Origin of the sequence: Delftia sp. JD2 (assembly GCF_001682645.1) — a bacterium.
GTDB lineage: Bacteria > Pseudomonadota > Gammaproteobacteria > Burkholderiales > Burkholderiaceae_C > Comamonas > Comamonas acidovorans.
The window spans coordinates 55,355-111,537 of the sequence record NZ_LFJT01000017.1 but is presented as its reverse complement, the minus strand read 5'-3'; the positions used below and the strand labels follow the sequence as shown (position 1 = coordinate 111,537).

Sequence of the window (56,183 nt, the reverse complement as noted above, 5' to 3'; positions counted from 1 at the left end):
CCCCCGCAGCGGCGGCAAAACCCTGGGCCCCGTGCCGCCTGCGCAGGGAGACCACAGCAGGTTTCGTGCCCAAAGTGTATCCAGACGATTCGCCGCCCGCATGGCGGCATGGAGCTTGCGTCTTCGGGTCATCGCACCAAGGAGATGAAATGGGTTCCATGCACCTCAGGGCGGACATACGCCAGTCCCAGACGCTTTCTCCCCGCCTGCAGCTTGCAGTGCGGATGCTGCAGATGTCCTCGCTGGACTTTGCCGCCGTGGTGCGCAGCAAGCTGGAGGACAACCCGTTCTTGGAAGACCCGCAGGATGCGCAGGACGGCGAGTATGAACAGGGGCTGCTCGACGGCAAGGAGCTGGGTGAAGAGGACCGGGAAGGCGGCATGGGCAGGCTGGCCCCGGAGGCAGGCCTGACCTCCGATACGGGCATGGATGAAGGCTTCGGCATGGGCATCGGTCTGGACATGGACCGCGATCTCCCCGGCACGCAGCACCCGCCCGACCCGGCCGACCACCTGCCCGGCCCCGCCACCGAACCCGCCGACGACCGCGACCTGTGGCTGGCCGACATGCATACGGGCGCGCGCCAGGGGGTGGATGGAGAAGGCACGGCCATGGATCTGGCGGCCTGCGAGACCACGCTGGCCATGCACCTGCACGGCCAGCTCAACGTGATGGCGATGACGCCGCGCGACCTGTGCATGGCCCGCGCCATCGTGGAGTCGCTGGACGACGACGGCTATCTGCGCACCGACCTGCAGGAACTGGCGGGCCTGCTGGCCCTCAGCCCCGCACCTGACGCGCAGGAAATGCTCATTGCCCTGCGCCTGGTGCAATCGCTGGACCCGGCCGGCGTGGCCGCCCGCAGCGTGGGCGAATGCCTGTTGCTGCAATGCCCGCAGATCGGCGATGCCCACCTGCGCCAGCTGGCCCAGGCCATGGTGCAGGACCACATGGATGCGCTGGCCGCCCGCGACGTGCCCCGGCTGGCCCGGGCGCTGCAGGTGCCGCCCGCGCAGATCACGCAGGCGCTGGACTGCATACGTCGGCTGAACCCCAGGCCGGGCTGGAACTTCGGCTCCTCCCACGTGGACTACATCGTTCCCGACGTGATCGTGCGCCGGGGCCAGAACGGCTGGAACGTGCACCTCAACCCCGCGGTCGTGCCGCGCGTGCGCCTGAACCGCGTCTACGAGCAGCTGTTTCAGCGCCACCGCCGCAGCGGCCAGAACCAACTGGCCGACCACCTGCAGGATGCGCGCTGGACGGTACGCAACGTGGAGCAGCGCTTTTCCACCATCCTCGACGTGGCGCAGGCCATCGTGCGCAAGCAGCAGCTGTTCCTGGAGTTCGGCGCCATGGCCATGAAGCCGCTGGTGCTGCGCGAGATTGCCGAGGAAGTGGGCGTGCACGAGTCCACCGTCTCGCGCGTGACCAACAACAAATACATGGCCACGCCCACGGGCGTGTTCGAACTCAAGCATTTCTTCTCGCGCCCCATGCTCAGCGCCAGCGGCAATGCCTGCTCGGCCACGGCCATCCGCGAGCTGATCGGCGACATCATCGCGGCCGAGTCCGATGCCCGGCCGCTGTCGGATGTCGAAATCGCACGCCAGCTCGGTGCCCAGGGCCTGGTCGTGGCACGCCGCACCGTCACCAAATACCGCCAGCTGCTGCGCATAGAACCGGCCGACCGGCGCAGGCGCCACGCCTGAAACCTGGCTTTGTGGCAAGCGGCGTGCCTGTCCAAAAGCCTGTCCGGCCCGTCCTGCCAAGCCCCACCGCCGTGCAGCGGCTTGTCGCTCCCGCAGGGCATGCCTTGTCCGACAGTTGCAGGCCGCCGCCCGGCCTAAGGTGAAAGCTCATGGACAGAAGGAGCCCGCCATGGACAACTCACCCCGCCGAATGCATGCCCCCCTAGAACGCCAGCGCAGCGAGAACAACCACATCCGCGACGGACGCTGGCCCCTGCGCATAGGCGCACTCACCGCCGCCGTCGCACTGATCCTGGTGCTGATGTTCAACTTCATGGCCCCCAAGGGCCGGCTGGATGCGCCCAGCGCCACTGGAGCGACTGGAACGCCTTCGCCCTCATCGTTGCCTTCACCTTCGCCCTCACCGTCTCCCGCGACACAGCCCGTGTCGCCGCCCGCGCCTTCCGCCGCGCCGCAGCAGGCTGATCCAGCCACGACGCCTGCCCCCACCTCCACGCCTGCGCGTTGAGCCGGCATCCACACCTCATCACCACACACCCCCAAAAGGACACGCACCATGAACCACCCTCTGCCTCACGCACCCAATATTCCCCAGGTGCCGACCACGCCCAACGACCCCGTGGCCCCCGATGATCCCAACCGCCAGCCCGGCCGCCCGCGCGGGCCCGAGCCCATCGACCCGCCCACCACGGCGCCGCCCATCGAGCTGCCACCGTCCCCGGAGCAGGAACAGACGCGCAAGGGAGAGTGACATGCCACAAGGTGACAAATCGGCCTATACCGATAAGCAAAAGCGCCAGGCTCGGCATATCGAAGACAGCTACGAGTCGCGCGGCGTGGGCCACGAAGAAGCTGAAAAGCGCGCCTGGGCCACCGTGAACAGGCAAAGCGGCGGCGGCAAGCTGTCGGGCTCGGGCCGGGGCAGGCAGGCGGGCCAGTCCAAGTCAAAATAACCGCGACTGCGGCCAGGCCTGAGACCCGAGACCCGCAATTGCCGTGGGAGAAAGTGTGAACTCAGAAGACAGTTTTCGATTCCTGCCGCAGCGCGGCGAAATGCCGGCACGCGTGCGTTCCCACGACTGGGCGGCCACGCCCCTGGGAGCGCCGGACGGCTGGCCGCAGACCCTGCGCAACGCCGTGAGCCTGGCGCTGGGCTCGCGCTTTCCCATCACCATCTGGTGGGGCGAAGACTTCCGCCTGATCTACAACGATGGCTATATCCCCTTCCTGGGAACCAGCAAGCACCCCCAGGCGCTGGGCCAGGCCGGCGCGCACTGCTGGAGCGAGATCTGGAGCGATATCGGCCCCATGCTGGAAGGCGTGATGCGTACCGGCGAGGCCACCTGGTCCACCGACGCCCGCTACTTCTTCGACCGCGACCTGCCGCAGGAAGAGGTCTTCGTGACCTTCACCTACGGCCCCATCCTGGCCGATGACGGCGTCACCGTGCAGGGCGTGTTCTGCCCCTGCACCGAGACCACGGAAAAAATCGTCAGCCGCAGGCGCCTGGAGACGCTGCACCGCCTGGGCATACGCACGCTGGACATGCACAACGCCAGGGACGCCGCCCAGAAAGTCTGCGCCGTGCTGGACGAGAACCCCTACGACGTGCCCTTCGCCATCATCTACGAATGCCTGGACACCCCTGCCGCGGGCAGCGCAGGCGCCAGCGGCCCGGCCTTCAGGATGCTCTGCGCCACGGGCATGGATCTGGACATGGAGCTGGCGGCCGACCCCTCGCGCTGGCCGCTGGACCGGGCCGTGCAATCCGATCCATCGGACCGAGCGGACCGAGCGGACCGAACGGACCAGGTGCATCAGGCGGATCAGGCGGCCCAGCCGGCCCAGCCCGCCAATGTGGAACTGGCGTCCCTGGGCCTGTCCCTGCCCGGCGGCCCCTGGCCCGAGGCCTCGCGCCTGGCGCGCATCGTGCCTGTGCGCTGGTCGGGCGACGGCCAGGTCTCGGGCGTGATGGTGCTGGGCGTCAGCCCGCGCCGCCCGCTGGATGTGGACTATTGCGCCTTCCTCGACATGGTGGCAAGCCACACGGGCAGCGTGGTCGCGCACGCCCAGGCCTACGAGCAGGAAGCACGGCGCGCCAAGGCCCTGGCCGAGGTGGACCACGCCAAGACCGTGTTCTTCTCCAACGTCAGCCACGAGCTGCGCACCCCGCTGACCCTGATCCTGGGCCCGCTGGAAGATGCCCTGCGCGAGCACGGCGGCCAGGTGCCGGCCGGGCAGACGCAGATGATCCACCGCAACGCGCTGCGCCTGCAAAAACTGGTCAATGCCCTGCTGGACTTCTCGCGCATCGAGGCCGGGCGCATGCAAGCCAGCTACGAGCCCACGGACCTCGCCCGCACCACGGCCGAGCTGGCCAGCATGTTCCGCTCGGCCGTGGAGCAAGCCGGCCTGCGGCTGCGCGTGGATTGCCCGCCGCTGGACGGACCGGTCCATGTGGACCGCGACATGTACGAAAAAATCGTGCTCAACCTGCTGTCCAACGCCTTCAAGTTCACGCTGCAAGGCGAAATCGCAGTGGCGCTGCGCGATGTGCCCGATGTGCTCGATGCGCACGGCGCGGGGGGGGCCTGTGGTGCCGTGGAGCTGTCCGTCACCGACACCGGATCGGGCATTGCGCCCCAGCACCTGCCCCATCTCTTCCAGCGTTTTCACCGCATCCCCGGCAAGCCGGCCCGCACGCACGAGGGCACGGGCATCGGCCTGGCCATGGTGCAGGAGCTGGCACGGCTGCATGGCGGCACCGTCACGGTCAGCAGCACGGAGGGCGAAGGCAGCCGCTTCACCGTGCGCCTGCCCAGGGGGAATGCGCATCTTCGGGCCGAGCACCGGCCCGCGCGCCCGCCTGCATCGCACCCGCAGGTGGATGAGGCCCTGCGCTGGCTGCCCGGCGAGCCCGCCCCGGCTGCCAGCGACGAAGCCAGGCCCATGCAGCGGGACATGCAGCGGGACATGCACGGTGGTGCCCTGCCCCCGCGAGCCCGCATCGTCTGCGCCGATGACAACGCCGACATGCGCAGCTACATCGGCCAGTTGCTGGAGCCGCTGTATGACGTGGAGATCGTGGGCGATGGCCGCGCCGCGCTGGCCAGCATCCACCGCCAGCGGCCCGACCTGGTGCTGGCCGACGTGATGATGCCCGTGCCCGACGGCTTCGAGCTGCTGCATGCGCTGCGCAGTGACGAGACCACGCGCGCCATTCCCGTCATCATGCTGTCCGCGCGGGCCGGCCAGGAGGCCCAGGTCGAAGGCCTGCGCGCGGGCGCGGACGACTACCTGGTCAAGCCCTTTTCGGCGCGCGAGCTGCTGGCGCGCATCGCATCGCTGCTGCAGCTGGTGCGTGTGCGCGAACAGGTCCACGTCGCCGTGCAGGCCAACGAGAAAAAGCTGCGCGCCATCATCGACCAGATGCCTGCGGGCGTGGGCGTCTCCGACATGAGCGGCACCATGGTATTGAGCAATGCGCTCATGGACCGTTTCGTGCCGCGCGCCATTCCTTCCACCCTGGCGGACCGCCTGCCGCGCTGGAAGGGATGGGATGACAAGGGCCAGCCCATTGCCCCCGAGAACTGGCCCGGCAAGCGCGCGCTGCGCGGCGAAGTGGTCATGCCCGGGCTGGAGATGCTGCACACCGACGACGATGGCCGCGAATGGTGGATGCGCGTCAGCTGCGCGCCGCTGCGCGATGACGACGGCCAGCTCATAGGCACCTGCTCCGTCATCCAGGACATCACCGAACTCAAACAGGCCGAGTACCACCTCAAGGAAGCCGACCGACGCAAGGACGAATTCCTGGCCACGCTGGCGCATGAGCTGCGCAATCCACTGGCGCCCATCAGCCACGGCCTGCAAATCCTCAAGCGCACCGCCAGCGGCGACGACAGCGTGCGCCACAGCCACGAGATGCTGGAGCGCCAGGTCAACCACATGATCCGCATGGTGGACGACTTGCTGGAGGTCTCGCGCATCACCACGGGCAAGGTCCAGTTGCGCAAGGAACTGGTGGACCTGAACGATGTGCTGCAAGGCGTGGTGGCGGCCAGCGGCGCGGTCATGGAGGCAGGCAGCCACCAGTTGCGCCTGGAGCTGCCCGCCGCGCCCGTGTCGCTGCTGGCCGACCCGATGCGGCTGGCGCAGATGGTCTCCAACCTGCTCAACAATGCCGCCAAGTACTCGCACTCCGGCGGCCACATCGTTCTGGCCGCCTGGACCGACGGTGCGCAGGCCGTGGTCTCGGTACGCGACAACGGCATCGGCATCCCGCCCGCCCTGCTGGGCAAGGTGTTCGATCTGTTCATGCAGGTGGACCGCAACGGCCGCCGTGGACAGGGCGGCCTGGGCATCGGGCTGACCCTGGTGCGCAGCCTGGTCGAGATGCACGGCGGCAGCGTGCAGGCGCTCAGCGAAGGCAAGGGCCAGGGCAGCGAATTCAGGCTGCACCTGCCCCTGCCCACCCAGGCGCAGCCCCTGGCGGGACAGGTACCGAATGCCCAGCCCGAGGATGCAACGGCCTTCGGCCGCATCCTGGTGGTCGATGACAACATCGACGCCGCCGACACCCTGGCCATGCTGCTCAGGCTGCTGGGCGCCGAAGTCGAGATTGCCCGCGACGGCCCCGGCGCCCTGGCCATGCACGCGGCGTTCAGGCCCGAAGTGGTGCTGCTGGACATCGGCCTGCCCGGCATGGACGGCCTGGAGGTCGCCCGCCGAATCCGTGCCGAGCACGGCCGCGACCAGGTCGTGCTGATCGCGCTCACGGGCTGGGGGCAGGAGGAGGACCTGAGACGATCACGGGAAGCCGGCATGGACCACCACCTGGTCAAACCCGTGAGCTTCGACACGCTCGAGCGTCTGCTGGCGGGCCTGCGCCCCCTGCCGTGAGGACTGCTTTTTTCGCGCGAGAATTCGGGCTGCCCGATCCCAGCTGCCCCAGACGCCACCGAGACCGATGACCGCCCTGCCCGCTTCCTCCGCCCCTAGCCTGCCCCCCATCAATGCCGAGCGCCTGTGGCGCCGCGTGGAGACCCTGTCCACCTTCACCCTGCCCGACGTGCCGTGGACGCGCCGCGCCTTCTCCCCTGAATTCGACCAGGCCCGTGCCTGGCTGCGCGGCCAGTTCGAGGCAGCGGGCATGCAGGTCCATCTGGATGAAGGCGGCAACCTGGTGGGCCGCCTGCCGGCTGCCCTAGGCCCGGTGCAACGCGCCCCCATCTCCACCGGATCGCACTGCGACACCGTGATGATGGGCGGGCGCTTCGACGGCATCATCGGCGTGCTGGCCGGCATCGAGGTCGCGCACTGCCTGCACGAAAACGGCATCGCCCTGCAGCACCCGTTCGAGGTGATCGACTTCCTGTCCGAAGAACCCAGCGACTACGGCATCTCCTGCATAGGCAGCCGCGCGCTGTCGGGCAAGCTGGACGCCGCCATGCTGGCCGCCCGCAACCCGCAAGGCGAAACCCTGGCCGAAGGCATGCGCCGCATCGGCGCGCGGCCCGAGGCGCTGGACCGCCCGCTGCGCAGCGCCGGCGGCACGGCCGCCTTCGTGGAGCTGCACATAGAGCAGGGCCCGGTGCTGGAGCAGCGCGGCCTGCCGATCGGCGTGGTGACGAACATCGTGGGCATCCGCCGCGTGAGCTTCACCGTGCGCGGCCAGGCCGACCACGCAGGCACCACGCCCATGGACATCCGCCAGGACGCGCTGGTGGGCGCGGCGCGCATCATCGATGCGGCCAACCGCAAGGCCGCTGCGCTCAGCGGCCAACCCCACTATGTGGTGGCCACCGTGGGCCGGCTCTCGCTCACGCCCAATGCCTCCAACGCCGTGCCCGGCCTGGTCGAGATGATGATGGAAGTGCGCAGCGACCACGCCGGCGTGCTGGAGCGCTTCCCCGAGGAACTGCTGGCCGAAGTCCTGCCCGGCCTGGCCGCCTTGCGCGTGCGTGCCGAGATGGCCGACGTGAGCCGCTCCCAGCCCACGGACTGCGCCGCGCCCGTCATGCAGGGCGTGGAGCAGGCCTGCGCAAACCTGGGCTACGCCCACATGCGCATGCCCAGTGGCGCCGGCCATGACGCCGTCTACATGGCGCCCACCGGCCCCATGGGCATGATCTTCATCCCCTGCCTCCACGGCCGCAGCCACGCGCCCGAGGAGTGGATAGAACCCGCCCAGCTGCTGGACGGCACGCGCGTGCTGTACGAGACGGTGCGCGTGCTGGACAGGCAGTTGGCGCAGGCCTGAGCGCCTGGCCTGCGGCCAGGCACCAAGGCGGCATAAAATAGCCCGCTTCCCTCTGGAGCAGGCACAAGCTGCTCCTTGGTGGAAGCCCCTGTGGCACAGATTGCGGAAATCCGCCCAAATAGCGGGTTTCCCAATGCAAGATGGCGGAACCACCCTCCCCGATCATCGACAACCCACCGCATGGGCGACCCGGCACTGCCGGTCCGCTGCGAGAGGGTTGCACCGCCCCATCAGACCCTGGAGTTTCTTCTTTCATGTTCCGCCAACTGATCACCTGCACCGCCGTGGCCGCCGCCATGGGCATGAGCTTTTCCGCAGCCGCCCAAGGTGCGGCTGCCGACTATCCGAACAAGCCCGTGCGCATGATCGTGCCCTTCCCGCCCGGCGGCGGCACCGACATCCTCGCGCGCGTGGTGTCCAACAAGCTCACCGAAGTCAGCAAGTGGACCGTGGTGCCCGACAACCGCGCGGGCGCAGGCGGCACCATCGGCATCACCGAGGCCGCCAAGGCAGCGCCCACGGGCTACGACATGGTCATGGGCCAGAAGGACAACGTGGTCCTGGGCCCCTATCTCTACAAGAACCTGCCCTGGAACCCCGTCAAGGACCTGGTGCCCGTGGCCCACGTGGCCTACACGCCCATCGTGATCGCCACCAGCGTGAACTCGCCCTACAAGACCCTGGCCGACATCGTGGCCGCTGCCAAGCAGCACCCGGGCAAGGTGACCTACGGCTCGCCGGGCAATGGCACCAGCATCCACATCTCGGGCGTGCTGCTGGAGAAGGCCGCAGGCATCCAGCTGGTGCACGTGCCCTACAAGGGCTCCAACCCGGCCCTGATGGACGCGCTGGCCGGCAACGTGGACCTGCTGGTGTCCTCCGTGCCATCGGCCATCGGCCAGATCAAGGCCGGCAAGCTGCGCGCCATCGCCGTGACCTCGGCCAAGCGCTCGTCCTCGCTGCCCGACACGCCCACGCTGGCTGAATCGGGCCTCAAGGGCTTTGACGTGAGCACCTGGTACGGCCTGTTCATGCCCAAGGGCACGCCCACAGCCATCGTGACCAAGGTCAACGCCGAAGTGAACAAGCTGCTGGCCATGCCCGAAGTGCGCGACGCCATCCAGACCCAGGGCGCCGAACCCCAGTCCATGAGCGTGGCCGACTTCGACAAGATGTTCCAGGCCGACTTCAAGCAGTCCAAGCAGATCGTCGAGTCCTCGGGCGCCAAGATCGAGTGACATGCCTGCGGTGCCAGGGCGGCATGCCCGGCACCGCCTGCAATGGCCAACGCCGCATTTCATTGATGCAGATCAGCCTGATCTGCATCAAGGAGCTATGTGACAGTCCCGTGAATACTTCTCTGGAAATCACCGAATTCCTGGAGAACGTCATGGCATTGCTGGTCTGGGTCCCCGAGCTGGACACCGGGATTGCAGAAATCGACCGGCAGCACCGCCGCATCGTCGATTACATCAACAAGCTCTACGAGCTGCGCTCGTCGCCCGACCGCGAGGCCCTGGGCGATGTCATCGGCGAGATGATCGACTACACCGTCTCGCACTTCGTGTTCGAGGAAAGCCTGATCGAGAGCGCCGGCTACATGTTCGCCGGCCCGCACAAGAAGGTGCACGAGCTGTTCACGCGCCGCGTGATCGAGATGCAGACCCGCTTCGATGCGGGCGAGGACGTGGCCGCCGAGCTGCACGGCATGCTCTCGCGCTGGCTGTTCAACCACATCCGCAACGAAGACACCGGCTACGTGGACTCGGCCAAGGCCTATCTGCGCATGGCGCGCGAGTCCAGTCCTGCCGCCGAGAAGGAAAGGCTCAAGAACGAAGTACTGCAGGAGCTGGAACTGCAGCGCAGGAAAAAGGGCTGGCTGGCACGGCTGCTCAATCGCTGATCGTCCTCCCCCCTGCAGCGCATCAACAAAAACGGCTCCCGAGGGAGCCGTTGACGTTTCACCCGGCGAAGGGCCGAGCGGCCCGGTGATTACTCGCGCACCACCAGCACCGGCACGCGCACGGCGCCCAGCACGCGCTGGGTCACGCTGCCCAGCATCAGCTTTTCCAGGCCACGGCGGCCTTGCGAGCCCATGATGATCAGGTCGGCGCCCGTGCTCTCGAGCACGCGCACGATGCCTTCGTGCACCGCATGGCCTTCGCCCACCACGGTGGTGGCGGTGATGCCGGCCTCGTCGGTGATCTTCTTGACGGCGTCCAGCGTGGTGTTGGCCTCGGCCGTGGCCGCGCTCAGGTACTGCGACTGGCCGTAGGCGAAGTCGGCGCCCACGCCCGTGAACGGATAGGGGTCCACCACGTAGACCGCCGTCAGCGTGCTGCCAAAGGCCTTGGCCAGCTCCACGCCCTTGTGAACCGCCAGCATCGAGCTGTTGGAGCCGTCCACGGGAACCAGGATGTGCTTGAACATGCGTTTTCTCCTTTGTGCTTGGCCGCCGTCAACAATCGGGGGCGGCCGGGTCGATGAACCAAAGTGTGCGCCCATCATGCGCCAGCGTCTTGAGCTGCATCAATCCTTGCGGCGACGCGTCAGCTCCGAGCCCTGGAAACCCTGGCGGCGATAGGTCAGCACCAGGGTATCGCGCACGCCGCCCGGCTGCTCGGGCTGGATGGGCGTGGTCTCGTGGATCATGCGGGCATCGTCCAGCAGCATCACCGACCAGGGCTCGGTCAGCGTGAAGCGCTGGCCGCTGGGGCCCGTGGCCTCGAAGATGCGTGTCTCGCCGCCCTTCACGCCCTCGCGCCCGACCAGGATCACGGCCACCAGGTCCACGCCGTCGCGGTGCGCGCCTTCGGGCGTGGGCCGGCCAATGCCGTCCGTGGTGTCGATGCGGAACTGGTGGGACTCGATGAACCAGCGCTCGTGCTGCACATCATCGCCCTGGGCGCAGAACACCTGGTCGGACAGGCCGGCAAGCGCCAGCAGCAGCCGGCTCCAGGTGGCGCTTTGCGCCGTGGCGTCGCGCATGGGATCGAACATGCGCAGCATGCCGCCATGCAGGGCGTTGTATTCCACCGGCTGCCAGTGCGCGCGGTGCTCCACCTGCTGCAGCCCGTCCTGCCCGGCGATGAAGCAGGAATGGCGGCGGCGCCGGTAGCGCCCGCCGTCCTTCAGAAAGGCATCGGGCGGCAGCTGGGCCCAGTCGGCATCGAGCGCATGCAGCTCGGTCAATGACACGCCTGCCCAGGCCGCGAATTCATCGGGGCGCAGCACCGCATAGCCTGCGTCGCGCAGCGACTGCGCTGCATTCTGGGGGGCGATATAGGGAGGGGGAAACGTGATGTGCGCCATAACCCGACAAGCTTACTCCTCGCCCGCACCCGTCCGGGCGAGGCGGGCTGCAAATTTGCGCAATGCTGTGGCGACAGGCGCGCATCAATGCGGGCGCTGCCCCTCGCTATTGCCCTGGGCTCACACCAGCGGCAACCCCACATAGTTCTCCGCCAGCGAGGTCGAGCCTGCACGGGAGTTGACGATGTAGTCCAGTTCCGCCTCCTGCACCTTGGTGTCGAAGCCGCCCGCGTCGGGGAAGCGGTGCATGAGCGAGGTCATCCACCACGAAAAGCGCTCGGCCTTCCAGACGCGGCGCAGGCATTGCTCGGAGTAGCCGTCGATGCCTTCGGGCGCCTTGTCGCGGTAGTACTGCGCGAAGGCGCTGGACAGGTAGCCCACGTCCGAGGCGGCCAGGTTCAGGCCCTTGGCGCCCGTGGGCGGCACGATGTGGGCCGCGTCGCCGGCAAGGAACAGGCGGCCGAAGCGCATGGGCTCGGTCACGAAGCTGCGCAGCGGGGCAATGCTCTTTTCCAGCGAGGGGCCGGTCACCAGGCGCTCGCGTGCCTCGGGATCCAGGCGCAGGCGCAGTTCGTTCCAGAAGGCTTCGTCGCTCCAGTCCTCGACCTTTTCGGTCAGCGGCACCTGCAGGTAGTAGCGGCTGCGCGTGGCGCTGCGCTGGCTGCACAGTGCGAAGCCGCGCTCGGTCTGGGCGTAGATCAGTTCGTGCGAGACGGGCGGCGTGTCCGACAGCAGGCCCAGCCAGCCGAAGGGGTAGACCTTCTCGAAGGTGCGCACCTTGTCCTGGGGCACGCTGGCGCGGCAGATGCCGTGAAAGCCGTCGCAGCCGGCGATGAAGTCGCATTGCAGCTCATGGACCTGGCCGTCCTTCTCATAGCGCACGACGGGGCTGTCGCCATCGAAGCCCACGGGCTGCACGTTGCTGGCCTCGTAGACCGTGGTCAGGCCCTCGGCGGCGCGCACTTCCATCAGGTCGCGCGTGACCTCGGTCTGGCCGTAGACCATGACGCGCTTGCCGCCGGTCAGGCCATGCAGGTCGATGCGGTGGCGCTGGCCGCCGAACAGCAGCTCGATGCCGTCGTGCGGCAGGCCTTCTGCGCGCATGCGGGCGTCGGCACCGGCCTGCTCCAGCAGGTCCACGGTGACCTGTTCGAGCACGCCGGCACGGATGCGGCCCAGCACGTAGTCGGCGCTGCGCTGCTCGATGATGACGTTGTCTATGCCCGCGCGGTACAGCAGCTGGCCGAGAAGCAGGCCGGCAGGGCCTGCACCGATGATGGCGACTTGGGTGCGCATTGATTTGTCTCCGTTGCGTTGTTCGATGTCATGGCCGGTTCATGCCATGGCCTGCGCCCAAGATTAGTTTTGAGGCAGCGCAAAGACGAGGGGCTGCAGCACGCGTTGCGCGGTGATCGCGCAATCTGCGCGACAATCGCGCACTACCTGTATGCCCGCCCTCCCCGCCCATGAACCAGCCCTTTCCCATCGACCCGGATGACTTCATCGCCGGACTGGCCAAGGGCCTGGCCGTGCTGGAGAGCTTCGACACCGAGCGCCAGCGCCTGAACGCCACCATGGCGGCCGAGCGCTCTGGCATCACGCGCACGGCCGCGCGCCGCCATCTGCTGACCTTGACGCACCTGGGCTACCTGGAGACGGACGGCAGCCATTTCTGGCTGGCGCCCAAGGTGCTGCGGCTGTCGGGCAGCTACCTGGCCTCGGCGCGGCTGCCGCGCATCGTCCAGCCCGTGCTCTACCGGCTGGCGGCGCAGACCCAGCTGTCGTTTTCCTGCGTGGTGCGCGATGGCCACGAGGTGGTCATCGTCGCGCGCAGCGCCCTGCACGAGCGCGGCCAGCGCCTCATGGCCCACGGCCTGCACCTGGGCAGCCGCCTGCCCGCCCATGCCACCTCCACGGGCCGCGTGCTGCTGGCCGCCCTGCCTGCGGCCGAGCTCAGGCAATGGCTGGCATCGCACGATCTGCGGCGCCTGACCGCCCACACGGTCACCGACAGCGCAGCGCTCGAAGGCGTGCTGGACGAAGTGCGCCGCCAGGATTTCTGCCTGGCCCTGGAAGAGCATGAGCTGGCCGTGCAGGCCCTGGCCGTGCCGCTGCGCAACATGGAGGGCCGCACGGTGGCCGCGCTCAACATCGTGACCTCGCCCCAGCGCATGGCGCCCGCCGACATGGCGGCCGAGCTGCTGCCGCTGCTGCAGGAGGCGGCGCGGGAGCTGCGGCCGCTGCTCTGAGGCCTGCAGACCTGCGACCTGCCGCCGTCGCTGCAGCCGCTCAGAGCGGCGCGCACACCTGCTGGCTCAGTTCGCGCAGGGCCAGCGAGGTCTTTCGGATCAGCGGCGTGGCCTTTTTCTTGGCCGACTGCGCCAGGCACAGCGTGCTCACCACATGGGGCGACTCGATGGGAATGCCCACCAGCTCGGCATCGGTCAGGTGGCTGCGCATGGCGCTGTCGGTCAGCGCGGCGTAGCCGTAGCCGCCGCGCACCAGGTCCAGGATGGCCGGCACGCTGGACACTTCCCAGACCACGTTGAGCTTGACCTGGGACAGCGTGGCCTGCGCTTCCATCAGCTTGCGGAAGATCTGGCCGTGCTGCGGCATGATCAACGGAAACTGCGACAGCTCGTCAAAGCGCACGCCGCTGCGCCCGCCCAGGGTGCGCGCCGGGCCGATCAGGCACAGGCGCTCTTCCAGCACGGGCGTGACCTCGATGTGCGGATGCGGCTCGGGCGTATAGACCAGGCCCAGGTCCATGCGGCCCGAAGTCAGCCATTCGGCAATGTTCATGGAAAAGCCCTCGACCACGGCCAGGCGGGCCTTAGGCATGTCCTTGCTGAACAGGTCGATCAGCGGCAGCGTCAGGCGCCGCGCCAGGCTGGGCGGCAGGCCCACCACGATGCGGCCCACGGGCTCGTCGCGCTGGCTGCCCAGATCCTCCTTGGCCAGCGCCACACGCTGCATGATGGCGTGGCCGTGCTCCAGCAGGCGGCGGCCCGCGTCGGTCAGCGTCACGCCGCGGCCGGTGCGGATCAGCAGGGTTTCGCGCAGCTCGGTCTCCAGCGCCCGCACCTGGCGGCTCAGTGCGGGCTGGGCCGTCTCCAGCAGCACGGCCGCCTTGCTGAAGCTGCCGGTCTCGGCCACATGCACAAAGGTCTCTATCTGCTGCAAATTCATGTTCTATCGTCTCCTCACTTATGCCATTTTGCTATAGCTGCTAGCGGCAGCCATGGCTAGGTGCTTTGCGGCGAACTGACACAATGCGGCGACTGGATGATCCAGCCGCTCCCGCAAGAGAGCGTAAAAAAACAAGAGCGGCCCGTGCATTCCCGGCATAGGGCCAAGCCACCCAGCAAGCCCAACAGCGACTCGGAGACAAACCATGAAAGACAGCGCCTTCAGCATCAATCGCCGCCAGGCGGGCCTCGCCCTTGGCGCCCTGGCCCTGGGCGCGCTGGCGCCTGCGCGTGCCCAATCGGGTGCCGCCGCCAACTGGCCCACCAAGCAGGTGCGCATCATCAATCCGTTCCCCGTGGGCGGCGGGCCGGACGGCACTTCGCGCCTGGTGGCCGACAAGCTGGCGCGCCTGTGGAACCAGCCCGTCATCGTGGAAAACCGCCCCGGCGGCAACGGCTTCATCGCCATCGAGGCCTTCAAGCGCGGCGCCACCGACGGCACGGACATCATCCAGCTGGACAACGTCCACCTGGCCGCCTATCCCCACCTGTTCAAAAAGCTGCCCTACAACATCGACAAGGACTTCGAAGTCGTCCTGCCGCTGTTTCGCACCTTCTTCTTCGTCTGCGTGCCGGTCAACAGCCCCTACAAGACCGTGGCCGACCTGATTGCCGACGCCAAGGCGCGCCCCGGCAAGCTGAACTACGGTTCGTGGTCCGTGGGCAACCCGGTGCACCTGGGCTCGGCCCTGCTGGAGTCGCTGACGGGCACCAAGATGGAACACGTCATCTACAAGGAAACCAGCCAGCTGTACACCAGCGTGGCCACGGGCGAGCTGGCCTTTGCGCTGGGCTCCTCGGGCACGGCCGGCCCGCTGATGCGTTCGGGCAAGCTGCGCTTCCTGGCCGTGCTGGCACCCCACCGCCTCAAGGGCTATGAAGACGTGCCCACCGTGGCCGAGTCCGGCGGCCCGGCCGACGCCGTGGTCACCGGCTGGAATGCCTTTGCCGTCTCCAAGTCCACGCCGCCGGCCGTGGTCGAGAAGATCCGCCAGGACACCATGAAAGTCCTGCGCGAGCCTGACATCCAGCCCAAGTTCCAGACCTTCGGCTACGAGAACTACTTCCCCACGCCCGAAGAGTTCAAGGCCTTCATCGTCGAAGAGAACAAGCGCTTTGGCGACGTGATCCGCCGCGCCAAGATAGAGCTGTAAGCCACAGGCCACAGCAGGCCGCAGACGCAAAAAAGCCGCCGTGCCGCAAGGCCGGCGGCCTCTTTCATGCCGTCTTCAGCGCGACAGCCCGCGCGCCGCAATCGGCCACAGCGCGTGCACCACGCCGTCCTGCAGCACCACCAGTTCGTCGTGCAGGTTGAATGTCGGGTCCACGTGGGAGGGCAGCAGCTGCAGCACGCTGCCCAGCGCCGGCGCCTGGGCGCCCGGCTCCACGCGCACCACGCTGTGCTCGTCGTTGATGGCCACGCAGCGCAAGCCCGGCGTGCCGTACACGGCAGGCGGCCCACATTCGGCCGAGGTGGACTTCAGGCCCACGTCCAGGATGACGCGGTCCGGCGCGGGCGTGCTCATCACCGTGGACAGCAGGAACAGGCTGCTGCGAAAGGCCAGCGCCCCGCCCCACTCGTTGGCGCCGTAGTCACCATCCATGAAGGCATAGGAGCCCGGCTGCAGCTCGGTGTAGACGCCGCTGACCGCGTCGAACTCCACGCTGCCCGTGCCGCCGCCCGTGATGGTGTGGCAGGCCATGCCGTTGTCGCGCAGCAGTTGCGCGCATGCCGCCGCCTGGCGCGCCGCCTCCCGGCAGACCTGCGCACGCTCTTCGCGGCTGCGCCGGTGCTGCACCGCGCCGTGGTAGGCCTGCAGGCCCGCGAAATTCACGCCCGGCAGGTCATGCGCCTGCCGCGCCAGGGCCAGCACGGCCTCGGCACCCGTGACGCCGCAGCGGCCCTGGCCCACGTCCACCTCCACCAGCACGTCGATCTCCACGCCCGCCTGCGACATGGCCTCGGACAACTGCACCAGGTTGGCCGCGTTGTCCACGCACACGGCCATGCGCGCACTGCGCGCCAGCCGGGCCAGCAGCGCGTGCTTGGCGGGTCCCACCACCTCGTTGCTGATCAGGATGTCGCGCACGCCGGCCGCCACAAAGGGCAGGGCCTCGCTCACCTTCTGGCAGCAGATGCCGCGCGCGCCCAGCGCCAGCTGGCGCAGCGCGATCTGCGGGCACTTGTGCGCCTTGGCATGCGGGCGCAGCGCCACGCCGTGGCGGTCGGCCCAGTCCTGCATGGTGCGCAGGTTGGCGTCGAAGACGGTCAGGTGCAGCGCCAGGCTGGGTGTATCGACCCGGTCGAGCGGATCGCCGGGCCGTGCGGCAGGCTCCATTGCCAGGCCGCTGGAGTCATCGTGCAGGGGCATGGGGCTGTGCCTCATTCCTGCGGGGGCGCGTACTGGGCGATGACCTCGGCCTCGGTCATGGTCGGCGTCTGGTTGGCGAAGTCGTAGTAGCCGGGCTTCTTGTCGATGTAGATCTGCGTGGCCAGCTCGAAGTCCTGCGACTCGAAGGCGCCGGCCGGCACGAAGTACTCGCCCGTGGCGTGCAGCCGGTAGTACAGGTGCGTGCCGCATTGCCTGCAGAAGGCGCGCTCGGCCCATTCGGAGGAGGCATAGGTGCCTATGTGCTCGCCGCCCTCGAACTTCACATCGGGCCCGCAATGCACCGCGAGCATGGGGCCGCCGCCCCAGCGCCGGCAGTATCCACAGTGACAGGCGCCGATTTCCCGGGCCTGGGGAGAGACAAAGCTGACTGCGCCGCAAAGACAATGACCGTTCATGGTGCGTGGACCTTTCCGTGGGTTGCAAGTAGCTGTGATTATTCACAGGTGCCGCGCATCATAGGCGATGGCGCAGCACCTGCAAACCGCGGCGCCCTACACTGCGCGCCATGCAGCTTTTTCACTTCAGCGAAGACGGAGATATCCGGCAATTCCAGCCCCGCCCGGTCCTGAAGGCGGCACCCCGTCGCCAGGGGCAGGAGTGGCTCAACGGCCCCCTGGTGTGGGCCATCGCTCAGACGCATCAGCGGCTGTACCTGTTTCCGCGCGAATGCCCGCGCATCGTCATATGGCCGCACGAGCACAGCACCAGCGAAGACAGGGCCCAATGGCTGAACGCCCTGCCCGATGGAGCGCTGGCCGTGGCCTATGTGGAGACCGCCTGGGCCGCGCGCCTGCAAGCGGCCCGGATACACCGGTACGAGCTGCCAGCCGATACGTTTGAAAGCCTGGAGGACGCCGGCATGTACGTCAGCCGGCAGGCCGTGCAGCCCCTGCGCCGGGACCTGCTGGTCGATCTGCCGCAAGCGCTAGCGGAATGCGGCACCGAGCTGCGCATCGTCGATTCGCTGCAGCCGCTGCGCGGCGTCTGGGACAGCTCGCTGCATGCCAGCGGCATACGGCTGCGCAATGCGGCCAGCTGGGCCTGAGCGCCGGACGCCACGGCGACGGCAACCATAGGCAAGCACGTAGGCAAAAACAGTCAATTGCATTCGGACGTACGCTATAGTAACGAACGGTATCAAAAGCACGGTCTGCCGTATGACAAATGGACGACTGGATACCCTCCAGGAGGACCCCCAACCGAGGCTGAAATGCACGATGCCATCACCAACCCCACGCAAGCTGCGGTGACCCCGGTGGCGCCAGCCCCCCTGGAAATACCCGATTACGAACTGCTGGAAACCTTGGGATCGGGTGGCTACGGCACCGTCTACCGTGCGCGACACCGGCGCACGGGTGCATCGGTGGCCATCAAGGTCGTCAGGCTGCAGGAAGGCGGCCGCCAGGTGGAGCGCTTCCACCGCGAGACCATGCTGTGCGCGTCCCTGCACCATCCGCACATCGTCCAGTTGCTGGACAAGGGCGAGCAAGGCGACTGCGTCTACGGCGTCTTCGAATATGTGCCCGGCGAGACCCTCAAAAGCCTGATCCGCCGCCAGGGTGTGCTGACTGCCGCCGAGGCCGGTCGCCTCATGGCCGAGGTGCTCGATGCGCTGGACTGCGCGCATGCCGCCGGCATCGTGCACCGCGACCTCAAGCCCGACAACGTGATGGTCACCTCGACGGGCGCCGTGCGGCACGCCATGGTGCTGGACTTCGGCATCGGCACCGTCATTCCGCAGTTTGCCGGCCCGCAGGTCTCGCAGCTCACCATGGGCGACGAATGCCTGGGCACGCCCGCCTACAGCGCGCCCGAGCAGCTGCGCGGCGAGCCGCCCAGCGCCCGCACCGACCTGTATGCCTGGGGACTGATGTTCCTCGAATGCCTGACGGGCACGCCCGCCGTGCAGGGCGCCTCGGTGGCCGAGATCGTGCACCGCCAGCTCAGCCCGCAGGAAGTGCAGCTGCCGCCGGCCATCTCCACCCACCCCATCGCCACCTTGCTGCGCAAGGCACTCAAGAAGCGGCCCGCGGAGCGCAGCGACTCGGCGGCGGCCCTGCTCAGGGACCTCATGCGCGTGCGGCTGGACGATCTGGTGGGCCAGTTGCCCGCCGCCGCCCAGGTGCAGCAGGCGGACCTGACACGCACCGTGGCCACCACACGCGTGTTCTCCGAAGTGCGCCAGCTCACCGTGCTGTGCTGCAGCGTCTCCCTGTGGCCGGGCAGCGACATCCACGGCATGGACAGCGCGGCACGCACCGCAGGCCAGCCCTCGCAGGGGCTGAACATCGAAGACATCGAACTGCTGCAGCGCGAGGAACTCACGCTGTTCTCCGACGTTGCCACCCGGCGCGGAGGCATGCTGGCGGGCACGCTGGGCGACCGCATGCTGGTGCTCTTCGGCTACCCGCACACCAGCGACACCGATGCCCGCCAGGCCGGCATGACGGCGCAGGAGCTGCTGACGCTCAGCCGCAGCCGCGCGGCCGCCATCGAGCAGGTCCACGGACTGCACCTGGGAATCCGCATGGGCCTGCACACCGGCATGGCCGTGGTGGTCGGCGGCGAAGCGCCCTCGGGCCATGCCGTCAACGTGGCCATGCGGCTGGAGGCCATCGCCGATGCGGGCACCCTGCTGGCCAGCGAAAGCAGCCATCGCCTGCTGGCCCGCCATGCGCGCTTCGAGAAAGCCGGCAGCCTGCGCCTGCCCGGCCAGCCCACGGGCATGCAGACCTATCGCCTGGAGCTGGAACAGCCAGCCGAGCCACTGCCAGGGCCTTTGTCCGATGCGGCCTTGCAGTGCATAGGCCGCGAACCCGAACTGCAGCGCCTGAACGACGCATGGGCGCGGGCCCGCGAAGCCGGGGGCAATGCGCTGTGGATTCGCGGCGAGCCGGGCATCGGCAAATCTTGCCTGGCCGACATGCTGCTCGTCCACGCCAGGACACAGGGCGCGAACACCGTGGTGCTGCAATGCCAGCCCGAGCACCGCAACACTGCGCTGACCCCTTTCCTGGGCCTGATACGGCAGCGGCTGGAGGCGGCCGATCCCCCGCAGGACCACCGCGAGCAGATGCGCGAAGCCCTGCGCGCCGCAGGCTGCGATGCCGAGGCCGCCCTGCCCATTCTGTGCGCCTGGCTCTCGCTGCCCCTGGGCGACTGCGAGCCCAGCCGCATCTCGGCCGTCATGCAAAGGGCGCTGCTGCTGCAGTCCACCGCGCAATGGCTGCTGTACATGTCCGAAGCCCAGCCCTTGCTGCTGGTCGTCGAGGACGTGCACTGGGCCGACCCCACCAGCATCGAACTGCTGGAGCAACTGGTAGCGCGCCTGCCCGGGCGGCGCGTGCTGCTGGTGCTCACGGCGCGGCCGCAATGGCAGCCGCCCGAAGGCCTGCAGGCCGAGTGCGTGGACGTGCGGCGCCTGGAAGACGCGCAGGCCACCGAGCTGGCCCGCCAGACGCTGGCGCCGCGCAGGCTCAGCCCCGCCGTGATCCGCCACGTGGTGGAGCGCACCGACGGCGTGCCGCTGTTCATCCAGGAAATGGCGCGCATGCTGCTGGATGCCCACCTGGTGGAGCAGGACGGCGTCTGGGACTTTCGCCATGCCGGGCTGCCGGCCGCCATTCCGCTGACCCTGCGCGACTCGCTGGTCAGCCGCTTTGACCGCATCGGCCCGCTCAAGCCCCTGCTGCAACTGGCCGCCACCATGGGCCGGCACTTCGACTTCGGCCTGCTGTGCGCCTGCGTGGAACGCCCGCAAGGCGAGGTCGAGCAGGAACTGGCGCAGCTGGGCCAGGCCGGCCTGGTCATTGCCGATGAACGTGCGGGCGCCGGCGCCTTCATGTTCCGCCACGCGCTGATCCGGGACACGGCCTACGAATGCATGCTGGCATCGCAGCGCCGGCTGCTGCACCGCGACGTGGCCCTGGCCCTGATGCAGCACCAGCCCCAGCGCGTTGCCGCAGAACCCGCAGGCGTGGCCCAGCACTGGGCAGACGCGGGCGACCATGCCCAGGCCGTGGCGCTTGCGGTGCGGCAGTTGCGCATCACGCAGCTGCGCTCGCTCAACGATGAAACCATTGCCTACGCGCGCCACATCGACGACTGGCTGCACCAGCTCCAGGGCGTGGCCCAGCGCGAGGCGCGGCTGGACGTCAACAGCTACGTGACCCAGGCGCTGATGAACAAGCACGGCTGGGCCCATGCCCAGGTGGTGGAAAGCATCGCGCTGTCGCAGGAGCTGCTGGCCGGCCCCGGCGCCAACGCGGTGGCCGACTACAAGCAGGTGCAGCACCTGTGGATGCTGATCACCTACCACCACGTGGCCAGCAACCGCGAGGAAGTGCGCCAGCTCAGCCACCGCCTGCTGGAGCAGGCCGTGCGCCAGCAGGACACGGGCGTGCTGGTGGCCGCGCAGACCTACCTGGGCCTGGCCCACTACTCCGACGGCCGATTCGAGCAGGCCGAAGAAGCGCTGACCGACGCCATCACCCGCTACGACCCCGTGGCCCATGCCCACCATGCGGCCGAGTTCGGCTTCGACACGCGCGTCTGGGCTACCTGCGGGCGCGCCCTGGTGCGCTGGTTCGCCGGCTTCGACCAGGCCGCGCTGGCCGATGCGAACGACGCAGTGCGCCTGGCGCACGAGGTCTCGCACATCCCATCCCTGAGCATGGCCCTGCTCTACCAGGCCCTGGTCCACCAGGCACGTGGCGACAAGGAAAGCGCCTTGGCCACCACGGGCGAACTGCTGGACATCACGGCCCGCTACGGCCTGCCTGCGTTCTCGGGCTATGCGGACATCATCCGCTGCTGGGCGCTGGGTGACGGCGCAGGCAGCGCCAGCGCCGAGGGCATTGAGCGCGCCAGCGGCACGGCGCAGCTGCTCTGGGACATGGGCTGCCGCTACTGCCAGACCTACTACCGCTCCTTCGTCGCCGAAATGCTGGCGGCCAGCGGGCGCTGGGCCGAGGCCCTGGACAAGATCGACGAATGCCTGCGCCTGGCCGACGTACTGGACGAACGGCTGCACAGCAGCGAGCTGCACCTGAAGAAGGCCCGCTTCCTGCTGGCCATGGGCGCCGACCACGCAGCCGTGCAGGACAGCCTGGCCCAGGCGGCAGGGACTGCGCGCACCGCCGGCAAGTACCGCACCGAAACCGAGGCGCTGGCCCTGTCGCAGGCCCTGGCACCCGCCAGGCCGGACGTGGCCGCGCGCCTGAGTGAGCTGGCCGCGCTGCGGCCTGAACTGTCCGTGCACCTGTCCGGGCCCCGGCCCGGCCAGGCGCATTTTTCTTGAACCGAGGATGAAGTCACATGACCACCCAGCTGCAGAATACTGAACCGTTGCTCGCATTCCGCCTTGCCTACCTGCGGGCCATCGCCCGCTCCTGGCAGGATGACGCCTACCGCCGTGATCTGCTGGGGCAGCGCGACATCCAGCCCATGCTGCACCGCGACTTCAGCCTGCCGACCCAGTGGCCCCAGGTCGATGTGTCGCTGCGCCTGAGCGACGACCCCACCCAGCGCGCCGAATGGAAGCCCGTGCTCACGGCCGGCTGGATCGGTCCTGACGATGAATTCGTCATCGTCCTGCCCCAGGCGCCCCAGACCCACGCCTCCGAAGCGCTGGCCGCCTACTACCAGCTGTTCCCCAACTTCATGGGCGTCAGCACCTCGTTCGAGGAACCGAGCAACGGCACGCTCAGGGCCGCCCTGCCCACGGGCCTCGGCATCCCCGGCGGCGGCCCGGACTCGCTGCTGGCCTTTGGCGGCGTGGTGCTGCGCGCCATCGCCCTGGCCTGGCAGTCGCCCGAGTTCCACGCAGAGCTGACGCGTGACGATGGCAAGGACAAGGCCCCCGTGCTGAGCCAATGGCTGGGCTACAACAACCCGTTCAACTTCCAGGTGCGTTTCGAGACCGAGCAGGCCTTCACCTGGGATGCGGCACGCGGCGAATGGAACCTGCAGCGCGCAGACGGCACGGCCATCAAGAACGGCATCGTGCTGAACTACCCGGTGGCACCCGCCGAGCAGGACCTGTGGGCCATCGCCCTCACCTCCTACAACAACACCGGTGACGCCTACCCCTTCACCTGCTGATACGGCACCGGCGCAGCTGCAAGGGGCCACGGCCACCTTGCTGCTGACGCTGGCGGCACGTGCCCGGGCGGCAGGTCCGGCAGCTTCCTCGGAACTGCCGGAACTGCCGCCTTTTGCCGACCCCGAGGCTCGCCGCATTGCCGCCGCCCTGCCCCAGGCCAGCGAGGCCCATGCGGCCGACCCCGCCTTTGTACGCAGCGTGGTGCTGCGCTCGCAGCTGTTCGACCGGCTCACCACCGAATTTCTGACCGCCCATCCGTCCGGCCTGTGCATTGCGCTGGGTGCGGGCCTGTGCACGCGGCGCAACCGCCTGGCCCCCGAGGCCGGCACCGCACGCTGGCTGAACGTGGACCTGCCCGACGCCATCGCCCTGCGCGCGCAATACATTGCAGGCCCTGAAGCCAACCTCGCCTGCTCCATCCTCGACACCTCCTGGCTGGACACCGCCGCCCTGCCCGGCAACCAGCCCGTTCTGGTGCTGCTGGAAGGCGTCTGCCCCTATCTTCCCCAGGCTGCGCTGGAGGCCATGCTGCAGCAGCTGGCCCAGCGCTTTGCCGCGCCCGGCAGCCCGCCGTGCACCGTCGTGCTCGACCATGTGCACCCGGCCCTTGCGAGGCTGCCCATGCAGGTGGGCGGAATGCGCCTGCCCGTCGTCTCGGGCTTTGCGGACGGCGCGCAGATAGAGCGCATCCACCCCGCCATCCGCATCAGCCTGCAAGAGCACCTGTATGGCCGGTTCTCGCAGCAGCACCAGCTGTTCGAGACCGCCTTCCACGCCACCACCGGCCAGCACCCCTATGCCGTCGTCCGCCTTGAACTCGGAGCACCGTCTCTTGCCTGAGCCCACGGCCCCGGACCTGTTCGCCCACGCCTTTCGCTGGCACGAGAAATTCCTGCCGCCCGTGCAGCAGGGCGACCGCCTTTTGCTGGCCAGCGAACGCGACACCCTGGCCCTGGGCTCCGCCGCCGTGCTGGCGCTGAACGCCCCGCTGCAGGCCGGCACCAGCCTCATGCAGCACTGCGCCGCAGCGCCCGATGCGCCGCTTGCACAGATGCTGCACGCCCTGGGCCCCCTGCTGCGCCAGGGCCTGGTCCAGCCGGTGCTGCACAGCGACTTGAACGGCCACGGTTATCTGCAACCGGATTTCTCGGCCCCGCCCGTGCGCCTGCAGGCATCGGAGCAGATCAACATCGTCATGCTGACTGCAGCGCTGGACAGCACAGCCGCCTGCCGCTGGGCTGCGGCCGTTGCCGGGGCCGTTGCCACGCAGGCACCCGCCCCCGCCCCGCTCACCATCGTTTTCTGCGACGACTATCTGGACCCGCGCCTGGGCGCCATTGACGCCAACCAGCGTGCCGCAGGCCGGCCCTGGCTGCTGGTGCGGCCAACAGGCGAGCAGGCCATGGCGGGACCGCTTTTCAAACCCCAGGCAGCGGCCTGCTGGCATTGCCTCGCACACCGCTGGCAACGCAACCATCCCGCACGCGGCGGCAAGCACGGCCAGGCTCAGGACAGCGACCGCTGCCCGCCCGTTCGCGCCGGCGCCGACCTCATCGCCACGCGGCTGCAGGCCCTGCTGCCGACGGTGCAGCGCCTGCTGGCGCACACCGATGCGGCGCAAACCGTGTGGACGCTGGAGCCTGACCAGCCCCACCCGGTGGCCGCCCGCCCGCAGTGCCCGCATTGCGGCACGCCAGGGCTGATGGCCCTGCGCCAGCGTGAACGCATTGCGCCAGTTCCCGGCACGCATGCCGCGCGCGCCGACGGCGGCTGGCGCAGCGTGCCGGCCGAGACCACGGTGCAGCGCCTGTCGCAGCACGTCAGCCCGCTGACCGGCGTGATTGCCCGGGTCACGCCGCTGACGGCCGAGACAGACGAAGCACTCACCGTCTACCGCAGCGAAATCTTCAGGACACCGGCCCCCGGCAGCACCAGCCTGGCCGGCTCCGGAACACAGCTGTGCCTGGGCAAGGGCCTGTCGGCCATGCAGGCCCGCGCCAGCGCCATGTGCGAAGCGGTGGAACGCTACGCCGCTTTCCACCAGGGCGACGAAGCCGTGGTCATCGCCCCCGCCGCCGAGCTGGACGCGCCCTGCATCGCGCCCACGGAACTGGCCCGCTTCAGCGAGCGGCAAACCGCCGGCTTTGCCACCGACAGGCCGCCGCATGCCGTGGCCCCCAGCGCCGGCCAGTGCGAACCCCTGTGGTGGGCTCCCGCCTGGTCCCTGACCGCCGATGCGCGCCGCTACCTGCCGCTGGCTTTCTGCCTGGCCCATGCGCCCGCGCAAAGCCAGCACCACGTGGGCTGGACCTCCAACGGCTGCGCCGCAGGCAACACGCGGGAAGAAGCCATCCTGCAAGGCTTCATGGAACTGGTGGAACGCGACGCCGCCGCCATCTGGTGGTACGGCCAGATCCGCAGGCCCGCCATTGCGCAAGGCATTGCCCAGGCCACACGCCAGCGCTTGGACCGCAGCTGCGGCCCGCAATGGTCGTACTGGCTGCTGGACATCACGCATGACTTCGGCATACCCGTGGTCGTCTCCGTGGGCCGCCACGCTGACACCGGCCAATGGGCCGTGGGCTTTGGCTGCAGCCTGGACCGCGCCCTGGCCTGCGAACGCGCCCTCACCGAAATCAGCCAGCTGATCGCGGCCGGCAAAAGCTTTGCCGTGCCCGAGCCACTGCAGGCCTTCCTGCACCCTGCGGACAGCGCCGATGCGCCGCCGCAACAGCCTGCGCCACTGTCTGGGCACACGCCGGACACCACGCCGCCGGACATTGCCCAGGCCATTGCGCGCTGCGTGGACATCGCACGCGGCCTGGGCCTAGAAACCATCGTCTACGACCACTCGCGCCCCGACATCCCCCTGCACACCGTCAAAGTCGTGATTCCCGGTCTGTGCCATATCTGGCCGGAACTGGGCAATCCACGGCTGCGCAACGTACCCGTGGCCCTGGGCTGGCGCAGCCGGCCGCTGCAGGAATCCGAACTGAATCCGCAGGCTCTGTACGTTTGACAAACTGGAAAGCGCAGCGGGCATGTACTCTCTCAGCTTGGCAACAGGCTGCCGGCTCCGGGCCAATGCGCCCCCAGCCCACCCCCTGTTCACACAAGCCCCAAGGAGAATTCGAGGCGATGGCCCTCTTTCGTAACCAACTCGACGGCCGCATCGTCGTGCTGCGGCCCCTGCATACCTTCGGCCGCCACCCCTCGGTCTGCCAGACCGTCATGAAGGCGCCCGACGTCTCCCAGGTCCACGCACTGTTCCGCTGGAACCGGCAGACCTGGGAAATCGTGGACCAGAGCCGCAACGGCACCATGCTCAACGGCGTGCGCCTGGTCGCCGGCCGCTGGACCGTTTTGGCGGTGGGCGCCAAGCTCAGCATGGGCGAAGGCGCAGAAGCGGCCTGGACCGTGGAAGACCTGGGACCTCCCATCACCTGCCTGAGCCCCGGCCCGGGCCTGCCCCAGGACGGCCCCCTGGCCCTGAACCCGCGCGGCACCCTGCTGCCCGACGCGCAGGAGCCCGAAGCCAACGTCTTCTTCGAGGACGGCCGCTGGCTGCAGGAGTCCGGCGACGGCACCGAGCCCCTGGTCGATGGCGCCATGATCCACACCTCCGCTGGCAGCTGGGAATTCGTGCAATGCGACGACCTGGAATCCACGCGGGAAAGCAGCTTCGACCCGCGTGCGCCCAAGCCGCCGGAAGTGTCCTTTCGCTTCACCGTCAGCCAGAACGAAGAGCACGCCAGCCTGACCGTCATGAGCGACGGCAAGCCCATTGCGCTGGGCGAACGCATACACCACTACACCCTGGTCACCCTGGCCCGCGTGCGCCAGCAGGACGCAGAAAAAGGCCTGGCCCCCGCAAGCCAGGGCTGGATAGAACTGGATGCACTCTCACGCATGCTGGGCGTGGAGCCCTCGTACGTGAACATCCAGATCTTCCGCGCCAAGCACCAGATCCTCAGCGCCCTGCCCGAATGCGCTGCCTCGCCCGCCCTGGTGGAGCGGCGGCGCGGCAGCCTGCGCTTCGGGGACTTTGCGTTCGAGATCGAAGGCGGGGCGCGCAGCGCCTGAACGGCGAACTGCAACGGAGAACGGCAGGCACACGGCGCATCGCTCGCCGCATGTAATCAGCTGTAATTTTCTTGTTGTGCACACGTGAATAAAGTGGGAACCGGTTCTTGCCGCCTGCGGTGCGAACCCTCTCACCCTCCTCCCGGACCGGGTTGCCCGAGTCCACTGGCGCACCTGGAAGACGCAAATGAGCATGGACATGCGACGTGTACTGTTGATCCCCGCCAGCGCGCGGCCTGTTGACCCTGGCCTGGCCAGCCTTTCCATGGACGCACAGGTCTGGGAAAACGGCTATCCCCTGGTCGTAGGCAAGGCCCGCCACGGCCTGCTGCAGGACTTCTGGCGGCACTACTACGGCGAATCCGCCGCCATGTTCGTGGCCTCCGACCAGTTGCTGGAACTGCACAACGACATCATGGCCGCCATCCCCGCCTGCGTGGGCGAGATGCCCGTGCTGCGCTTTCTCAACGATCTCGGAAGAATGTGCCTGCAGGCGCATGGGGACGGCAGCGGGCTGCAGGTCATCGGCGACTGACGAAACGGATGACTCCTGGGGTTGCCGCGCGTCCCTGTCGCGGCATTGGGGCGCATGCACAATTGCATGCGCCTTTTTTGCGCCCGACCGACCATGAGCAACGCCCCGGATAGCCCCCCTCTTGCCCTGACCGGCAGCTGCCTGTGCGGCGCCATCGCCTATGAACTGCGGTCCAGCCCCAAGGCCGTGTCGCACTGCCACTGCCGCATCTGCCAGAAGGCCCACGGCGCCGCATTCGCCACCTACGGCAGCGTGCCGGCAAAGGACCTGGTCTTCACCCAGGGCCAGGAGCAATTGCGCTCCTTTGCCTCATCGCCCGGCATCACGCGCTGCTTTTGCCAGCAATGCGGCTCATCGCTGACGTGGCACAGCGCGCATTACGCAGAGGGCGCCTGGATATCAGTTGCTTTGGCCACGCTGGATTCGGAGTTGGTGGTGGGTGGGCAGCGGCATGTGAATCGGGGGGTGGGGATGGGGTGGGTGGATTTTGGGATGGGGTGATCGGGGGCTGGTTCTGCCAGGAGCGGCTGCTTGCGACGCCCGCTTGGGTTGTCTGCTTCAGGCTGGATACGGTCGTTCGCCGTTCCAAAGCGAATGTCAGCGGCTGCCGGAACCGGCCATTGCGGCCATTGCGGCCAAAGCGGATCGAGGATGACTGCCCACACAAAGTGCTTGTGAACCCGCTGATGCTGGCATCCCCTTGATCTTTCCGCTATTGAATGTGCGAGAAAACGGCCAGCGGGGTGTCGAAGCCATGAATGGCAGGAGGTCAGGCGAGCAAACCGGCTACCGCGACGGTATGGCAGGCGCTGCCGGCAACCACGAACAGATGCCAGATGCCGTGCGCGTGGCGCATGCTCGCCAGACGACGGTAGAACACCGTTCCTGCCGAATAGAGCAGTCCGCCGGCGAGCAGCCAGGCCAGGGTCTGCGCACCATGGCGAAAGGCCACCGGCACCGCGCCCCCCAAGCTGAGCCAGCCAAGGCTGATGTACAGGGACAGGCGCGGCGGCGAATCGAAACCCAGTGCACGTATCGCACCCTGGAATGCGAGCCCCCATACGCCGCCAAGCAGCAGCCAAGCCCACAAGCCAGGGGGCGCCATCAAGGCAAAGGGCGTGTGGCTGCCGGCAATCAGCAGGTAAATGCAGGCGTGGTCGAGGCGCTGCCAGAAACGCTTGCGCACCCCGGTACAGCCATGAAAGAGGGCCGATGCGCCGAACAGCGCCGCCAGAGACAGGCCAAACACCACAGCGCCCACAATCTTGCGCGCATCGCCGCCGGCCACCGTTTCGCAGATGAGAACCACACTGGCCGCCAGGCCCACGGGCAGGGCTGCCAGATGACTCCAGGTATTGAACCGTTCGCCGGGCTGGCCCCAAACGCAAGGGCCGCGCGGCGAGCCGGCCTGCAAATCTTGCATGGAGCCTCCTGGCGCATGGCTGAGCAACGCCGGGCGCGGTGGCCCGGCCCGGCCACCCTACGGCCCAGACGTGACAGGGCAATGATGGCAACGGACACGCTGGAGAGCCCGTCCACCGGACACCACACGACGTGCAGCGGCAAATTGAAACATCAGGCCTTGAAACCATCCTCAAACCATCCATATGGATGGCATAAGGATGTTCCATGGCCACAACCACCTCCACCCCTCGCATGAGCGAATCCGAGAAGCTCACCATCAATCTGGGCTATGTCGACCTGGGCCAAATCGACCTGCTGGTCGCCGAAGGCTTCTACGCAAACCGCAGTGATTTCATCCGTACAGCGATACGCAATCACCTGCGCAGCCACGCGGACGCGTTGCAACAGGTCGTCGCCCGCAAGATGCTGGTCCTGGGTATGCAGCATTTCTCCCAGGCCGATCTCCTGCGGGTGCAGGCTGCCGGGGAAAAGCTGCAGATCCGGGTGCTGGGCTTGGCCAGCATCGCGCAGGACGTGCCTGCGCAGCTGGCCGCAGAAACCATCGAATCCATCACGGTGCTGGGAGCGCTCCAGGCCAGCCCCGCCGTTCGTGCCGCTCTGGCCGGCCGCATTACCTGAGAACCATTCCATGAAACAGCTTTTTCACGACATGCTGGGCGAGGCTACACGCCTGACGCGCACTGGCAATTTGCTGGAAGCAACCGAGCTGATTCAGCGCACGTTGCGAGGCGAAAGCGCGCCCGCGCCCGCACCCCACGGCAAGACAGCCGCAACCAGTCACAGGGAAGAAGGCTGGATCGTCGATGCCGAAGCCCGTTTCATCGACGATGCTCCCGAACTCGCCGTGCCTGCGGGCTCATCGCAGGCAGACACCTGCGGCGACGAGCAATGGCTGCGCGGCAGCTACTCGCACGGAGGCCGGCAGCTGGCCTATCGGCTGTATGTGCCGCCAGGCAGTGCACTTGAAGCGGGGCCTCGGCCGCTCGTCCTCATGCTGCACGGTTGCACCCAAGGGCCGGAAGACTTCGCCGCCGGCACGCGCATGAATGACCAGGCACGCAGGGCTGGTGTATTGGTGCTCTATCCCGAACAAACACAGCATGCGAACTCGCAAAAATGCTGGAACTGGTTCAAGGCCCAGCATCAGCAGCGGGGCCGGGGCGAGCCAGCACTGCTGGCGGGCCTCACACGCCAGATGGTGGCTGACCATGGCGCGGACGCATCGCGTGTCTATGTCGCCGGACTATCGGCTGGAGGTGCAATGGCGGACATATTGGGACGCACCTACCCTGAGCTGTTCGCCGCCGTGGGCGTGCATTCGGGCTTGCCCGCCGGTGCTGCGTCCAATCTGCCATCAGCCCTCGAGGCGATGCGAAGAGGCGCAGCATCAGGCTCGGCCAGCGGTCCCAGCGTGTGTCCAGTGATCGTGTTTCACGGCGATGCCGACACGACGGTGCACCACGACAACGGCGCGGCCGTGGTGAATGCTGCACGCAGCGCGCAAAGTCCCCAAGGCGCACCTCGCGTCATCCAGGGCCATGCGCCGAACCGCCAGCGATTCACCCGCTCTGCCTATGTCGCGGCCGACGGAAGTACCGCCATTGAACACTGGCAACTGCATGGCGCAGGCCACGCATGGTCCGGCGGCAGCTCAGAGGGCAGCTACACCACGCCAGGAGGAATCGACGCCAGCGCCGAGATGCTGCGCTTCTTCCTTTCGCACAAGCGTGCTCACGGCTGCTGACGTGCGGCACCGGCAGCGAGCTCGCGAGGAGGCCCTGGGCGGCAGCAACCGCTGCGGAGCAGCCGGCAGCTGCAGATTTCCGAACACTGGTCTCAGGCTGAGAGCTGGACGCAGGAGCTTCAACATCGAACATCGGCGGCGATCAACAGTTGAACTTGATGGTCGCTGGCTGCAATCTCCAAGAATCGGCGTCCACCTCGGCCCGGCCCCTTGGCGACGATTCACCGTGCCATCAGGCAAAATCCGGAACATCGGGAACGCTTGGCGTCAGGTCTGCCGAGAGGCCCAACTTGAAGAATGGAACAGTATCAATGGCACTGACGAAGAAGGGCGAGTTCTGGTACGGGACGACTTCCGGCGACACCCAAGCCGAGCTGCGCAGCTACAGCGTTGCGAATGGCCATGAGGCCGTCCGGTTTGCCTCGTCCAAATGCGATTGCGGGTGCCGGACTTTTGCGCTGCAGACGGATGAGGAAGCCGGCGTGGCCATCCGCACCTGCACCGACTGCGGGCAGGAACACCTGATGGGCGACAGCGCGGAATATGTTGAAGAGGCCACCCCCGAGGCACACGAGTGCGTGTGCGAGAACGAGACGTTCGAACTGGTGTCCGGCGTCTCCGTGTACGAGGGCACACACGACGTGCGCTGGTACTACATCGCTTGCCACTGCGTGGAATGCAACCTGGTTGGGGTCTTCGCAGACTGGAAGTGTGAAGCGGGTGATGCGGCGGCCTTCCTCGCCAAAGTATGAGCGCGTGGGATCAAGACGCGCTGCTCAAATATCTGGTCAATCGTGTTTGCCGGGTGCATGCAGGCGATAGCGCAAAAAGCGAGTCCCCTCGATATCCAATGCGCCATCTGGCCGAAATCCCAGCTTGAGAATCCCTTTTATTCTGGTTCTTGAAGGTGGCAGCAAAATCGTGATGGAGTTCAGCCCCAAGCCAGTGAATGCACGTTTCACTATCTCTTGATAGATGGCCTTGCCACTTCCCCAGAACTTGGGGTGAAGCACCAAAGCGAGGTCGGCATCACCTTCCTCGTACTGCAAGCCGCCCCAGCCGGCAAATTGCTGATCAATTTCAAACGCCCATGGCCCATAGCCGTATTGCTGCCACTGGGCATCTTTTTTCTGGGCCCATTCATTTGCTTTCGCCAGGTCGAAATCCGCACTTCCAAGCGGCATTTGTCGCAGCACATCTGGATTGTTGTTCAGCGAAACAATATGAGCCGGATCAACTTCAGTGAGCCGCTTAAATTTCAAATTCATGCCTGTATCTGGTTGTCTATCCATCAAATTCAAAGCGTACAAAAACGGTGGTTGCCGACCGTGTATCTGAGCGTCAGCCAAGGGGGCAGCAGTCCACAGTAAGGGGTTGCTGCTGCTGCAAGGCAGGCCCCATGCGAGCTGCGGCCTGCTTCCAGCTAGCCCTGGTATCGCAGGTGAACAAGAGGATAAGGGCGTCCCTGCGAATCCACCTCCGAACGTCCAGTTTCAACGAACCCCATCCGTTGATAGAAGCCAACGGCTTGGGAGTTCTGCATGTTGACGTCTGTGCTCAATTGCCCGTGCAGCCCCAATCCATGCTGCAACAACCTGCGGCCGATGCCGGTGCCACGGACATCCGGATCGATGAACAGCGCCTCCATGTGCGTGCCATCGATCAGCATGAAGCCATGGGGCTGGTCATGTTCATCGACAGCAACAGTCACCGGCGCATGAGGCAGAAACTCGACCACTTCGGCATCAATGGCCTTTCGATCATCGGGACTGAGAAAGTGATGGGTGGCGTCTACGGAACGCCGCCAAAGGTCAACCAGAGCGGCACCATCTTCAGGACGTGATGTGCGGAGTGTGTACATGGCAACTTTGCAAATGATTCAGCTTGCGTGAAGTATGACGGTACACACCCGCTAAGTCGTCGCGGCCCCCGTTGTACACACTGAACGGCGGCGCTGTTTCGGCAGCGCCTATGCGTGGGTCGCAATAGGAAACTTTGCGGAGCCCCTGAGTCCCGCCGGCAACTCATCTGAAACCCGTCGCTGGGGCGGCTTTGCCTTGGTGACAGCTTGGCTTCACTTTCTGATCAGTGGTGCGCAAGCACCGCCCAACGCGCGGCGACGCACAGCCACCAGACCCGCCGCCAGCAGCGAAAGCAGCGCCAGCGCCCAGGGGCCGAGTGCGGGGATGGCCTGCGGGGCCAGCAGCACGGGCAGGCCGGGGTCGGTGATCTGGTTGGGCACGGAATCGCTGTCACCCACGCCGCCATCGGCCAGGGTGAAGGTCACGCTCAGGCCGTCGGGCGCAAACTGCGCACCGGGCAGCGCATACCAGTGCGGCTGCGCGCAGGCAGCGCTGGTGCAGCCCAGCCCGTCAGGGCTGGGGCCGTATTTGTAATAAACGGCCCCCTGCGGAACTGGTGTGGTGAAGTGCACGGTCACCTGTGCATCTGCATTGCCAGCGACACGCCCCAGCACCAGCCCCAGCGGCGCGTGCACCGCACGCACATGGGACGGCAAGGGCGCGGGCAAGGTGGAGGCAAAGGCGGCGCTGCTGATCTCCCAGCCATTCGCGCCGTCCACCTCCACCGCCCCCAGATTGCCGTTGCCGCCCGCACCCTGCCACGGTGCGCTGCACTGCTGCGCTGCGCCGCCATATTCACCGCTGCACTGCCATTTGTATTGGCCGCCAGCGGATAGCACGGTCCCTGGCGTGCCCGTGACGCACAGATTCGCGCTGGGCTTGAAGGCCACAGCGCCGTTGGCCGCTGAGCCGCAGGTGGCATCGACCGGATCGTGGGTGAAAGTGGCGCTCACGCTGCGCGGGCTGGTCACATTGGTGAGCTGGCATGCACCCGTGCCCGTGCAATCACCCGCCCAACTGGTGAAGTGATAGCCCGCATCGGGCGTGGCGGTGCAGCTTGCGCCCTGCCCATGGTTAACGGGGTTGGGTGCGCAGGTGACCGTGCCGTTTGTGGTGACGGGGGCGATGCTGATGGGGTAGGTGTTCAGCGCGAAGGTGGCACTCACGCTGCGCGGGCTGGTCACGTTGGTGAGCTGGCATGTCCCCGTGCCCGCGCAATCGCCCGACCAACTGGTGAAGCGGTAACCCGCATCGGGCGTGGCGGTGCAGTTTGCATCCTGGCCGTGGGTGACGGGGTTGGGCGTGCAGGTGACTGTGCCGTTGGCCGGGGCGGGGACGATGCCGATGGAGTAGGTGTTGAGCACAAATGTGGCACTCACGCTGCGCGGGCTCGTCACGTTGGTGAGCTGGCATGCCCCTGTGCCCGCGCAATCACCTGACCAACTGGTGAAGTGATAGCCCGCATCGGGCGTGGCGGTGCAGCTTGCGCCCTGCCCATGGTTAACCGGGTTGGGTGTGCAGGTGACCGTGCCGTTGGTGGTGGCGGGGGTGATGCTGATGGGATAGGTGTTCAGCGCGAAGGTCGCACCCACGCTGCGCGGGCTGGTCACGCTGGTGAGCTGGCATGCACCCGTGCCCGCGCAATCGCCTGACCAACTGGTGAAGTGGTAGCCCGCATCGGGCATGGCGGTGCAGCTTGCGTCCTGGCCGTGGGTGACGGGGTTGGGTGCGCAGGTGACCGTGCCGTTGACGGCGGCGGGGGTGGCGATGGAGTGGGTGTTGGGCGTGAAGGTGGCCGAGACGGTGCGCGACGCGGTCACGCTGGTGAACTGGCATGCACCTGTGCCCGTGCAATCGCCCAACCAACTGGTGAAGTGGTAACCCGCATCGGGCGTGGCGGTGCAGCTTGCATCCTGGCCGTGGGTGACGGAGTTGGGCGTGCAGGCGACTGTGCCGTTGGCCGGGGCGGGGACGATGCCGATGGAATAGGTGTTGAGCACAAATGTGGCACCCACGCTGCGCGGGCTGGTCACGTTGTAGAGAATGCACGCGCTGGCAGTGCCCGCGCAATCGCCCGACCAATGGGTGAAGTGGTAGCCCATAGCGGGCGAGGCGACGCAGATAGTGTCTTGCCCATGGGGCACGGGGTTGGGCGTGCAGTTCACGCTGCCGCCGGTGACTGCGGGGGTTGCAATGGCGTAGGTAATGGGCGCGAAGGTGGCTCCCACGCTGTGCGCGCTGGTTACGTTGGTGAACTGGCATGCACCCGTGCCCGCGCAATCGCCCGTCCAGCCGGTGAACTGAAAGCCCGTTTGCGGCGTGGCAGTGCAGCCAGCGCCCTGGCCGTGGGGCACGGGGTTGGGCGTGCACGACATGCTCCCGCCTGTGGTGGCAGTGGTGGTGATGGCGTAGGTGATGAGCGTCGTGTTGGCAGAGACGGTGGTAGTCCCGAGAACCACGGGCTGGCAAGCTCCCGTGCCGCTGCATGCGCCGCCCCAGCCGCTGAAGGGGCGGGCGACTGAGTCATGCACCGTGGCCGTGCAGGTGGCGCTGGAGCCATGGGTCACGGGGTTCGGGGTGCACTGTGCGCTGGCGATGCCCGCATCCGTGTTGACTGTCACCATGTATTGGCGCGGTGCCAGGCAAGCGGCCGTGGTGCCGCCGCTGATGCCCGCGCAATTCCAGCGGAAGGCATCGGCCGCGGCAGACTGGTTGGTGGCCGAACCGGCGCTGCACAAGAGGGTTGGCAAGGTGAGCGAAGGCGCCGTGCTGCCACACGCGCCGTTGGTGGGCGGCGGGGCGAAGGTGGCGCTGATGGTGCAATTGCCGGTAATGGTCGCAGTGGTGTAGGTGTTGCCCGCAAGCGATCCGCCGCAGCCGCTGGCCTGCACCGTATAGCCCGGTGGCGTGGTGAGCGTGAAGCTGGCCTGCTGCCCCGCCGCTACATCGCGCCCCGCCTCGATGCTGCCGCCGCCCGTGGCCTGGGAGGTAACGAGGTAGGCGCGAGGCACGGAGCATTGCGGCGAAGGGTTGCCGCCGTAGCTGCTCTGGCACACCCAGGAGAAGGAGTAGGTATCACCCATCACGCCGCTGGTCGTGCCCACGCTGCACAGCAAGGCATCTGGCGGATAGCGGCGAGGCGTGGCGCTGCTGGCACTGCCGCACACGCCATCGAGCTGCACGGAACCGGCCTCGACCGTCATGCCGATGGAGGTCTGCGGCTCGGCCACCCAGGCCGGGTTGTGGCTCGCCCCTGAATACCAGGTCAGCCCGTCGTTGGTGGCCGTGGTGATCTGGCGGCGGATCATGGTCTGACCGATGCTGCGCACCACCACCCAGGCAAAGTCGCCCGCCGCCACAATGCGGTCGCCCGTGAACACGCGCATGCCTGGCGTGGCCGCGTCGGCGGTGAAGGGGGCGCAGGCCGTCATGTCCACGAACGGCGTGGCGGCGCTGGCGTCGGTTGCGCACACTTGCAGCTCGAACTGGTCGATCTGGGTGAGATTCATCTTCACCTGCGTGATGCGCAGCGACTGGCTGCCAATCGGGATCCGGTTGGCCACCCACAGGTTGGTGTGGTAGCTGGAGTTGTGCTGGATGAGCCACGGGTCATTGGCGGCTGCCAGGTTGTCGAATACCGTGACTGCACCAGCAGACACTGAAGCCGCCGCCGTCAGCAGCAGCATGGCAATTCGAAGGGCAAGGGTTTTCATGGCGATGTGGTGGGTGGGTGGAGCTGTGTTCCACCCAGCCGCGATCGGCCATGAAAAATGCTTTCAGCACTTGTGTATCAAGCGCTGAAAGCCATGTTTATGGAAGCGTGTGGCACGGGTGGATGCGCACTGCCGGCCATCTTGCGGGCGCGCAGCCCTGGCGGCTTGACTGTGCGTTCGTGCCGCGCTTGACTGGACGTTTCGCAAGCCTCACCCCCCCCAAAAAAAAGGGGCGTTCCCCTCCCCTCCCGCGCTATCATCCGCCCCGGCCCCCTGTCCCGGGGCTGATGCTTCAAAACATCCGTCGTATAGCGGCACAGCCTCTCCGAAAGCGAGGCTTGGTACAGCGAATCCATCAGTCAACGCAGATGCAATGGCCTGTGGTTTCGATCCGCAATGGAGCACGGAACAATGAACGTCGTTTCTCTCGCCTGCGCGCCGTCTTTTGGCGCAGTCCCTCCCTCATGCCAGCCCTTTGTGTCCGGCCAACTGCGGAGGGACATGGCATGAACCCCGCCCAGCCCTCCCCCGCCACAGACAGCCACAGCACCCGGCAGCTGTCCAACGCCCTCACCCAGGTGGACCATCTCGTGCAGCAAGGCTGTGCAGAAATCTCCGCCATCGCCCAGCTGGCCCTGGCCTGGCTGGAGACCCCCAAGGGCCATCGCCACATGGACGTGGTGGCCCGCGCCCTGCAAAGCATCCGCGACAGCGCCGAGACGCTGGCCGACTACGCCGGCACCGAGGCCCAGGCCATGGGCTGCGGGTTCGAAGACGCGGCCGAGATGCGCCGCGCTGAAGCGGCCGAGGCGGCGGCAAAGGCCATGGCCCACCTGTTTGAACGCCGCGCCAATATGCCGATGCCTGCGCAGGACGGCAGCAGCTGATGCGTCAGCGCGCCAGTCAACCGACGCTCAGCCCACGCTCAGCCGCAAGGCAAGCGCGACCAGCGTAATGGCAAGGACCGGAAGGGTCAGGACGATGCCGACGCGCAGGTAGTAGCCCCAGCCAATCGTCATGCCCTTGCGGGCCAGCACATGGAGCCAGAGCAAGGTGGCCAGGCTGCCGATGGGCGTGATCTTGGGGCCCAGGTCACAGCCGATCACATTGGCATAGACCATGGCTTCCTTCACCAGCCCCGTGGCCCCGGAGTGCTCGATGGACAGGGCGCCCACCAGCACCGTGGGCATGTTGTTCATCACGGAAGACAGGCCCGCCGACAGAAAGCCGGTGCCTATTGCGGCGCCCCACACGCCGCCGCCTGCAAAGACTTCCAGCACCCTGGCCAGGGCGCCGGTCAGCCCAGCGTTGCGCAAGCCATAGACCACCAGGTACATGCCCAGCGAGAACACGACTATCTGCCATGGCGCGCCCTTCAGGACCCGGCCTGCGCTGATGACCCGGCCATGGGCGGCGACGGCCAGCAAGAGCAGCGCACAGGCTGCGGCCACCGCGCTGACGGGAACGCCCAGCGGCTCCAGCCCGAAGAAGCCCAGCATCAACAGCGCCAGCACGGCCCAGCCTGCGCGGAAGGTGGCCGGGTCCCGGATGGCGGCCGATGGCGGCTGCAGGCGCTCCAAGGCATAGGTGCGGGGCAGATCCTTGCGGAAGAACAGGAAGAGCACGCCCAGGCTGGCGGCCACGGCAACCAGGTTCACCGGCACCATGACCGACGCGTAGTCGTTGAAGCCGATGCCGAAGAAGTCCGCCGAGACGATGTTGACCAGGTTGGACACCACCAACGGCAGGCTGGCCGTGTCCGCGATGAACCCTGCCGCCATGACGAATGCCAGGGTGCTTGCGGCAGAAAAGCCCAGAGCCACCAGCATGGCCATCACGATGGGCGTCAGGATGAGCGCGGCGCCATCGTTGGCAAAGACCGCAGACACCACGGCGCCCAGCAGCACGATGAAGGCAAACAGGCGCCTGCCGCTTGCGCGCCCCCAGCGGGCCACGTGCAGTGCAGCCCAAACGAAGAACCCGGCCTCGTCCAGCAGCAGGCTGATGATGATGACCGCCACGAAGGTGGCGGTTGCATTCCAGACGATGCCCCAGACGACGGCGACATCGGCCCAGTGCACCACCCCCAGGGCCAGTGCCACGATGGCGCCGAGCGACGCGCTCCAGCCGATGCCCAGGCCTGCGGGCTGCCAGATGACCAGGACAAGGGTGGCTGCAAAGATCAGGAGGGCCGCAAGCATGTGCTGTTTTCTTCGGGGATGTGCAGGCGGCAGCGGAGGCCGCAGCGGTTTCGGTGGCAGGTGTCGAAAGCAGGTGTCAGTGACAGGCTTCAGTCACGGGCCAGGTCGCGGGCAGACTGCTGCAGCGCGTGCCTGGCCAGGGACGATGGCGGCAGGTTGACGAGCCGCTCCAGGCGCTGCCGCATGGCCAGCAGGGTCTGGCGGAATGCGGCCTGCCGGCCTTCGTCGCTGCCTTCGGCCCGCGACGGGTCCGCGTAGCCCCAGTGCGCGGTGGCGGGCTGGCCCGGCCAATAGGGGCATGCCTCGCCAGCGGCGCTGTCGCAGACGGTGATGACCAAGTCCATAGGGGGCGCATCAGGCGCGCCGAACTCGTCCCAGCTTTTGCTGCGCAGGCCTTCGGTGCAAACGCCCGCCTGCTCCAGCGCCGCAATCGCCAGCGGATGGGGCCGCTGGTTGTCGCGGGGGCTGCTGCCTGCGGAGTAGGCCTTGAAGCGCCCGCCGCCGAGGTGATTCAGAAGGCCTTCCGCCAGGATGCTCCGGGCAGAGTTGTGCGTGCACAGAAACAGGACGTTCAGGGGTTTGTCGGAAGTCATGGCAGGAAATGTTCGGGGCGGGGAAACCGGGGGAGCAGCGTCAGCAGGACTTGCAGGACATGTCGGCCACCTCGCATGACGCACCTGCACAGCAGTTCTGCGTCAGGAAGCCGAGCAGGCCGTTCATGCGCTCATAGGCGGCGCGGTACACCAGGTTGCGGCTGGCCCGCTCCTGCGTCACCAGGCCCGAGCGGGTCAGTTCCTTGAGATGGAAAGACAGCGTGGTGTTGGCGGCGCCCAGGCTTTCTGCCATGACGCCCGGCGTCAGCCCCTCGGGCCCGGCCACGACGAGCGCGCGGAAGATGCGCAGGCGCAAGGGGTGGGCAAGCGCGGCCAGGGATTCGACGACTTCAGATTCATCCATGGGCGAATCATACGATATTTCAACAAATATGGAAATATAGGCCAGCCGGCGCTGACCGATCGTGCCAGCCCATGCCATCCCACGCCACCCCATGCGGATGGGCACCCATGGCTGACCGCCGTGCCCGGATGCCGAAAAGCGCAGGCAACCGGGCACGGTCCGACCTCAAGCGCCCTGCGGCAGATAGCTTGGCCGGGCCGCCGTCATGCCGCGCTTGACCTGCTGGGTGAGCTCGTCGGCCAGCACTTCATCGAGCCCGGCCTCCAGTCCATCCAGCGCGCGGCTGACGATGTCCTCGGGGCTGGACTTCGGCGCGTCAAGCCCGCGCGTGAGGTCCGTGTCGACATAGGCCATGTGCAGGCCCAGCACCTGTGTCTTCTGCCCTGCAAGCTCGCTGCGCAGGGCGTTGGTGAGCGACCAGGCGGCCGACTTGCTGGCCGAATAGGCGGCCAGCTCGCCGCCGTTCACCCAGGAGGCCACCGACAGCACATTGAGCAAGGCCCCGCCGCCGTTGGCCTTGAGAACCGGCGCGAAGGCCTGGCTCATGCGCAGCACGGCGAAGAAGTTGGTCTCGAAGATGCGCCTGGCGACCTCTTCGCTGTCGGGCGCCATGAAGCCGCCGGGCTGGGCGATGCCGGCGTTGTTGATCACCAGCGTGACGTCCGACGCCTGCGCCGCGGCGGCGGCCACGTCCTGCGGGCGGTTCACGTCCAGCTGCAGGGCATGCACGCCGGGCTGGGTGACGGTGGCGGGGTCGCGCGCGCCGGCGTAGACCTTGCGGGCGCCACGGGCAAGCAGCTCGCGTGCGAAAGCCAGGCCGATGCCGCGATTGGCGCCGGTGACGAGAACAACAGCGTTTTCAATTTTCATGGAGCACTCCAGGGGTGGGGAAAAACAGATTCAACGGATCTTGATGACGACCTTGCCCTTGGCATGGCCGGCTTCGGCATAGGCAAGGGCCTCGTTGGTGGACTCGAATGCGAAGACCTTGTCCACGACCGGGCGGATGGCGCCTGCCTCGATGAGGCGGGTGATCTCGCGCAGCTGGCCGCCGTTGGCCCGCATGAAGAGGAAGGAGTAGTCAATGCCACGGCCTCGCGCCCGGCGCCTGACACCGAAGCTGAGCAGCCGCATCACCAGCCGCACGAATGCGGGCGCCGCGATGTTTCTGCCAAATGCGGGATCGGGCGGGCCGGAGATGGAGACCAGCTTCGCGCCGCCCTTGAGCACGCGCAGGGATTTGCCAAGCGTCTTGCCGTCCTGGCTGTTGAGCACCACGTCGTAGTCGTGCAGGACGTCCTCGAAGGCCTGCGTGCGGTAGTCGATGGCGACATCCGCACCCAGGCTCCTGACCAGCTCGAAGTTGGCCGCGCTCGTCGTGGTAGCCACAGTGGCGCCCAGGTGCCTGGCCAGCTGGATGGCGAACGTGCCCACGCCGCCGGAGCCGGCCTGGATGAAGACCCTTTGCCCCTTCGACAGCTTCGCCGTCTCCACCAGGGCCTGCCAGGCCGTCAGGCCCACCAGGGGGATGGAGGCGGCCTCTTCCATCGTGAGCCCCTTCGGTTTTGGCGCCAGCGACGACTCCTTGACCGGCACGAACTCCGCGAACGTACCGATCCGGAAATCGTCCGTGCGTGCATAGACCTCATCGCCGGGCTTGAACTGCCGCACGCTCGGGCCGGCCTTGACCACCACGCCGGCCACGTCGTGGCCCAGGACCAGGGGCAGGCGATAGGGCAGGATGAGCTTGAATTGCCCGTCCCTGATCTTGGAGTCCAGCTGGTTCACGCCTGCGGCATGGACCTGGACCAGGACTTCGTCGTCACGCAGCTGCGGCTCGGGTACGTCTGCCAGCTGCAAGGCGCGGTTCGCTCCATGGCTTTCCAGAATGAATGCCTTCATGGTCTTCCTTTATATGATGATCATCATATGTAACGACGAAAAAAATCCAGGCACATGCACAGGGCATGCGCCATCACTGGCTGTCCGGCGCCAGGTGCTTGAGTGCTGCTTCGCGAAGGCTGTCGGACAGGGCCGGATCGTCCACCGCCCGTGCCAGCAGCAGGCTGCCGACCATGGTGGACAAGGTGACGAGCGCGCGCTCATGGGCGCCGGGCTGTCCCCAGTCCGGCGATTGGCGGGCGATGAGATCGACCATTTCCTTGATGTGGCCCGTGGCCACGCGGCGCACCTCCGGCGCCTGGCGCGAGGTCTCGGAGCCCAGGGCCGCCAAGGGGCAGCCCACCTCGGCGCGCTGGACATGTTCCTTGGAAAGGTAGGCGGCCAGCATGGCCTGCAGCACCATGCCGGGCGGCGCCTTGGCCACCACGTCGGCGACGGCGGCGCAGGACTCGGCGCAGGCCTTGCCCGCCGCTTCGGCCAGCATGGCATCGCGCGAGGCGAAATGGGCGTAGAAGGCGCCGTGCGTCAGGCCCGCCTCCTTCATGATGTCCGCCACCCCGGTGCCGCCATAGCCGCTGCGGCGGATGGCACGCGCTGCCACGGAGACGATGCGCTCATGCGTGGCCTCCTTGGCGGAAGCCCGGGCGCTGGAATTTGTTTTTCGCATGATGGTCATCATACATTGTTTGCGCCATGCACGCGCCGCAGATGGGACATCCGCCCGCAGCCATTGCATGGACAATCCCGGCATGTCTGCTGCTGCTTCACACAACAATCCATCCCGCCCCGTGCTCATTGCCGGCGGCGGCATCGGTGGCATGGCCACTGCCCTCACGCTGCACCAGATCGGCGTGCCCTGCATCGTGTTCGAGTCGGTGGCGCAGTTGCAGCCGCTGGGCGTGGGCATCAACCTGCAGCCGAACGCGGTGCGGGAACTGCATGACCTGGGCTTCGGCAACGATGTGCTGGACACCATCGGCCTGCAGGCGCGGGAATGGGCGCTGGTGGGCCGCAACGGCAACGAGGTATATGCCGAGCCGCGCGGGCTGCAGGCGGGCTACCACTGGCCTCAGTACGCGGTGCACCGCGGGCAGTTGCAGATGATGCTGTTCAACGCCGTGCGGGAGCGCCTGGGCGAGGATGCCGTGCAGCTGGGCCGGCGCGTGGTGGGCTACCGGCAGGATGCCGAGGGCGTGACCGCCCTCATCGACACCCGCGATGGCCAGCGGCTGGAGGTGCAGGGCTCGCTGCTGGTGGCGGCCGATGGCCTGCACTCGGCCGTGCGCGCGCAGATGCACCCCGCGCAGCCGCCCATCCAGTGGGGCGGCGCCATCATGTGGCGCGGCACCACGCCGGGCGTGCCGGTGCGCACCGGTGCGTCCTTCGTGGGCGTGGGCTCGCTGCGCCATCGCGTGGTGCTGTACCCCATCACGCCGCCGGACCCCGTCACGGGCCTGGCCACCATCAACTGGATCGCCGAGATCACGGTGGACAACGACGGCGGCTGGCAGCAAGGCGACTGGAACCGGCGCGTGGCGCTGGAGGAATTCATCCACCACTTCGACGGCTGGGACTACGGCTGGCTGGACGTGCCGGCCATGCTGCGCGGCGCCACGGATGTCTTCGAGTACCCCATGATCGACCGCGACCCCGTGCCCACCTGGGTGGACGGCCGCGTGGCCTTGCTGGGCGATGCGGCGCACGTGATGTACCCGGTGGGCTCCAACGGTGCCAGCCAGGCCATCGTGGACGCGCGCGTGCTGGGCGCGCAGCTGCTGGACCACGGCGTGGGCCCGCAGGCGCTGCGCGCCTATGACGACAGGCTGTGCAAGGACATCTCGGCCCTGGTGCTGCGCAACCGCGGGGCCGGCCCCTTCGGCCTGCTGGGGCTGGTGGACGAGCGCTGCGGCGGCGTCTTCGACCATATCGACGAGGTGCTGCCGCGCGAGGAGCGCGAGGGCTTCATGGCCCGCTACAAGGCAGCGGCCGGCTATGCGATCGAGACGCTCAATGCCGCAGCCCCCACCATCGCACCCGGTCGGCGCATGGCCAGCACGTGACCGGCGCATGACCGGCGCACGACCGGCGCATGACCAGGGACTGAGCCCTTGTGCGGCAGCAAGGGCCGCGAGTCGCCATAATCGGCCCTTGCCCCTGGCAGCCATCCCCAGATTTACATCACAGACCAAGCAGGAAGACCACATGCCCATCAAATCCATTCTGAAATCCACCGTGGTGACGCTGGCGATCGTGGGCAGTGGATCGCTTTTTGCGCAGGGCGCGCCCCTGAACACAGCGGCGTTTGACGCCCTGGTGGCGCAAGGCCCCGTCGCCGACGCCGCGACCATTGCATCGAGCACCTGGGCCAGCAAGATCAAGCAGACCGGCACGCTGCGCCTGGGCAGCACCCAGACCTCCAATCTGTTCTCCCTGCTCAACGAGAAAGACGGCAAGATCCGCGGCTTCGACGCAGGCCTGGCCCAGCTGCTCACGCGCTACATCCTGGGCGATGCGTCCAAGTACCAGTTCGCACAGGTGACCTCGTCCACGCGCGAGCAGGTGCTCATCAACAACCAGGCGGACATGGTGATCGCCACCTACTCCATCACCCCCGCACGCGCCGAGAAGATCTCGTTTGCCGGCCCCTACTACACCTCGCAGGCCGGGGTGCTGGTCAAGGCAAGCAACAAGACCGTGCAGTCGTACAGCGACCTGGCAGGCAAGAAGGTGGCCACGCAGGCCGGCTCCACGGGGCCCGCCATCCTGGCGCAGCACGCGCCCAAGGCGGTCGTGCAGGAGTTCCAGACCCATCAGGAAGCGCTGGACTCCCTGCGCCAGGGCCGTGTGGATGCCTATGTGACCGACTACACCCTGCTGCTCAACACCCTGAGCCTGGGCACTGGCGACGCACGGCTGGCAGGCGCGCCCTTTGGCGCCCAGGATTCCTACGGCATCGGCCTGCCCAAGGGCTCGGACGGCGTGGCCTTCATCAACGCCTTCCTGAAGAAAATCGAAGCCGATGGCACCTGGGCCAAGCTGTGGACTGTCTCCATCGGACAGCGCACCGGCAGCACGGCCGTTCCCACGCCGCCCGCCCTGCCCTGAACGATGGGTGACATCTCCCGGCTCCTCTCCGACCACGGGCCTGCCTTCTGGCAGGCCCTCTTGCTGACCTGGAAGCTCACCGCCTTCTCGTTCCTGCCCGGCTTCCTGCTGGGCGTGGTCGTGACGGTGCTCAGGCTGCTTCCGCTGCCGCCGCTGCGCTTCGTGCTGACGGGCTACGTCGAGATCTTCCGCAACATTCCCAGCGTGGCGCTGCTGATCTTCATCGTGTTCGCGCTGCCCGATCTCAATGTCGTGATCGACTATGAACCCAGCGTGATCCTGGCCCTGACCCTGGTCTGCTCCGCGTTCACGGCGGACTATCTGCGCGCCGGCATCAACACCATTGCCGGCAGCCAGATCGAGGCCGCGCTCAGCCTGGGCATGCGGCCCATGCAGATCATCTCGGCCGTGGTGCTGCCGCAGGCGCTGCGCTCGGTGGTGCAGCCGATGACGTCTCTGCTCATTGCGCTGATGCTGTCCACCTCGCTGGCGTCCCAGGTGCCGCTTGCGGGCCGGGAGCTCACGGCGCTCGTGTCCAAGATCGCCAACGACTCCGCCGCCGGCATGGCCGCGTTCGCGGTGGCCGCCGCCCTGTACGTGGCCACCGGATTGCTCATTGCCTGGGTGGGCGCCATCCTGGAAAAGAAGCTGCGGATACTGCGATGAGCCGTTCTCTGGAAGACATTCTGTTTGGCGCGCCCAGCCCGCAGGCCAGGAAGATCACCCAGGTGGTCAGCCTGATCGCCGCGGCCGGGCTGATTGCGCTGGCTGCGGGCGTCGTGTTGCGTTTTCATTCGGCAGGCCAGCTCGAGGCCCGGTTCTGGGAATTCTTCGCCTGGCCCACCACCTGGGCCTTTCTGGCCAAGGGCCTGCTCGGCACGCTGGCGTCCTCGGCCATGGCCGCCGTCATTGCGCTGAGCCTTGGGCTGGTGCTGCTGGCGGGGCGCCTGGCGCGGCCCCGCATCGTGCGCTGGCCCAGCATCGCCGTCATCGAATTCCTGCGCGGCACGCCCACGCTGCTGCTCATCTACGTGTGCTTTCTGGTGCTTCCCGCAGCCGGCATCAAGCTCGGCACGTACTGGATGCTGACCCTGCCCATAGGCCTGAGCACCGCCGCCGTGGTGGCCGAGGTCTACCGCGCAGGCGTGCTGGCCGTCCCTCGCGGCCAGACCGATGCCGCGCGAAGCCTGGGGCTGACCGAGGTCCAGGTCTTCCGGTTCGTCGTCTTCCCGCAGGCCCTGCGCTACATCGTCCCGGCCCTGGTCGCGCAGCTGGTCATCGTGGTCAAGGACACCACCTTCGGCTACATCGTCACCTACGGCGAACTCATGCAGAACGCCAAGGTGCTCATCGCCAACTACCACGCGCTGGTGCCCGTGTACCTGGTGGTGGCGGTGCTGTACTGCCTGGTGAACTATGCGATATCGAGGGCGAGCAGGCGGCTGAGCCGGCCGGTGCACTGAGCCTCGTCACGAACGGCCTGTCGCGAGAGCACGGCTTGCAACTGCCATTGCCATGGCCAGGGCAACGACGATCAGAACGGCCGAGACTGCGAACGTGATCCGCATCGCGTTGGCAACGGCCTCGGGATGCGCCGTTGCGATGTCGGGCGACTTTGAAGCGAGCGCGAAAACCGTCCCCATCATGGATGCCCCGGTGATGAGCCCGAGGTTGCGTGACAGGCTGAGCATGCCCGAGATGACTCCGCGCTGATCTGGATGGACATTCGCCATGACGGCGGTGTTGTTGGCCGCCTGGAAGAGCTGATATCCAGGGGTCAGGACGACGATGGCAGCAACGTATCCCGCCACGCCGAACATCGACGCAAGCACGGACAGTGCAAATGCCCCCGCCGCCATGGCGATGAGCCCGACGATGGCCATGGATGGCGCGCCCCAACAATCGACGGCACGGCCAGAGGGGACACCGCTCAATATGGCGATCAATGGGCCCACCGCCATCACGATGCCAACAATGGCTTCGTTGAGCCCGAGCGCACGGGCGAGGTAGAACGGCCCCACCACCAGCGTCGACATCATCACCGTCGAGACGAGCGCATTCATGGCAAGGCTTGCGCTGAAGCCTGGATCACGGAACATCGCCAATCGAATCAAAGGCGATGCGGCTTTCGCCTCGGCAAGCACGAAGAGCACGGCACCCAAGGCAGTGGTCAACACAAGAGCCCCGTTGAGCGGACCGAAACTTCCGCGCCCCAGCGTCATGGCCAGTGCGTACGCCACAAGCGTCACAGCCAGCAGCAAGGTGCCCAGATTGTCGAAGCGGGCCCGCCCCGTCTTCTCCCCCCGGCAATCGGCGGGCAGGTAACGGTGCGCGAGAACCCATGCCACGATACCCAGCGGTACGTTGACGAGAAAGATCGCCTGCCAACCGAGTCCGGCGATCAGAACGCCGCCCAGCGATGGACCGAGAGCGGTGCCCATTGCGGACATCGTTCCGAGCAGTCCCATGGCGCTGCCGGTCCTTTCCTTCGGCACCGTCCCGGCGACAAACGCCATGGTGAGGGCCATCATGATGGCCGCGCCAAGACCCTGCACCGCCCGGGCGGCAATCAGCAGCCGGAGCGTGGGCGCCAGGCCGCAAAGGACCGAGGCCAGCGTGAACAGGAAGATGCCGACCAGCAGCAGCCGTCGGCGGCTCATGACGTCGCCGAGCCGTCCGACGCTGACGATCAGGGCGGTGATGGCCAGCAGATAGGCAAGGACGACCCACTGGACCTGCTGGAAAGAGGCGTCGAACGCCTGAGCCAAGGTCGGCAACCCCACATTGGCGATGCTGGTGCCCAGCGATGACAGCAACATCGATAGCGAAAGGCTGGCAAGCACCCACCGAATCGACGGCGTCTGCTCTGCACGGTCAGCGGCTATCCCATCTCTTGCTGTCGTGGCTGATTCTGGTGTGATTTTCATCGTTGGTGACTCCCGAAATTGAGCTATCGGAAGCGTAGTTCCCTGCCCGGCATGGCGGAAGGCGCACCACTTTCACTTTATTCATGCGTCTGGCGCCATGTCACCACACGCCGTGCTACGGTCGATCCATGTCAAGACCCGATCTCAACCTGCTTGTCACCCTGGATGTGTTGCTTGCGGAAGGCAACGTGGCGCGTGCCGCCCAACGGTTGCGGCTGAGCCCTTCAGCGATGAGCCGGGCGTTGGCGCGTTTGCGGGAGACGACGGGCGATCCGCTGCTGGTCCGGGCCGGGCGCGGCCTCGTTCCCACACCTCGGGCGCTCGAACTCCGCGAGCGGGTCAGCCAGCTGGTGCAGGACACGGAAGCGGTTCTGCGCCCTGCCGAGCAGCCCAACCTCCGACAGCTGGTCCGAACGTTCACACTGCGGACCAGCGAAGGCTTTGTGGAGAATTTCGGACCGGACCTGATTGCCCGCGTCGGCGAGCAAGCGCCTGGCGTTCGCCTTTGCTTTGTGCAGAAGTCAAACAAAGGGAGCGGCCCGCTTCGCGACGGCACGGTCGACCTGGAGACCGGCGTTGTCGGGAGCACGATAGGTCCGGAGGTGCGTGCGCAGGCGTTGTTCCGAGACCGTTTCATTGGCGTCGTGCGAATAGGGCACCCGCTGAGCCAGGGCGAGATCACGCCCGCGCGCTATGCGGCCGGCAGGCATATCCTGGTGTCCCGGCGAGGGCAGGACAAGGGCCCCATCGATGAAGCCTTGAGTTCTCTCGACCTGCAAAGGCAGATCGTTGCGATCGTTGGCGGCTTTTCAGCGGCGCTGGCCTTGGCCCGGGCCTCCGACCTGATCGCCAGTGTTCCCGAACGGCACACGGGGAACCTGCGTGCCGGAATGCACGGCTTCCCCCTTCCGGTCCCTGTGCCGGAGATCACGGTTTCACTCCTGTGGCACCCGAGGCTGCATGCCGATCCGGCGCACCGGTGGCTGCGCGGGTGCGTACGGGAGATCTGCGCGGAACAGCACAGCGGTTCCTGGCCATGCGGAAAAGCGGCCGAAAGCCCGGCGTGAGAGCGAGCGCGTGAAACCGCGCGTGAAACCGATGGCTATCCGAAGTGCGGCAGCGTGGCTACAGCGTGGCCACAGCGTGAAATGAACATGGCGCAGCACACCGTCCCCGGCTATGCTCGGTGCCTTTGCCGTTGCGCAGTCGGTGCCCGCCGGCTCTCCAACGGACCTTGCCTGTTCAGGACCTCCCATGCACATCGAACCCGGCGTCGTCAGCCCCGAGAAAATCGCCCTCAGTTACGTCACTGCCGCAGCGGCCTTCGGCCTGACCGCCGCCCTGGCACGGCAAAGCCTGCGCGACAACGGCGGCGCGCTCGCGCTGCTGGTGCGCAGCGTGATCACCACCGCGCTGGTGTTCAGCTTCTTCGAGGTGTTTCCGCATGAGCCGGTCGGCGTATCCGAGGTCCATCTGATTCTGGGCTCGACCTTGCTGCTGATGTTCGGCGCGGGTGCTGCGGCCATTGGCCTGGCGTGCGGCCTGCTGGTCCAGGGCCTGTTCTTTGCACCCTTCGACCTGCCGCAGTACGGCATGAACGTAACCACCTTGCTGGTGCCGCTGTATGCGGTAAGCCAGCTGGCGCGCCGGCTGATTCCGGCCGGCACGGCCTATGTGGACATCAGCTACCGGCAGGCCCTGGCCCTGTCCACCACCTACCAGGGCGGCATCGTGCTGTGGGTGGCCTTCTGGGCCATCTACGGCCATGGCGCCAGCCTGGCCACCATGACCGAGGTCGCAAGCTTTGGTGCCGCCTACATGTGCGTGGTGCTGGTGGAGCCCCTGGTGGACCTGGCCGTGCTGTGGCTGGCCAAGCGTCTGGCCGCCTTCACGCAAGGGCCGCTTTTCAATACCCGCCTGCACGCAGCGGCCATCTGACAGCCGGCTTCCCGGTCACCGCACCCTCGGTGCTCCGCTGTGGCGGGCTGCTCAAGACTCCAGCCGCATCCGCGCTGACCAGCGCCACGGCGGCTGCATCACGGAAATCAGGCCGAAAATCAGGCAACGGGCTCCCGTTCACGGGCCGCCCGATCCGTGACTTCCACCCAACGGACTGCCGCGCAGCAAGGGCCTGAAGGCCCGCATCCTGCGACAATTCGGCCCGCGCGCTCCGCTCCATTTCAATGCGACGGCCCCGACCTGCGCCGCATTGCGCCTTGCCTGGCAGCTATTGCACGGGGCCTGCCTGCGCCGATATCTTCATCGTCCATGGTTCTCGATCCCTTCACCCTGCTCGTTCTCACCACGGCCATGGCCGCCGCCTCGGCGCTGTATCTGGCTGCGGAATGGGGCAGCGTGCGCGAACGCTCGCTGCTGCTGTGGAGCGGGGGGTTTGCCATCATCGCCGTGGGCTGTGTGCTGGCCCTGCTGCGCTCCAGCGGCCATGTGCTGCTGGGCATCTGGTTTCCCAACGGCTTGCTGATCTGCGCACACTGGCTGTTCCTGGCCGGCGTTGCCGCGTTCACGCACACCCGGCTGCCGCGCCTGTGGTGGCTGGTGGCCGTCGTCTGGCTGGCAATGCTGTTCATGCCCAGCGGACCGTGGTGGTCCAGGGCAATGCTGGGCATCCAGTCGCTGCTGATCGCCGTCATCAGCCTGCGCGCCGGCCTGCTGCTGCGTCCGCACGGCGGCACGCTGGGCGTGGGCGCGGCGCAGCTGCGCTTCGTTCTGCTGGCCCACGGCCTGTTCTATTTCGCCAAGGCCGCCTCGGCCGTGGCGCTGGACACCTTCATCAACCTGGCCAATTTTCACGGCACGGTGATCCTGGTCTCGCTGGTGGAAGGCGTGATGGCGATCATGCTGCTCGCCATGTCCATGACCGGCACGGAGCGCCATCGCCGCGAGGAACGCATCGCGCAGATCGCCGCCCGCGACCCGCTCACCGCCCTGGACAACCGCCGCGCGCTCTATCTGCGCGCACCCCAGCTGCTGGAGCAGGCCTCACCGGCCAGCCCCTGCGCCCTGCTGCTGATCGATATCGACCACTTCAAGCAGGTCAACGACCTGCACGGCCACGATTCCGGCGACCGCCTGCTGCTGACCCTGAGCGACCTCATCCGCAGCGCGCTGCCGCGCGGCGCACTGGCCGCACGGCTGGGCGGGGACGAGTTCGTGATCGTGCTGCGCAGCGTCGACCACGCGGCAGCACAGGCGCTGGGCCAGGACTTGCGCGAGGCCTTCGCGCAGCAGGCGCGCACCATGTTCGAGACGCCGGAGCCGGTGTCGCTGAGCATCGGTGCCACCCTGTTCGACCAGCCCGGGGTGGAGCTGTCCCACTGGCTCAAGCAGGCCGACGAAGCTCTCTACACCTCCAAGCGCAAGGGACGGGACCGGATGGAACTGGTCCAGCTTGCGCCCGGGCGGCCGCACTGAGGGCGCCGGGGGTGCCGAGGGTGCCGAGGGTGCCCTGGCCCTGGGCACGCCTCACGCCAGCTCTTCATCGGCCAGCGCCAGCGCTGCTTGCGCCAGCAGTTCAGCGGCATGCGCATCGTTGCCGGGGGTGAAGACCCGTTGGCGCTGCGGGTCCAGCGGCGGGCCCCGGTCCACTTCGCCGGCTTGCGAGGCGACCACGCTGCGCGTGCCCAGGGCAGCAGCCATCATGGAGACGGTGGTGTTGTTGCACACGGCCACGCTGGCCGATGCCAGCGCCGCGCCCAGCATCCAGATGTCGGTGCGGCCGCTCAGGTCCAGCGCGGGGTGGCGCATTTGCGCGGCCACCGATGCCACCAGGGCGCGCTCGTCCTCGCTGCCGGTGAGCAGCACTTCCAGCCCCGCCTGCGCCAGCCGGTCGGCCACGGCCGCGAAGCCGCTGGCGGACCAGCGGCGCACAGCCAGCCGCGCGCCCGGGTGCACGATGGCGTAGCGGCGGCTTGCGGGCAGCAGCGGGCGGACGCGGGCGCGGTCATCGGCATTCAACGGCAGGTCCAGCTTGAGGCCGCGGCGCGGCAGGCCCATGTGGTCGGTCAGGGCCAGCAGGCCCAGCACTTCGCTGCCCTGCCCGGGCCAGGGCACAAAGCGCAGCGCATCCGCCTCGGGCACCCAGTCATCGGGGTCCGCAAAGCCCGCGTTGCGGCGCGCGCCAAAGTTGGCGACCAGGGCATTGGTGTTGCGGCCCGAGTCGTGCAGCTGCACCACCAGGTCAAAGCGGCGCGAACGCATGCGGCGCTGGAAGAAGCTGTATTCATCGGCCTTGGCCGAGGGCACGCCGGGCAGACCGGGCCAGCCGGGAAACAGCTCGAAGTCATCGACCGAAGACAGCCTTTGCGCCAGGCCTTCGGCCTCGGGCAGCCCCACCAGGGTGATGCGTGCCTTGGGCCAGGCCGCAGCCAATGCACGCAGAACGGGCGTGGCGCACAGCAGATCCCCAAAGCGGCGCGCGCGGAACACGCCGATTCTGCGCAGCTGCGGCAAGACGGCCGACCTGCGGTAATCCTTGTATTTGCCGGGCCTGAGGGCGGGGGTTGAATCGGCCAGCCTCAGCAAGGGGTGATTCATGGAATTCATGGGCACTCTCCGCCTGTGGTTGCAGGCCATGGAGACGTAGCAATCGGCGTGCCCGCTGCGCGCCCTCCCCCTGCAAAAGCCGGACGCCGTCTACCACGCCTGGCTGGGTTGCCCTGTCACACCCATGAAACATCGGCTGCAGACAATGCCGGACTTTGTCAATCAGAGCGCCCCGCGCAACACGAAGAATGCAAGTCTGGAAATTGGGAATGGTGGCCGGTGCCGCAGCGCTGGCCCTGGCGGGTTGTGGTGGCAGCGATGGCGATAGGGCAGACGGGGGAACGAACAGCCAGGCCGTGGCCTTCATGGCCGATGTGCACTTCCAGGACGTGTACGGCGACCTCAAGAACAGCAGCTTCAAGGGCGTGCCCACGGCCAATGGCATGTTCGCCACCATCCGCACCATGTATGCGCAGCTGACTTCCACGCGGCTGTTCAACGAGAACTACTTCGCCTTCCGCGCCGCGCTGGACGATTCGCTGGCCAAGGGCGTGAAGCTGGTGGCCTTTCCCGGCGACTTCTCCGACGACGGCCAGCCGCTGAACGTGAACGGCTTTCGCGCGGTGCTGGCCGAGTACGAGAAAAAGGGCATGCGCTTTTTCATCGCGCCCGGCAACCATGACCCTGTCGCCCCCTACGACGATGACGAAAAGGGCAAGGACGACTTCATGGCCGCCAACGGCAGCACGGTCAAGGTCTACGCCAAGAACTACCAGGGCTGCCTGAACGCCGAAGCCAACGTGGTCTGTACCGACCAGTTGATGGAGCAAGGCTATGCCTCGCTGCTGCGCGACCTGGCCCCCTACGGCCTGATGCCCAATGAGAAGGACGTGTACTGGGAGACCCCCTACAGCACCTACGCGCAGGACAAGTACAGCTATGCCGAGGCGGCCAGACAGGCCCAGCTGGGCCAGCGCAGCTACGAGATCTGCAAGGAAGGCGAAGGCGGCAGGTTCAAGCAGGCCGGCTACACCAATTGCACCAGCATTGCCGATGTGAGCTACCTGGTCGAGCCCGTCAAGGGCCTGTGGCTGCTGTCGGTGGACGCCAACGTCTTTGTGCCGGACAAGCTGGACCCCGCCAAGCCCAACTCGCCCAAGGGCTTCACCGGCGCCGGCAATGCAGGCTGGAACAAGATGACCACGCACAAGAAGAGCGTGATGGCGTGGATCGAATCGGTGAGCGCGCGCGCCAAGGCCCAGGGCAAGCAGCTGGTGGCCTTCTCGCACTACCCGACCATGGACTTCTACGCCAACCAGACCGATGCCATCAAGGCCGCCTTCAAGCCCGGCGCCTTCCAGACGGCGCGCGTGCCCGAGCAGGCCACGGCCGAGGCGGTGGCCGCCACGGGCCTGCCGCTGCACATCGGCGGCCACATGCACTTCAACGGCACCAACGACTACCTGAGCAAGAGCGGCAAGTACCTGGTGAACGTGCAGTCGCCGTCGCTGGCCGTCTACGGCGCGGCCTACAAGATCGTGCGCTTCGACACGCCGCGCAAGGTGGACGTGCAGACCGTGGCGCTGAACAACGTGCCGCGCTTCAACGAGCTCTTTCCGCTGTACGAGATGGAATGGAAGTACGTGGAAGGCAGCAGCAAGCCCGAGGACGCCAAGCGCCGCTGGGACAAGGCCATTCTGTCCAGCACCAGCTATGGCGACTTCACCAGCCGCTACTTCGGCGAGCTGTCGCGCCTGCGCTTCCTGGACGAGTACTGGGCATGCGACATGAAGGACCTGGTCAGCCAGCTCAACCTGCAGCAGATGCTGACCATGGCCCAGCTGGACACCAAGGTCACCTACGCCCAGCTCGCCGGCCTGGCCGCGCAAGGCGTTGCCGTGCCCTTCAAGCCCAGCGCCGGCTGCCTGCAAGGCAGCCCCGTGGCCGGCAATGCCGCGCAGTGGGCCGCCGACTGGAGCGTGGCCGAGAACGCCGCCCGCGCCAAGGCCCAGGCCGCGGGCGTGGACTTCAACGCGCTGGCCAAGGTGTCGGCCTATACCTTCTACGGCGACTTCCACCGCACCGTCTACGCGGGCGGCCTGTCGCTGAACGACATGGGCAAGCAGCGCGTGGAGCAGTACCGCCTGCTGATGAGCGCCTTCCCTGCCCTGACCTCGGCGCCCCAGAAAACGGGCGACAAGCTGGCCGACAGCACGCCCGTGGGCCAGCCCTTCCAGTACAGCTTCAAGCAGGTGTTCTCCATCCTCAAGGGCCTGGGCTCGGGCAAGCCCAGCGACCATTTCTCGGTGGACTTCGACGCCAGGACGCTGCGCGCCGAAGGCAGCGACAGCCTGAAGTTCTGACGGACAAGGCGCGGCCTGTACAGCGCTGATCTGTGCCAAGGGGTGCCCTGCCCCTTCGTGCAGGTCAGCGCTTTCTTGCATTTGCGCAGGCATGACTACACGGCTTCCGATCTTTCCTACACCCGGATTTCACGGCGCGCCACACACTTGCTGCATTCGTCCCGCAACCCCTAAAGACCGGCGACATCGGCCTCCAGCCGCCACCCGCCGGATCAGGAGTTCTCCCCATGAAGCAGCTCATTCCCATGGCAGGGTCCCATCACCGTTCGTATGTCCCCATGCAGATGGGCCAGCCCATCAGCGACGGCAACTACACCCAGCAGCAGACCAAGGCCAACCAGCGACAGATAGGCCAGCCCTTGCCGCAAAAGCAGCAGCAATGAGGGCGATGCCGCGCCTGTGAGGCCGGCCACGTCAATCCAGGCCTGGAGCACCCTGCTCCTCTTGCACAAGCTCCCGCAAGCCCTGCCCGCCAGCGTTTGTGGGGGCTTGTTGTCCTTGGGCCCCGCAGCCGCCCAGGCCCAGGGTGCAAGCAGTATGGTTACATATGCAACAACGGGTTGCGCACCTACGTGACCCCCCCTCGCGCAACGCATACCATCGCCGCCCAACAACTCAGAAAGGCGGAGGGTATGCAAGAAAATTCTCTCGAATGTTTCCTTTATCACAGCCAGCTGGCCCCAGGGGCTGACACCACATGCATCGCGGCGATCATCAAGGCGGCGCGCACCTTCAACTGGTCGGCCGGGATCACGGGCATGCTGGTTTTCGACGGTGAACGCTTCTTCCAGTATGTCGAAGGGCCGCCAGAGCAACTGGCGCTGCTGGTGGAGTCCATCTCGCGCGATGAAAGACACATCAACTTCACGCCCCTGTTTCCGCAGGCACGCCTTGATCAAAGGCGTTTTGCCAAGTGGTCCATGGCCTATGTGATTGTGGAAGACTCGGAGCCGCTGGGCACCATCTCCGAGCTTCAAGGTCCAGGTGCACTGGAAAAACTGCAGGAGCTTTTACCGCTGCTGGACGCCCAGTAATCCCTTTGCCCCCAAAGGCGCGGCAGTTTTATAGTATGGGTTCACTGAGGCAGGAAATCGATGCTTACCCGTTGGACTACCGAATCCGAGAAAGAGCAACTGCTCGGACTGCAGACCGCTGAAATCCTGGACCTGAACGCCAGAAAGGAATTTCAGCGCATCACCGAGCTCACCAGCCGCATGTTCATGGCTCCGATTGCCATCATCACGGTTCTGGACGAGCACAGGCAATGGTTCAAGGCACCGGTGGGTGTGGATATGGATGGCAGCCTGCGCACGGATGCCTTCTGTGACCACACCATCAGAAACGAAGGAATCATGGTGATTCCCGATACGCACCTGGACAGCAGATTTTCAGAAAATCCCCTGGTCACCCACAAGCCCAATATCAGGTTCTATGCAGGCGTGCCTTTGATAATGGAATCCGGCCACGCCATCGGCAGCCTGTGCATCATCGATACCCAGCCCAGGACATTCTCCGAAGAGCAAGGCCAGCAACTGCAAGCCATGGCTGCCATCGTTCAGGCTCAACTTCACTACCATCACAGAATTGGAAAAATAAACGAAGTCACGGGCCTGCCAAATCGCACGCAACTCAAGCTGGACCTGAAGAGCCTTTGCATTCTGGCCCCGGGATCGGCACGCGGTCTGGTATTGATGGAGGTGCTCAACCACGCCAGCCTGCTAGAAATGAGCAATGCGCTGGGCTTGAACTATGTCGAGCAGCTCATGCGTGACATTGCCAAGGCAGTCACGGACATGACGGGGCCGCACGCAACCGTCTACCACGTGGGTCTGG

51 protein-coding genes (1 of these 51 cut by a window edge) are annotated in these 56,183 nt (G+C 67.0%); 33 read left to right on the top strand and 18 right to left on the bottom strand.

Annotation, left to right across the window (positions count from 1 at the left end):
• Positions 1–149: 149 nt before the first annotated feature.
• From rpoN to ACM14_RS11865, 8 genes are all read left to right on the top strand, one after another.
• The gene (gene rpoN, locus ACM14_RS11895; RefSeq protein WP_065346248.1) at positions 150–1,712 is read left to right on the top strand and encodes an RNA polymerase factor sigma-54; all 1,563 of its coding nucleotides are present in this window, start codon (positions 150–152) and stop codon (positions 1,710–1,712) included.
• Between the two features lie 169 nt (positions 1,713–1,881).
• Positions 1,882–2,220, top strand: a complete 339-nt coding sequence (locus tag ACM14_RS30600) for a hypothetical protein (protein ID WP_043825251.1) — start codon at positions 1,882–1,884, stop codon at positions 2,218–2,220.
• A gap of 48 nt (positions 2,221–2,268) precedes the next feature.
• Positions 2,269–2,463: a hypothetical protein gene (locus ACM14_RS11890; RefSeq protein WP_012206153.1), complete on the top strand. Its 195-nt coding sequence runs from the start codon at positions 2,269–2,271 to the stop codon at positions 2,461–2,463.
• A 1-nt stretch (position 2,464) separates the two neighbouring features.
• On the top strand, positions 2,465–2,665 hold the full coding sequence (locus ACM14_RS11885) for a hypothetical protein (RefSeq protein ID WP_013801919.1): 201 nt from the start codon (positions 2,465–2,467) through the stop codon (positions 2,663–2,665).
• A gap of 55 nt (positions 2,666–2,720) precedes the next feature.
• The gene (locus ACM14_RS11880) at positions 2,721–6,614 is read left to right on the top strand and encodes an ATP-binding protein (protein ID WP_217491960.1); all 3,894 of its coding nucleotides are present in this window, start codon (positions 2,721–2,723) and stop codon (positions 6,612–6,614) included.
• Between the two features lie 67 nt (positions 6,615–6,681).
• Entirely contained in the window at positions 6,682–7,974 is a 1,293-nt protein-coding gene (locus ACM14_RS11875) for a Zn-dependent hydrolase (protein WP_065346246.1), read from the top strand.
• A gap of 254 nt (positions 7,975–8,228) precedes the next feature.
• Entirely contained in the window at positions 8,229–9,212 is a 984-nt protein-coding gene (locus ACM14_RS11870) for a tripartite tricarboxylate transporter substrate binding protein (protein WP_065346245.1), read from the top strand.
• A 110-nt stretch (positions 9,213–9,322) separates the two neighbouring features.
• A complete protein-coding gene (locus ACM14_RS11865) occupies positions 9,323–9,877 on the top strand; it encodes a bacteriohemerythrin (RefSeq protein WP_254662038.1) in 555 nt (184 codons plus the stop codon).
• Between the two features lie 89 nt (positions 9,878–9,966).
• Here ACM14_RS11865 and ACM14_RS11860 read toward each other — a convergent pair whose 3' ends face one another.
• The 3 genes from ACM14_RS11860 to pobA all read right to left on the bottom strand — a co-directional run bounded on the left by ACM14_RS11860 (position 9,967) and on the right by pobA (position 12,582).
• Positions 9,967–10,404: a universal stress protein gene (locus tag ACM14_RS11860; RefSeq protein WP_012206159.1), complete on the bottom strand. Its 438-nt coding sequence runs from the start codon at positions 10,402–10,404 to the stop codon at positions 9,967–9,969.
• A gap of 99 nt (positions 10,405–10,503) precedes the next feature.
• Positions 10,504–11,286, bottom strand: coding sequence for a 2OG-Fe dioxygenase family protein (locus ACM14_RS11855; protein ID WP_043791151.1), 783 nt, complete (start codon positions 11,284–11,286; stop codon positions 10,504–10,506).
• 120 nt (positions 11,287–11,406) lie between these two features.
• On the bottom strand, positions 11,407–12,582 hold the full coding sequence (gene pobA, locus ACM14_RS11850) for a 4-hydroxybenzoate 3-monooxygenase (RefSeq protein ID WP_013801914.1): 1,176 nt from the start codon (positions 12,580–12,582) through the stop codon (positions 11,407–11,409).
• Between the two features lie 170 nt (positions 12,583–12,752).
• Here pobA and ACM14_RS11845 point away from each other — a divergent pair, with 170 nt between their 5' ends.
• Complete coding sequence (locus tag ACM14_RS11845) at positions 12,753–13,535, top strand: IclR family transcriptional regulator C-terminal domain-containing protein (RefSeq protein ID WP_012206162.1); 783 nt, start codon at positions 12,753–12,755, stop codon at positions 13,533–13,535.
• Between the two features lie 40 nt (positions 13,536–13,575).
• On the opposite strand, the gene ACM14_RS11840 is transcribed toward ACM14_RS11845, so the two are convergent.
• Positions 13,576–14,475 (bottom strand): LysR family transcriptional regulator, encoded by a 900-nt coding sequence (locus ACM14_RS11840; RefSeq protein ID WP_013801913.1) that lies wholly within the window; start codon positions 14,473–14,475, stop codon positions 13,576–13,578.
• Between the two features lie 205 nt (positions 14,476–14,680).
• On the opposite strand from ACM14_RS11840, the gene ACM14_RS11835 reads away from it, so the two are divergent.
• Positions 14,681–15,688 carry a tripartite tricarboxylate transporter substrate binding protein gene (locus ACM14_RS11835; protein ID WP_013801912.1) on the top strand — a complete coding sequence of 336 codons (1,008 nt, stop codon included), beginning with the start codon at positions 14,681–14,683 and terminating at the stop codon, positions 15,686–15,688.
• Between the two features lie 75 nt (positions 15,689–15,763).
• Here ACM14_RS11835 and ACM14_RS11830 read toward each other — a convergent pair whose 3' ends face one another.
• Both ACM14_RS11830 and ACM14_RS11825 read right to left on the bottom strand, forming a co-directional pair.
• Positions 15,764–16,906, bottom strand: coding sequence for a DSD1 family PLP-dependent enzyme (locus ACM14_RS11830; protein WP_065346244.1), 1,143 nt, complete (start codon positions 16,904–16,906; stop codon positions 15,764–15,766).
• Between the two features lie 11 nt (positions 16,907–16,917).
• A complete protein-coding gene (locus ACM14_RS11825) occupies positions 16,918–17,322 on the bottom strand; it encodes a GFA family protein (protein WP_013801910.1) in 405 nt (134 codons plus the stop codon).
• Positions 17,323–17,432: 110 nt separating this feature from the next.
• Here ACM14_RS11825 and ACM14_RS11820 point away from each other — a divergent pair, with 110 nt between their 5' ends.
• From ACM14_RS11820 to ACM14_RS11785, 8 genes are all read left to right on the top strand, one after another.
• A complete protein-coding gene (locus ACM14_RS11820; protein ID WP_043825556.1) occupies positions 17,433–17,972 on the top strand; it encodes a DUF6886 family protein in 540 nt (179 codons plus the stop codon).
• Positions 17,973–18,137: 165 nt separating this feature from the next.
• Positions 18,138–22,226 (top strand): TOMM system kinase/cyclase fusion protein, encoded by a 4,089-nt coding sequence (locus ACM14_RS11815; protein WP_065346243.1) that lies wholly within the window; start codon positions 18,138–18,140, stop codon positions 22,224–22,226.
• A 17-nt stretch (positions 22,227–22,243) separates the two neighbouring features.
• Positions 22,244–23,029, top strand: coding sequence for a BMA_0021/BMA_0022 family TOMM bacteriocin (locus ACM14_RS11810; RefSeq protein WP_013801906.1), 786 nt, complete (start codon positions 22,244–22,246; stop codon positions 23,027–23,029).
• On the top strand, positions 23,004–23,870 hold the full coding sequence (locus ACM14_RS11805) for a class I SAM-dependent methyltransferase (RefSeq protein ID WP_254662037.1): 867 nt from the start codon (positions 23,004–23,006) through the stop codon (positions 23,868–23,870). Before ACM14_RS11810 ends, ACM14_RS11805 begins: the two co-directional genes overlap by 26 nt.
• Positions 23,827–26,049, top strand: coding sequence for a TOMM precursor leader peptide-binding protein (locus tag ACM14_RS11800; protein WP_065346241.1), 2,223 nt, complete (start codon positions 23,827–23,829; stop codon positions 26,047–26,049). The genes ACM14_RS11805 and ACM14_RS11800 overlap by 44 nt, the downstream gene beginning before the upstream one ends.
• Positions 26,050–26,168: 119 nt before the next feature.
• Positions 26,169–27,113 (top strand): FHA domain-containing protein, encoded by a 945-nt coding sequence (locus tag ACM14_RS11795; protein WP_065346240.1) that lies wholly within the window; start codon positions 26,169–26,171, stop codon positions 27,111–27,113.
• Between the two features lie 199 nt (positions 27,114–27,312).
• Positions 27,313–27,648, top strand: coding sequence for a hypothetical protein (locus ACM14_RS11790; protein ID WP_223275358.1), 336 nt, complete (start codon positions 27,313–27,315; stop codon positions 27,646–27,648).
• A gap of 93 nt (positions 27,649–27,741) precedes the next feature.
• Complete coding sequence (locus tag ACM14_RS11785; protein ID WP_065346239.1) at positions 27,742–28,149, top strand: GFA family protein; 408 nt, start codon at positions 27,742–27,744, stop codon at positions 28,147–28,149.
• 268 nt (positions 28,150–28,417) lie between these two features.
• Here ACM14_RS11785 and ACM14_RS11780 read toward each other — a convergent pair whose 3' ends face one another.
• Positions 28,418–29,071: a hemolysin III family protein gene (locus tag ACM14_RS11780; RefSeq protein WP_065346238.1), complete on the bottom strand. Its 654-nt coding sequence runs from the start codon at positions 29,069–29,071 to the stop codon at positions 28,418–28,420.
• A gap of 206 nt (positions 29,072–29,277) precedes the next feature.
• On the opposite strand from ACM14_RS11780, the gene ACM14_RS11775 reads away from it, so the two are divergent.
• The 3 genes from ACM14_RS11775 to ACM14_RS11765 all read left to right on the top strand — a co-directional run bounded on the left by ACM14_RS11775 (position 29,278) and on the right by ACM14_RS11765 (position 31,569).
• A complete protein-coding gene (locus ACM14_RS11775) occupies positions 29,278–29,691 on the top strand; it encodes a CopG family transcriptional regulator (RefSeq protein ID WP_065346237.1) in 414 nt (137 codons plus the stop codon).
• 10 nt (positions 29,692–29,701) lie between these two features.
• On the top strand, positions 29,702–30,817 hold the full coding sequence (locus ACM14_RS11770) for a PHB depolymerase family esterase (RefSeq protein ID WP_065346236.1): 1,116 nt from the start codon (positions 29,702–29,704) through the stop codon (positions 30,815–30,817).
• 311 nt (positions 30,818–31,128) lie between these two features.
• On the top strand, positions 31,129–31,569 hold the full coding sequence (locus ACM14_RS11765; RefSeq protein ID WP_065346235.1) for a hypothetical protein: 441 nt from the start codon (positions 31,129–31,131) through the stop codon (positions 31,567–31,569).
• 36 nt (positions 31,570–31,605) lie between these two features.
• Here the strand turns inward: ACM14_RS11765 and ACM14_RS11760 are convergent, their stop codons facing one another.
• The 3 genes from ACM14_RS11760 to ACM14_RS11750 all read right to left on the bottom strand — a co-directional run bounded on the left by ACM14_RS11760 (position 31,606) and on the right by ACM14_RS11750 (position 36,392).
• Positions 31,606–32,085 (bottom strand): GNAT family N-acetyltransferase, encoded by a 480-nt coding sequence (locus tag ACM14_RS11760; protein WP_065346234.1) that lies wholly within the window; start codon positions 32,083–32,085, stop codon positions 31,606–31,608.
• 155 nt (positions 32,086–32,240) lie between these two features.
• Positions 32,241–32,678, bottom strand: a complete 438-nt coding sequence (locus ACM14_RS30595; RefSeq protein WP_084027355.1) for an acetyltransferase — start codon at positions 32,676–32,678, stop codon at positions 32,241–32,243.
• 213 nt (positions 32,679–32,891) lie between these two features.
• Positions 32,892–36,392: an IPTL-CTERM sorting domain-containing protein gene (locus tag ACM14_RS11750; RefSeq protein ID WP_254662035.1), complete on the bottom strand. Its 3,501-nt coding sequence runs from the start codon at positions 36,390–36,392 to the stop codon at positions 32,892–32,894.
• 506 nt (positions 36,393–36,898) lie between these two features.
• On the opposite strand from ACM14_RS11750, the gene ACM14_RS11745 reads away from it, so the two are divergent.
• A complete protein-coding gene (locus ACM14_RS11745; protein WP_065346231.1) occupies positions 36,899–37,279 on the top strand; it encodes a hypothetical protein in 381 nt (126 codons plus the stop codon).
• Positions 37,280–37,306: 27 nt separating this feature from the next.
• Here ACM14_RS11745 and ACM14_RS11740 read toward each other — a convergent pair whose 3' ends face one another.
• The 6 genes from ACM14_RS11740 to ACM14_RS11715 form a co-directional block, all read right to left on the bottom strand.
• Positions 37,307–38,593, bottom strand: coding sequence for an arsenic transporter (locus ACM14_RS11740; RefSeq protein ID WP_065346230.1), 1,287 nt, complete (start codon positions 38,591–38,593; stop codon positions 37,307–37,309).
• 89 nt (positions 38,594–38,682) lie between these two features.
• A complete protein-coding gene (locus ACM14_RS11735; RefSeq protein WP_065346229.1) occupies positions 38,683–39,186 on the bottom strand; it encodes an arsenate reductase ArsC in 504 nt (167 codons plus the stop codon).
• A gap of 40 nt (positions 39,187–39,226) precedes the next feature.
• The gene (locus ACM14_RS11730) at positions 39,227–39,550 is read right to left on the bottom strand and encodes a helix-turn-helix transcriptional regulator (protein ID WP_013801883.1); all 324 of its coding nucleotides are present in this window, start codon (positions 39,548–39,550) and stop codon (positions 39,227–39,229) included.
• Between the two features lie 165 nt (positions 39,551–39,715).
• Complete coding sequence (locus tag ACM14_RS11725) at positions 39,716–40,420, bottom strand: SDR family oxidoreductase (RefSeq protein WP_046989091.1); 705 nt, start codon at positions 40,418–40,420, stop codon at positions 39,716–39,718.
• Positions 40,421–40,450: 30 nt separating this feature from the next.
• A complete protein-coding gene (locus ACM14_RS11720) occupies positions 40,451–41,452 on the bottom strand; it encodes an NADP-dependent oxidoreductase (protein ID WP_065346228.1) in 1,002 nt (333 codons plus the stop codon).
• A gap of 73 nt (positions 41,453–41,525) precedes the next feature.
• A complete protein-coding gene (locus ACM14_RS11715) occupies positions 41,526–42,131 on the bottom strand; it encodes a TetR/AcrR family transcriptional regulator (protein WP_065346227.1) in 606 nt (201 codons plus the stop codon).
• Positions 42,132–42,201: 70 nt separating this feature from the next.
• On the opposite strand from ACM14_RS11715, the gene ACM14_RS11710 reads away from it, so the two are divergent.
• The 4 genes from ACM14_RS11710 (at position 42,202) to ACM14_RS11695 (ending at position 46,020) form a co-directional block, all read left to right on the top strand.
• On the top strand, positions 42,202–43,512 hold the full coding sequence (locus ACM14_RS11710) for a flavin-dependent oxidoreductase (RefSeq protein WP_065346251.1): 1,311 nt from the start codon (positions 42,202–42,204) through the stop codon (positions 43,510–43,512).
• A 142-nt stretch (positions 43,513–43,654) separates the two neighbouring features.
• Positions 43,655–44,557 (top strand): glutamate ABC transporter substrate-binding protein, encoded by a 903-nt coding sequence (locus ACM14_RS11705; RefSeq protein WP_013801878.1) that lies wholly within the window; start codon positions 43,655–43,657, stop codon positions 44,555–44,557.
• A gap of 3 nt (positions 44,558–44,560) precedes the next feature.
• Entirely contained in the window at positions 44,561–45,223 is a 663-nt protein-coding gene (locus ACM14_RS11700) for an amino acid ABC transporter permease (RefSeq protein ID WP_012206191.1), read from the top strand.
• Positions 45,220–46,020, top strand: coding sequence for an amino acid ABC transporter permease (locus tag ACM14_RS11695; RefSeq protein ID WP_065346226.1), 801 nt, complete (start codon positions 45,220–45,222; stop codon positions 46,018–46,020). The genes ACM14_RS11700 and ACM14_RS11695 overlap by 4 nt, the downstream gene beginning before the upstream one ends.
• A 6-nt stretch (positions 46,021–46,026) precedes the next feature.
• On the opposite strand, the gene ACM14_RS11690 is transcribed toward ACM14_RS11695, so the two are convergent.
• Positions 46,027–47,484, bottom strand: a complete 1,458-nt coding sequence (locus ACM14_RS11690) for an MFS transporter (RefSeq protein ID WP_065346225.1) — start codon at positions 47,482–47,484, stop codon at positions 46,027–46,029.
• A 128-nt stretch (positions 47,485–47,612) separates the two neighbouring features.
• Between ACM14_RS11690 and ACM14_RS11685 the strand changes: the two genes are divergently transcribed.
• The 3 genes from ACM14_RS11685 (at position 47,613) to ACM14_RS11675 (ending at position 50,916) form a co-directional block, all read left to right on the top strand.
• Complete coding sequence (locus ACM14_RS11685; protein WP_065346224.1) at positions 47,613–48,551, top strand: LysR family transcriptional regulator; 939 nt, start codon at positions 47,613–47,615, stop codon at positions 48,549–48,551.
• A gap of 187 nt (positions 48,552–48,738) precedes the next feature.
• Positions 48,739–49,422 carry an energy-coupling factor ABC transporter permease gene (locus ACM14_RS11680; RefSeq protein ID WP_034395797.1) on the top strand — a complete coding sequence of 228 codons (684 nt, stop codon included), beginning with the start codon at positions 48,739–48,741 and terminating at the stop codon, positions 49,420–49,422.
• Positions 49,423–49,752: 330 nt separating this feature from the next.
• A complete protein-coding gene (locus ACM14_RS11675; RefSeq protein WP_065346223.1) occupies positions 49,753–50,916 on the top strand; it encodes a GGDEF domain-containing protein in 1,164 nt (387 codons plus the stop codon).
• A 51-nt stretch (positions 50,917–50,967) separates the two neighbouring features.
• Here the strand turns inward: ACM14_RS11675 and ACM14_RS11670 are convergent, their stop codons facing one another.
• Positions 50,968–52,047 carry a glycosyltransferase family 9 protein gene (locus tag ACM14_RS11670; protein ID WP_065346222.1) on the bottom strand — a complete coding sequence of 360 codons (1,080 nt, stop codon included), beginning with the start codon at positions 52,045–52,047 and terminating at the stop codon, positions 50,968–50,970.
• A gap of 188 nt (positions 52,048–52,235) precedes the next feature.
• Between ACM14_RS11670 and ACM14_RS11665 the strand changes: the two genes are divergently transcribed.
• From ACM14_RS11665 to ACM14_RS11655, 4 genes are all read left to right on the top strand, one after another.
• Positions 52,236–54,350: a metallophosphoesterase gene (locus tag ACM14_RS11665; protein ID WP_065346221.1), complete on the top strand. Its 2,115-nt coding sequence runs from the start codon at positions 52,236–52,238 to the stop codon at positions 54,348–54,350.
• A gap of 227 nt (positions 54,351–54,577) precedes the next feature.
• Positions 54,578–54,733, top strand: a complete 156-nt coding sequence (locus ACM14_RS32045; protein WP_012206197.1) for a hypothetical protein — start codon at positions 54,578–54,580, stop codon at positions 54,731–54,733.
• A 249-nt stretch (positions 54,734–54,982) separates the two neighbouring features.
• On the top strand, positions 54,983–55,384 hold the full coding sequence (locus tag ACM14_RS11660) for a BLUF domain-containing protein (RefSeq protein ID WP_043824908.1): 402 nt from the start codon (positions 54,983–54,985) through the stop codon (positions 55,382–55,384).
• A 60-nt stretch (positions 55,385–55,444) separates the two neighbouring features.
• Positions 55,445–56,183, top strand: the beginning of a protein-coding gene (locus ACM14_RS11655; RefSeq protein WP_063325636.1) for a bifunctional diguanylate cyclase/phosphodiesterase. The gene runs 1,046 nt beyond the window's last position; 739 of the gene's 1,785 nt are visible here — the first part of the coding sequence; the start codon lies at positions 55,445–55,447; its stop codon lies beyond the right edge, outside the window.

Excerpts from the sequence above, each read along its gene's own strand:
- ACM14_RS11840 (WP_013801913.1), bottom strand. The coding sequence starts at position 14,475 with ATGAATTTGCAGCAGATAGAGACCTTTGTGCATGTGGCCGAGACCGGC.
- ACM14_RS11760 (WP_065346234.1), bottom strand. The coding sequence starts at position 32,085 with ATGAATTTGAAATTTAAGCGGCTCACTGAAGTTGATCCGGCTCATATT.
- ACM14_RS11720 (WP_065346228.1), bottom strand. The coding sequence starts at position 41,452 with ATGAAGGCATTCATTCTGGAAAGCCATGGAGCGAACCGCGCCTTGCAG.
- ACM14_RS11735 (WP_065346229.1), bottom strand. The coding sequence starts at position 39,186 with ATGACTTCCGACAAACCCCTGAACGTCCTGTTTCTGTGCACGCACAAC.
- ACM14_RS32045 (WP_012206197.1), top strand. The coding sequence starts at position 54,578 with ATGAAGCAGCTCATTCCCATGGCAGGGTCCCATCACCGTTCGTATGTC.
- ACM14_RS11740 (WP_065346230.1), bottom strand. The coding sequence starts at position 38,593 with ATGCTTGCGGCCCTCCTGATCTTTGCAGCCACCCTTGTCCTGGTCATC.
- ACM14_RS11835 (WP_013801912.1), top strand. The coding sequence starts at position 14,681 with ATGAAAGACAGCGCCTTCAGCATCAATCGCCGCCAGGCGGGCCTCGCC.
- ACM14_RS11890 (WP_012206153.1), top strand. The coding sequence starts at position 2,269 with ATGAACCACCCTCTGCCTCACGCACCCAATATTCCCCAGGTGCCGACC.
- ACM14_RS11750 (WP_254662035.1), bottom strand. The coding sequence starts at position 36,392 with ATGAAAACCCTTGCCCTTCGAATTGCCATGCTGCTGCTGACGGCGGCG.
- ACM14_RS11820 (WP_043825556.1), top strand. The coding sequence starts at position 17,433 with ATGCAGCTTTTTCACTTCAGCGAAGACGGAGATATCCGGCAATTCCAG.
- ACM14_RS11860 (WP_012206159.1), bottom strand. The coding sequence starts at position 10,404 with ATGTTCAAGCACATCCTGGTTCCCGTGGACGGCTCCAACAGCTCGATG.
- ACM14_RS11870 (WP_065346245.1), top strand. The coding sequence starts at position 8,229 with ATGTTCCGCCAACTGATCACCTGCACCGCCGTGGCCGCCGCCATGGGC.
- ACM14_RS11690 (WP_065346225.1), bottom strand. The coding sequence starts at position 47,484 with ATGAAAATCACACCAGAATCAGCCACGACAGCAAGAGATGGGATAGCC.
- ACM14_RS11780 (WP_065346238.1), bottom strand. The coding sequence starts at position 29,071 with ATGCAAGATTTGCAGGCCGGCTCGCCGCGCGGCCCTTGCGTTTGGGGC.
- ACM14_RS11765 (WP_065346235.1), top strand. The coding sequence starts at position 31,129 with ATGGCACTGACGAAGAAGGGCGAGTTCTGGTACGGGACGACTTCCGGC.
- pobA (WP_013801914.1), bottom strand. The coding sequence starts at position 12,582 with ATGCGCACCCAAGTCGCCATCATCGGTGCAGGCCCTGCCGGCCTGCTT.
- ACM14_RS11800 (WP_065346241.1), top strand. The coding sequence starts at position 23,827 with ATGCCGTCGTCCGCCTTGAACTCGGAGCACCGTCTCTTGCCTGAGCCC.
- ACM14_RS30595 (WP_084027355.1), bottom strand. The coding sequence starts at position 32,678 with ATGTACACACTCCGCACATCACGTCCTGAAGATGGTGCCGCTCTGGTT.
- rpoN (WP_065346248.1), top strand. The coding sequence starts at position 150 with ATGGGTTCCATGCACCTCAGGGCGGACATACGCCAGTCCCAGACGCTT.
- ACM14_RS11830 (WP_065346244.1), bottom strand. The coding sequence starts at position 16,906 with ATGCCCCTGCACGATGACTCCAGCGGCCTGGCAATGGAGCCTGCCGCA.
- ACM14_RS11665 (WP_065346221.1), top strand. The coding sequence starts at position 52,236 with ATGCAAGTCTGGAAATTGGGAATGGTGGCCGGTGCCGCAGCGCTGGCC.
- ACM14_RS11845 (WP_012206162.1), top strand. The coding sequence starts at position 12,753 with ATGAACCAGCCCTTTCCCATCGACCCGGATGACTTCATCGCCGGACTG.
- ACM14_RS11695 (WP_065346226.1), top strand. The coding sequence starts at position 45,220 with ATGAGCCGTTCTCTGGAAGACATTCTGTTTGGCGCGCCCAGCCCGCAG.
- ACM14_RS11785 (WP_065346239.1), top strand. The coding sequence starts at position 27,742 with ATGAGCAACGCCCCGGATAGCCCCCCTCTTGCCCTGACCGGCAGCTGC.
- ACM14_RS11670 (WP_065346222.1), bottom strand. The coding sequence starts at position 52,047 with ATGAATTCCATGAATCACCCCTTGCTGAGGCTGGCCGATTCAACCCCC.
- ACM14_RS11775 (WP_065346237.1), top strand. The coding sequence starts at position 29,278 with ATGGCCACAACCACCTCCACCCCTCGCATGAGCGAATCCGAGAAGCTC.
- ACM14_RS11715 (WP_065346227.1), bottom strand. The coding sequence starts at position 42,131 with ATGATGACCATCATGCGAAAAACAAATTCCAGCGCCCGGGCTTCCGCC.
- ACM14_RS11885 (WP_013801919.1), top strand. The coding sequence starts at position 2,465 with ATGCCACAAGGTGACAAATCGGCCTATACCGATAAGCAAAAGCGCCAG.
- ACM14_RS11705 (WP_013801878.1), top strand. The coding sequence starts at position 43,655 with ATGCCCATCAAATCCATTCTGAAATCCACCGTGGTGACGCTGGCGATC.
- ACM14_RS11770 (WP_065346236.1), top strand. The coding sequence starts at position 29,702 with ATGAAACAGCTTTTTCACGACATGCTGGGCGAGGCTACACGCCTGACG.
- ACM14_RS11710 (WP_065346251.1), top strand. The coding sequence starts at position 42,202 with ATGTCTGCTGCTGCTTCACACAACAATCCATCCCGCCCCGTGCTCATT.
- ACM14_RS11825 (WP_013801910.1), bottom strand. The coding sequence starts at position 17,322 with ATGAACGGTCATTGTCTTTGCGGCGCAGTCAGCTTTGTCTCTCCCCAG.
- ACM14_RS11855 (WP_043791151.1), bottom strand. The coding sequence starts at position 11,286 with ATGGCGCACATCACGTTTCCCCCTCCCTATATCGCCCCCCAGAATGCA.
- ACM14_RS11685 (WP_065346224.1), top strand. The coding sequence starts at position 47,613 with ATGTCAAGACCCGATCTCAACCTGCTTGTCACCCTGGATGTGTTGCTT.
- ACM14_RS11875 (WP_065346246.1), top strand. The coding sequence starts at position 6,682 with ATGACCGCCCTGCCCGCTTCCTCCGCCCCTAGCCTGCCCCCCATCAAT.
- ACM14_RS11790 (WP_223275358.1), top strand. The coding sequence starts at position 27,313 with ATGCGACGTGTACTGTTGATCCCCGCCAGCGCGCGGCCTGTTGACCCT.
- ACM14_RS11745 (WP_065346231.1), top strand. The coding sequence starts at position 36,899 with ATGAACCCCGCCCAGCCCTCCCCCGCCACAGACAGCCACAGCACCCGG.
- ACM14_RS11815 (WP_065346243.1), top strand. The coding sequence starts at position 18,138 with ATGCACGATGCCATCACCAACCCCACGCAAGCTGCGGTGACCCCGGTG.
- ACM14_RS11725 (WP_046989091.1), bottom strand. The coding sequence starts at position 40,420 with ATGAAAATTGAAAACGCTGTTGTTCTCGTCACCGGCGCCAATCGCGGC.
- ACM14_RS11810 (WP_013801906.1), top strand. The coding sequence starts at position 22,244 with ATGACCACCCAGCTGCAGAATACTGAACCGTTGCTCGCATTCCGCCTT.
- ACM14_RS11700 (WP_012206191.1), top strand. The coding sequence starts at position 44,561 with ATGGGTGACATCTCCCGGCTCCTCTCCGACCACGGGCCTGCCTTCTGG.
- ACM14_RS30600 (WP_043825251.1), top strand. The coding sequence starts at position 1,882 with ATGGACAACTCACCCCGCCGAATGCATGCCCCCCTAGAACGCCAGCGC.
- ACM14_RS11675 (WP_065346223.1), top strand. The coding sequence starts at position 49,753 with ATGGTTCTCGATCCCTTCACCCTGCTCGTTCTCACCACGGCCATGGCC.
- ACM14_RS11680 (WP_034395797.1), top strand. The coding sequence starts at position 48,739 with ATGCACATCGAACCCGGCGTCGTCAGCCCCGAGAAAATCGCCCTCAGT.
- ACM14_RS11660 (WP_043824908.1), top strand. The coding sequence starts at position 54,983 with ATGCAAGAAAATTCTCTCGAATGTTTCCTTTATCACAGCCAGCTGGCC.
- ACM14_RS11730 (WP_013801883.1), bottom strand. The coding sequence starts at position 39,550 with ATGGATGAATCTGAAGTCGTCGAATCCCTGGCCGCGCTTGCCCACCCC.
- ACM14_RS11795 (WP_065346240.1), top strand. The coding sequence starts at position 26,169 with ATGGCCCTCTTTCGTAACCAACTCGACGGCCGCATCGTCGTGCTGCGG.